This window comes from Rhizobium sp. CFBP 13726 (assembly GCF_014841925.1).
Taxonomy (GTDB): Bacteria; Pseudomonadota; Alphaproteobacteria; order Rhizobiales; family Rhizobiaceae; genus Neorhizobium; species Neorhizobium soli.
On sequence record NZ_JACYUU010000003.1, the window covers coordinates 567052 to 610993 of the forward strand.

Below are 43942 nucleotides of genomic sequence, written 5' to 3' on the forward strand. Positions count from 1 at the left end.
TCCGGGCCGGCCAGCGCGGCCGGTCGGTGCTGGTGCTCGACCATGCCAAGGCACCCGGCGAGAAGATCCGCATCTCCGGCGGCGGCCGCTGCAACTTCACCAATATCGGTGCGGCCCCCCAGCATTTCCTCTCCGGAAACGCGCATTTCGTCAAATCCGCGCTCGCCCGCTACACGGCCCGTGACTTCCTCGATCTGGTGGAACGGCATCGCATTGCCTGGCATGAAAAGACGCTCGGCCAACTGTTCTGCGACAACAGTGCCAAGGACATCATCGCCATGCTGCTGGCGGAAATGTCGGCCGCGAAAGTGTCCCTGAAGCTTCAGACGGCGATCGACGGCATCGAAAAATCGCCCGACGGGTATCGGCTGGCCACCTCTGCCGGCCCGTTCGAAACCGGGTCGCTGGTGGTGGCAACGGGCGGCAAGTCCATTCCCAAAATGGGTGCGACCGGTTTTGCCTACGAGATTGCCGATCAGTTCGGGCTCAAGCTGGTCGAGACGCGCCCCGGCCTCGTGCCGCTGACCTTCGATCAGAACACACTCGAAAAACTGTCGCCGCTGTCTGGGATCGCGGTTCCTGCAGAAGTGCGCCACGGCCGGACGGGATTTCGCGAGGCCATGCTGTTTACCCATCGCGGCCTCAGTGGCCCGTCCATCCTGCAGATTTCCTCCTATTGGCGGGAAGGTGACGACATCACGCTGTCGATCGAACCGGATGCCTCAATCAGCGATGCACTGAAGGCGGCCCGCAAGACGAACGGCAGACAGGCGGCGCAGACGGCGCTTGGCGAAATACTGCCCAAGCGTCTTGCCCAATACTTCGTCGAAAACCGGGGCGTCACCGGCAATCTCGCCGATCTCTCCGACAAGATGCTGACAGGGCTTGCAGCATCGATCCAGGACTGGAAGATCCGCCCCGCCGGTTCGGAAGGGTATCGCACGGCCGAGGTCACGCTGGGTGGTATCGATACTTCCGCACTGGATTCCAAAACGATGCAGGCCAAGGCCGTGCCAGGCTTGTATTTCATCGGCGAGTGCGTCGACGTTACAGGCTGGCTTGGCGGCTATAACTTCCAGTGGGCCTGGTCTTCCGGCTATGCTTGCGGAGACAGCCTCTAGGTAGAAATGCCAGTTGTGCTCGATTCAGGTGTTGTTAATATGCCTGGAGGATGCTGCCTTAATGCCAGCCCATTTGTTTGGTCTATAGGCTGCGTACCCGCCGGCTTCCGGCGGCCATCACCAAGATCGTGGAGTCGGATACCTATGCAGAAGACCCGCAACGCCCGTGCAATTGCTATTGCCAAGACCCAGGATAACGCAAAGTTGATCCGCGTAAGATTTCTGGCGATGGCGATTGGAGCAACTGTTGCTCTTCTTTCGGTTCCTTTCTACTTCTGACGTAGTCTCCCCGCAGCCTTGCTGCGGCAAGGAATGTGTGAACGAGTAACGGCGTCGGTGTAGCTCTGGATCTACGTCGGTCGCTTGAGTTACGTCAATTTCCTATTTATCTAATCTTCAGATATCTCCGTCAAAAACAACAGTGTCTCTCACATTTTGGAAAGAGCCCTGTTTTGACCAAGAAGCTTCTCCCCTCATCCGTTGTATCCCGGATTGTTCTCCTCTGCCTTTTTCTCGTTTCCGTGGCAGCGGCTACTCTTTCCGGGCTTGCCTATGTCAATCTTCGGAACGACGTCATGTCGAGTGCACGTGCCGATGCCTATAAGGCGATGCGCACGCTGGGGCTTCTTTATGAGCTGGAACTGCCCGGTGCGAAGACCGAGATCCGCGACGAAGTCGTCAACAAGGTTCTCCAGGGCGAAGGCGCTCTGAAAGGCCATGACGTGGTCGACCGTGCCGCTGCTGCCATCGGCGGCGTTGCAACGATTTTTGAAAAGCAGGGCGCAGACTACGTCCGCATCTCCACCAACGTGAAGACGGAAAAGGGTGAGCGCGCCATCGGCACGAAGCTTGCTCCCGAACATCCGGCGCAGCCGAAGCTCGGCAAGAGCGAATCCTATTTCGGAAACGCGGTTCTGTTCGGCAAGGACTACATGACCGGGTATTACCCGATCACCACTGCCGCAGGTGCAGTCACCGGCGTCCTCTTCATCGGTGTTCCGATGGAAGTCTATTTCGCCCATATCGCGTCGTCTGCTTATATCCTCATCGGCACGTCGGCGATCGCGCTTCTGGTGCTCGGCTTCTTCAGCTTTTTCGCCATCCGGGCTCTCGTGCGCCCGCTCGGCGTGCTGACCGGCAGCGTCCGCGCCATTGCGCAGGGCGATAACAAGAGTGCGATCCCCTATCTCCAGCTGCCGAACGAATTCGGCAACATTGCCAGAGCCCTTGAGGTTTTCCGCGATAAGGACCGCGAAAAGCAGCTGATCGAAAGCCGCAGCGCCGCAGAGCGTGCCGAGGCGGAAGCGGATCGCCATCGCAACGATACCGAAAAGCAGCATGTCGACGCCCAGATCGAGCACGCCGTCACGCAGCTTGGATCGGCCTTGTCGCGTCTGTCCCAGGGCGATCTGTCCGCATCGATCGACACGCCGTTCTCCGGTCGTCTTGAAGGCCTGCGGACCGATTTCAACAATTCGATCCTGCGGCTGCGTGAAACGATGACGCATATCCGCACCAGCACGCTCTTGATCCAGAAGAGCAGCTCCGATCTCAGCCACTCGTCGACGGACCTGTCACGCCGCACCGAAAGCCAGGCCGCTTCGCTCGAAGAGACGGCAGCCGCCGTGGACGAGATCACCGTCACCGTGCGCTCGTCTGCCGAACGCGCTCGTGAAGCCAATGACGCCGTGACGCAGACCAAGAAGAGCGCCGACAGTTCCGGCACCGTGGTCCGCAATGCCGTCGAAGCGATGGGCAAGATCGAGGAAGCGTCCAAGAAGATCGAGCTGATCATCGATGTCATCGACGACATTGCCTTCCAGACCAACCTCCTCGCCTTGAACGCCGGCATCGAAGCCGCGCGGGCAGGGGATGCCGGCAAGGGCTTTGCGGTCGTTGCCCAGGAAGTGCGTGAACTGGCCCAGCGCTCCGCCGATGCGGCCAAGGAAATCAAGGGCCTGATCGACCAGTCCAGCCACGAGGTCCATTCCGGATCGACGCTGGTGCAGGAAGCCGGCGAAGTGCTGGCCACGATCAGCAGCGACATCACCATCATCAGCAAGCATGTCGATACGATCGCCACTGCCAGCCGCGACCAGGCCGCAGCGCTTCAGGACATCAACAGCTCCGTCAACAAGATGGATCAGATGACCCAGCAGAACGGTGCCATGGTGGGCGAAACCAGCGAGGCGAGCCGTCGACTTGCTGAAGAGGCGGATATGCTGCTCGGCCTCGTCCAGCAGTTCAAGATCGACAGCCAGAGATCAATGGCCCGTCAGGATAGCCGGGCAGCCTGAGCGCGGGAAGATGAAATGACAAGGGGCGGCTTTCGGGCCGCCCTTTTTGTGAACGATGAGCCGGTTGCGATTTCGGCTTGGCACAAGGGCATGGATTCAGGCGGCGTCGATTTCCGGTAACCGCTGCTGCATTGCACATTCCCCCTTGTGGCCTGGGGAATTCCTTTCTACTCTCCTCAAAATTATAGGGAAATTCGCGCGAACCGTCCTGCCGCGCAGGGTCGGTGGCTGCAGGTGCTGCAACAGGAGAGAATTGATGAAAGCCCATTTGCTCAGCATAGCCGCCGCATTGGCTGCGACCGCTTTCGGCGTGTCGAACGTGTCCGCCCAGGAACGGACGGTGCATGTCTACAACTGGTCCGATTACATCGATGAATCGATCCTGAAGGACTTCACCAAGGAAACCGGCATCAAGGTTGTCTACGACGTCTTTGACAGCAACGATATCCTGGAAACCAAGCTGCTTGCCGGCGGCTCCGGTTACGACGTCGTGGTGCCGACCGCCCCGTTCCTCGCCCGCCAGATCCAGGCCGGCGTCTTCCAGAAGCTCGACAAGTCCAAGATCCCCAACCTTTCCAACCTGTGGCCGGAAATCTCGGCGCGTCTTGCCAAATACGATCCCGGCAACGAATACGCCGTCAACTACATGTGGGGCACGACCGGGATCGGCTACAATGTCGATAAGGTCAAGAAGGCACTCGGCGATACGCCCCTCGACAGCTGGGACGTGCTGTTCAAGCCTGAAAATGCTGCAAAGCTCAAGTCCTGCGGCGTCAACATCCTCGACGCATCCGATGAAACCTTCGCGATCGGCATGAACTATGTCGGCAAGGATCCCGACAGCAAGGAAACGAAGGATCTCGAAGCGGGCGGAAAGGTCTATTCCGACATCCGCTCCTCGGCAAAGACGTTCAACTCCTCGTCCTATATCGATGATCTCGCCAACGGCGACATCTGCATCACCATCGGCTGGTCGGGCGACATTCTGCAGGCAAAGACCCGCGCCGAGGAAGCCAAGAACGGCGTCAACATCGAGTTCTCGATCCCCAAGGAGGGAACCTATATGTGGTTCGACAACCTTGCGATCCCGGCCGATGCCAAGAACGTGGCCGAAGCGCATGAATTCATCAACTACCTGATGAAGCCGGAAGTGATCGCCAAGGCATCGAACTACGTTCAGTATGCCAATGGCAACCTTGCCTCGCAGAAGTTCATCGACAAGGAAGTGCTGGAAAACCCGGCGGTCTATCCGACCGAAGAGATCACCAAGAAACTCTTCACGATCTCGCCCTACGGGCCCAAGGAACAGCGCGTGCTGAACCGGCTCTGGACCCAGATCAAGACCGGCAAGTAACCATCGGCTTCGGGGCAGGCAAAACCTGCCCCGATCTGTTTCTGGCAATATTTTTCAAGCGCGAGGCGGGGCAGGCGATGGCGAAGACACTCGGACCGGTAAAACGCAAATTCTCTCCCTGGACCGATCCGGCGTCGGTGCCCTTCATCCGCTTTGAAAACATCACCAAGCGTTTCGGCAATTTCACCGCCGTCGACAATCTGACGCTCGATATCTACGAGAAGGAGTTCTTCTCGCTGCTCGGTCCGTCCGGCTGCGGAAAGACGACGCTGATGCGGATGCTGGCAGGCTTCGAGGAGCCGACGGAAGGCCGCATCCTTTTGCAGGGCAAGGACATATCTGGCGTGCCGCCCTACAAGCGCCCGACCAACATGATGTTCCAGTCCTACGCGCTCTTCCCGCATATGTCGGTCGAAAAGAACATCGCCTTCGGTCTCAAGCAGGACAATCTGCAAAAGAGCGAGATCGATACCCGCGTCGAGGAAATGCTGAAGCTGGTCAAGCTGGAGCAGTTTGCGAAGCGCAAGCCCGCACAGCTCTCCGGCGGTCAGCGCCAGCGCGTGGCGCTGGCAAGATCGCTTGCCAAGCGGCCCAAGGTGCTGCTGCTCGACGAACCGCTCGGCGCGCTGGACAAGAAGCTGCGCGAGGAAACCCAGTTCGAACTGATGGATATCCAGCAGACGCTGGGCCTCACCTTCCTCATCGTCACCCACGATCAGGAAGAGGCAATGACCGTGTCCGACCGTATCGCGGTTATGGACAAGGGCATCATCATGCAGGTGGCAACGCCCGCCGAAATCTACGAGGCGCCAAACAGCCGCTACGTGGCGGACTTCATCGGCGATATCAATATCCTCGAAGGCACGGTGACGCAAACCGATAGCGCGCTCGGCGCCCCCGGCCTGGTGCGGATCGACAGCGACGGTCTGAGCGTTGCCGCAGAACAGGAATGCCAGGCCGTCAAGGGAGATCACGTCGCCTACGCGGTCCGCCCGGAAAAGGTGCGCATCTCGCAGGAACAGCCCGCCGATACGTCCCTCAATGCGGCCTATGGCGAAGTCTGGGACATCGGCTATCTCGGCGACTTCTCGGTGTTTCTTGTGAAGATGGAGGATGGCCGCATCGTTCGCGCCGCGCAGGCCAACGTCTCGCGCTTGGTCGATCGGCCGATCACCTTCGGCGACATGGTGTGGCTGAGCTGGTCGCGCGATGCCGGCCTTGTGCTGACACGATAGGGAGCGCGATCATGGCCGATACGACAGCCGAAAATCCGCATGCCAACCCGGCCCGCTGGCTGGTCGTCGCAGTGCCCTATCTCTGGCTGCTGCTGTTCTTCGTCGCGCCCTTCCTGATCATCTTCAAGATATCGCTGTCGGATACGGCCATTGCCATGCCGCCCTATACGCCGGTGTTCGGCGGCTGGGGCGCAATAGGTGATTTCCTCTCCGGGCTGGACATCGAGAACTACCTGTTCCTGACCGAGGACCCGCTTTACTTCCAGGCCTATATGTCGTCGCTGCGGATTGCCGCGATCTCGACGTTCTTGCTTCTCCTCATCGGCTATCCGATGGCGCTTGCCATGGCGCGCGCACCCAATTCCATCCGGCCGATCCTGCTGATGCTGGTCATCCTGCCGTTCTGGACCTCGTTCCTGATCCGCGTCTATGCCTGGATCGGCATCCTGAAGCCGGACGGGTTGCTGACGCTCGCCTTGCAGACGATCGGGTTGATGGGACCTGACGAACAGGTGGAGATCTTCCGAACCGACACGGCCGTCTTTATCGGCATCGTCTATTCTTATCTGCCCTTCATGGTCCTGCCGCTCTATGCGGCGCTCGAAAAGATGGACAATACTCTGCTGGAAGCCGCCAACGATCTCGGCTGCCCGCCGTGGAAGGCGTTCTGGAAAATCACCTTCCCGCTGTCGCTGCCGGGTGTGATCGCAGGTTCGATGATCTGCTTCATCCCGATCACAGGCGAATTCGTCATCCCGGATCTGCTGGGCGGCGCCGATACGCTGATGATCGGCAAGACGCTGTGGACGGAGTTCTTCAGCAACCGCGACTGGCCGCTTGCGTCGGCCGTAGCAGTGGTCTTGCTGCTGATGCTGGTCGTGCCGATCGCCATATTCCAGAACCAGCAGAAGAAGGTGGCGTGAGATGACAAAGAACCGCCTTGATGCCACCGTCCTGACGCTTGGCTTCGCCTTCCTCTACATCCCCATCATCATTCTGGTCGTCTACTCGTTCAACGCCTCGCGGCTCGTCACGGTCTGGGGCGGCTTCTCGCTCAACTGGTACGTCTCGATGTGGTCGAACCAGGGTCTTATGGATGCCGCCTGGGTTACGGCCCGCGTCGGTCTGTTGAGCGCCACGTTCGGTACCATCCTCGGCACGCTGGCCGCGCTGACGCTGGTCCGCTACCAGAAGTTTCCGGGAAAGATGCTGTTCTCAGGCATGATCTATGCGCCGCTGGTCATGCCAGAGGTCATCACCGGCCTGTCGCTGCTGCTTCTGTTCGTGGCGATCGGCGTCGATCGCGGGTTCTGGACTGTCATCATCGCCCACACGACCTTCACCATGTGTTACGTGGCGATCGTCGTTCAGTCGCGGCTTCTCACCTTCGATCGCAGTCTGGAAGAGGCAGCGCTCGATCTTGGCTGCCCGCCGGTCAAGACGTTCTTCCAGATCACCCTGCCGCTGATCCTGCCCGCCGTCATCTCCGGCTGGATGCTCGCCTTCACCCTGTCGCTGGACGACCTTGTGATCGCAAGCTTCAACACCGGGCCAGGTGCCACCACGCTGCCAATCAAGATCTATTCGCAGGTGAGGCTCGGTGTGACGCCGGAGATCAACGCGATCTGCACGATCCTGATCGCGCTGGTGACACTCGGCGTCATCGCCACCTCGATCGGCACCAAGCGCGCCGAGGTCCGGCGTATCCGCGACGAGCATATGGCGCTGCGGACCGGGAGCTGAACCGTCAGGGCGTGTGTTATTCGGTGATCTTCGGCGTGGGCTTTGCGACCGGCCAGATCACCGGGTTCTGCCAGGATCCCCCGATGAAAAAGTGGGTGGCATCCGGGCGGCCAGCGGCAGCGTCCCCGCTGGTTGTCCCGCTGGAATCTGTGAGCACACCGGCAGAAAGCGCGAGGCTGTTATTGGCATAGGGCACGATGCCGTTGAGCGTAATACGCTCGTTGGTTCCAACGATCAGCCCGTTGCGGATATCGGCTAAACCATCGGCGACGGTGACGTTAATATCGACACTCTGGAATTCGTAAGCTCCTGTCCCTGCTTCGCTCAGCGTGAAATAGGGTTTTTGGGTCGCCAGCCGTCTTATGCCTGCCATGTCCACACCGGGCAGAGTTCCGCTGCCGGCACGAAAGCGCAGAGATCCTTTGGCGTTGCGCAGCGTTTCCGCCGTCACCGGTCGCGCCACGTCCAGCGCCAGTTCGAGCGAGCCCGAGGCGCCGGGTAGCGGGGCCGTCAGGCCAAGCCGGCTGATCACGCTGGCGAAGTCGGCGTCCTGTACGGAGAGCCTTATTGCAACGCCGCCCGTTTCCCCGTCCTTGATCGTCGCGATGCGGCCGGTCAGTCGTCCGTTTTCGAAATCGCTGTCGAGAATATCGATCCGTGACTGGTCACCGATATTCATGATGCCGACGGCAACTTCGCTGAGTTGGAAGGGGCCGATCTCGACGCTTTGTGCGGATAGCCTCAAATCCAGCTCGAGCCGGTCGCGCAGTCTTGCGGCGGGATCGCTTTTGTCGAGAAGTCGCGGCGCGATCTCGGCCAGCATCGGCAACACGTCGCGGGTGTTGAGGGCGAGCGTCCCGGTCAGCCGCGGGGGAGCATCCGCCGGCATGGTCAGGTCCAGAATGCCGCTTGCCGTGATGTCGTCGATACCGAGCGACAGGCTTTCGAACCGCATCGCCGTATCGTTGGTGATCAGCCGGGCCTTCACGGAGAGCTGCTTCAGCTTTTCCGTGCCTGGCAGGTCGAACCCCATCCACTGCATGGCTTTGGCGCCATCCGCCGTTGCAAATTCGGCATCTCCGGACAAAAAGCCGTGGCTCGCGAGGTTGACGACGCCGCTGAACTTGGCGTTGAACAGGTCCGACTGGATTGAGCCCGAAGTGCTACTGCTGCGGCCCGAAAACAGAAGCAGAGGCTGGCGCGAGGTGATATCGGCCGTGACCCTGCGGCCGGCAATCGTTGCCTGGCCCTTGAAGCTCGCGCTGCGTGAAAGATAGGACCAGTCGATCTCGCTGTCGATCCGGTCGACCCGGACGATGCGGCCATCCTCTTCGTTGGTAATCTGAAGCGTGCCGTTCTCGATCAGGACATCGCCGATCGGCGCATCATTCGCATTGTCCAGCAACTGACCGGTGCCATCGCTTTTGACAGCACGAACGGCGCGGCTGAGCAATCCGTCATTGGTCCAGTCCAGTCGCCCATCCGGTTTGCGCAGCACGAAAAGCTGCGGGTCCTTGAGGTGGAAATCCTTGAATTCCGGCTGTCCCACCAGCGCGCCCAGAAGATCGAACGACGCCGACAGTTCACGGACGCTGCCAAGCATGCCTTTCTTGCCATGATCGATGTTGCGAACCATTACATCGGAGAATGTGATGCGCGGCTCCGGCCAGAAGGCAAGCGACGGCTGTCCGCCGATCGACACGTCGTGGCCGATCCATTCCTCGACGGCGCGCTCCATCCGTTCCCGTACCAGCACGGTCGAAACAAGGAAGGGTGCCGCGAGCTGGAAGGCGACGAAGAAGCTCAGCAGCGAAACCAAGACGATCAAGGCGATGCGCGTCCGCTTCCCTAAGGGGCGTCCGAAGGTCCTGCGCAGCTTTCCGTCTGTCTCGTTGGGCATGGCTCACGCGAATATAGGAAATGCCGGCGTCGCGCAAATGCAGCAAGCGCGCGCTCCAGTGCTTTATCCCCTTAGATCGCATGATATACAGACGGTCAGGGACGCGCCTGTGAACGGCATAGGAGGAGAATTGCATGAGTGAGCAGCAGCCGCTTTGGTCGCCATCGGAGGAGACGTTGCGGACAGCACCGCTTGCCCGCTTCATCGTCTGGTGCAGCGAGCGGTATTCAATCGGTTTTGAGGATTACGACGCATTCCACAGCTGGTCGATCGAACAGCGCGGCGATTTCTGGTCCGCCGTCTGGGATTTCTGCGGCGTAAAGGGCGACAAGGGCGACGTCTACCTGGACGACGATGGCGAGATGCTCGCCGCCCGCTTCTTTCCCCATGCACGCCTGAACTTCGCCGAAAACCTGCTTGCCGGCAGCGGAGCCGACGCGAAGACCTCGGACGCTCTGGTCTTCTGGGGCGAGGACAAGGTCAAGGACCGTTGGTCCTGGGAAAGGTTGCAGGGCGAGGTGTCAAGGCTTCAGCAGGCATACCGCGCACTCGGCATCGGCAGGGGAGATCGCATCGCCGCGATGATGCCGAATATGCCTGAAACGATCGCCTGCATGCTGGCAGCAGCCTCTATCGGGGCAATCTGGTCTTCCTGCTCACCGGATTTCGGTGAACAGGGCGTGCTGGACCGGTTCGGACAGATCGGCCCAAAGCTGTTCATCACCTGCGATGGCTACTGGTACAACGGCAAACTGCAGGATGTGTCGGCAAAGGTCGACGCGGTTTCAAAGACGCTCGGGGTACCGGTTCTGGTCGTGCCCTATGCAGGGTCGCAGGACAAGAATGCCGCGCCGCTCGCAAAGACCCTCTCCGACGGCCGCGCGCTTGCCGATTTCCTGGCGCCGTTTGCGGCACGGACCGTCGAATTCGAGCCGCTGCCGTTCTCGCATCCGCTCTACATCCTGTTTTCGTCAGGCACGACCGGCGTCCCGAAATGCATCGTCCACTCGGCCGGCGGCACGCTTCTCCAGCATGTGAAGGAACATCGGCTGCATTGCGGCATCGAGCCGGGTGAAAACCTGTTCTATTTCACCACATGCGGCTGGATGATGTGGAACTGGCTGGTCTCCGGTCTCGCAGTTGGCGCCACACTCTGCCTCTATGACGGTTCGCCCTTTGCTCCGGATGGCAACATCCTGTTTGACTATGCGGAACAGGAGCGGTTCGCCGTTTTCGGCACGTCCGCGAAATATATCGACGCCGTGCGCAAAAGTGGCATCGTGCCTGCGCAGAGCCACGATCTGTCCACCCTTCGCCTCGTGACCTCGACGGGCTCGCCGCTGTCACCGGAAGGCTTTTCCTTCGTCTATCAGGGCATCAAGAACGACGTCCATCTCGCCTCCATCTCCGGTGGCACGGATATCGTCTCCTGCTTCGTGCTGGGCAATCCGCTGAAGCCGGTCTGGCGCGGCGAGATCCAGGGGCCGGGCCTCGGCCTTGCCGTGGATGTCTGGAACGACGAGGGCCAGCCGGTGCGTGGCGAAAAGGGCGAACTCGTCTGCACCAAGGCATTCCCCTCCATGCCGCTGATGTTCTGGAACGATCCAGACGGCCAGAAATACCGCGCCGCCTATTTCGAGCGGTTCGACAACATCTGGTGCCACGGCGATTTCGCCGAATGGACGACCCATGGCGGCATCGTCATCCATGGCCGTTCCGATGCGACGCTTAATCCCGGCGGGGTTCGGATCGGCACGGCTGAGATCTACAATCAGGTCGAGCAGATGGACGAGATCGCCGAAGCGATCTGTATCGGCCAGGACTGGGACGAGGATGTGCGCGTCGTGCTGTTCGTCCGGCTGGCGGACGGACTGACGCTGGACGACCGACTGACCAGGGAGATCAAGGCGCGTATTCGCGCAGGCGCCTCGCCACGGCACGTGCCGGCAAAGATCGTCCAGGTCGCCGATATTCCCCGCACCAAATCCGGCAAGATCGTCGAACTTGCCGTGCGCGATATCGTTCACAATCGGCCGGTCAGAAATCGGGAGGCGCTTGCCAACCCGGACGCGCTGGAGCTGTTTGCCAACGTCGCGGAATTGCGGAATTGACGGCCATCAGGTGCCCTGTGCCATTGCGGTTCGCAGTGCCTGCATTGCCGGAACTGGTATTGGTTTTTAACGGCGTGTTAAGCCTCGCCCGCCAAAACTGATCCGGCATGATACTTTTCGTGTAGGGAAGATGAGCAAGGCTCAGGCTTTGCTGATTAGGAAGTCTTCCGTCACTTTTCGAACAGCATCAATTCCAGGCAGCCTCAGGGCTGCCTTCTTTTTACGTGCGTTCAGTTGGCAAGCACCCGCTGCGGCGGAAAGGTGATTTCCACCAGCGTTCCCTCGTTCGGCGCCGAGCTGATCGAGAAGGCTGCCTTGTTTGCATCCACCATCGCCTTGGTAAGCGGCAGCCCCAGACCTGTTCCGTCGCCACGCTTGCGGGCAGCACCGGCAACCTGCCGGAAAGGCTTCATCGCAAGTTCCAGTTCCGCCCGGGTCATGCCGATCCCTGTATCGCGGATACGCAGCGCCACGCTGCCATTCGGCTCATAGGCAGTCGACACCACGATCTGCCCGCCGGATGGTGTGAACCGGATCGCATTCGACAGGATGTTCAGCGCGATCTGCTTGACCGAGCGCAGGTCGGCCACGACCTGCGGCACAGCCTGCGACAGCGCGGTGCGGATGATCACCCGTTGGCCGTTTGCCTGCGGCTGCACCAGCGACACGGCTTCCGATATCGTCTCGTTGAGGCCGACTGCGACGAAATCCAGTTCCATCTCGCCGGCTTCGATTTTCGAGATGTCGAGAAGGTCGTTGACGATGTCGAGTACGTGGCGACCGGACCGACCGATGTCGTTGGCATATTCGATATAGCGCGGATGGCCGATCGGCCCAAACCGCTCGCCGGCCATCATGTCTGAAAAGCCGATGATGGCGTTAAGCGGCGTGCGGATCTCGTGGCTGACATGCGCCAGGAAATCGCTCTTGTGCGCGTTGGCTGTCTCGGCGGCGCGCTTTGCCGTGCGAAGCTCGTCTTCGGTGCGCTTCCACTGGGTAATATCGCGGATCACGGCGCAATAACCGTTCGACGAGGTCAGCTTGCCGATCGTCATAAACAGCGGCAAGAACCCGCCGGACGCTTCGCGACCGATCACCTCGCGGCCATCGTTCAGCACGCTGGCAACGCCATGCCCGGCAAGTCCGGAAAGATAATCGACGATCGCCCGCTGGCTTTCATGGGCAAACAGCATCACGAACGGTTTGCCGTCGATTTCTTCCTGATCGTAGTTGAACAGCGCGCTTGCCGCCCTGTTCACCGAACGGATCTCGCCATCCGCACCGATCAGCACGACGCCATCGGTCGCAGTTTCCAGGATTGCACGCAACTCTTCGACTTCCACCTGCAGCCGGACCAACTGGTCGGCAGGGCGGACCGTGCGGGCAACCGTGCGGATTTCCTCGCCCGGGTGATCGGACAGCGAGTTTGCTTCCGACGCGTCGGATGTCGTCGGCATCAGCGCCAGCATCAGGGCCGTCGTGTCGTCCCAGCGAACCGATTGCAGACGTGCGGTCACCGGCAGGATCTCGTCGTCGGCACGCACCACCACCATGCCGCTTGGTCTCGCACCATCGCCATCGAAGTCCTGGCGCTGCAGGAGGGCATCCAGACCGCCGACCTCTTCCAGTTCCTCAAGTGATGCATAGCCGGTCAGCTTGAGGAATTCCGGATTGCAATGGATCAGCGTGTCGCCGTTGTGAACGAGCAGTGCCACCGGCATCTGGTCGACAATCTCGGCGGAGAGGCCGATGCGCTCGCGCACCGGGATCATGCTCAGCAGAGGGACGTCGGATGGCTCGACATGCTCTGGCTCCGGCGCAACATCTGCGGGCTCAAGCATTGCTGCAGCCGGGATTTCCGTGCCAGCGTCGTCCTCGCTGTCGCTCTGGTTCTCGTTTGCAGCGACAGGCGGGAAGTCCGAGGCGAAGTGGTCGTCAACAGCGCTGCCGTCGAGATCCGTTTCGGATGCCTCGATGCTATGGCCTTCGTCGCCCGCCTGAGCGGCGATCTCGGCCTCATCCGACACGTGGTCTTCTGCGGCCGGTGCCTCTTCGGCGGAACGCACCTCTTCTTCGGTTGCCATGTCTGAAGCAGGCTGCTCCTGCCAAGTATTGGTCACATCAGTCTCATCTGCCACTGGCTCTGAAACGTCAGTATTCTTCGCGGAAATCTCGCTTGCGGGGGAAGCTTCGCTCGGCGCTGGTTCAGTCGGCGCAGTCTCGGCGCTCACTGGCGTTTCTTCCGTTGCGCGGTCGAGCTGGCGCCCAATCTCGCGGAAGGCCGCCTGTTCGATCGGCGTCAGGCGGGCGCGGTGTTCTTCGAGCTGGATGACCTTGTCGGACTGGCGACGGCCGGGGTTCTCGACCAGCCGCAGCGCAGGACGCTCACCGGCCGGCCACTCGAGCGGGGCAGCGTCGGAACGGTCGCTATCGGAATAGGTGGTTCCGTAGATGGCGCTATCAGACGGGGACGTTGCTTCCGGCTCCGCCGGTTGAACTTCCGTCTCTACCGGGCGGTCTTCCAGAACGTCGGAGACCTGCTCCGCGTCATCGGATAGCAAACCGGCGGCGTTTACCGCGTCCTCGATGCCCGGTTCGTCAGTCTCCTTGACCGCTTCATCCTCGACCGTCGTTGGCGAGAGCGTCAGGCCGGTGGCGTCAGGATCATCCTTGGCGTCGGCGATCCGCACGATGCCGAAGCCGCGGAAGCCGTCGAATTCGCGACTGCGGGTATAGGTGGGCAGTGCCGCCAGATCGACCGGCACGACAAGTGCCGTGCCCTCTACCGGCCACCAGATAGTTTTGCCCGACCAGGTGTCGCGCTTGCCGAGCAGTTCGGTGATGCGCCCCTCGGGATCGAGATGGAAGAGAGCGGCGAGGTCGGAAAACGCCATGCCGACAACATCTGCCGCATGCGGTCCCACGGCCTTGGCGAATTCGCCTGAGACCTCTGTAAACTGCCCATCGGCATCGATCTTCCAGACGAAACGCACAGCGCGTGAATCGCGGCTGAACACAAAACCTTCCACGTCGCCGGATGCATCGGGCTCGGCAACCGTAGTTTCGGGAGCGGCGACCGATATCAGAGCCTGCTCGCTCCGTGTTTCGGCCGGCTCGGATGCATCCGCTGCCTCCGGTGCCGGAAGGCGGTCTTCCGCGATCTCGTCCGAGGCTTCCGCGATCTCATGCGCCGGAATGTCTTCGACAACATCCTCCGACACGATGTCTTCGGCAACTGCTTCCGGAGCCGGCTCCAGATCGACTTCTTCACTCTCCAGCTCTACCGCCGCCGCTTCTTCAACTGGTACGTCGCCATCGACCGGCGCGTCAGCAACCGTAGCTGCGTCGTTAACCGCGGTTACCGCAGCCTCTATTTCCACAACCGGCTCCGGCTGCTCGGCGGGCTCGGAAATTTCTTCGTCCGCCGCAGTCTCTTCAATCGCGACCGTGTTGATCTCGGTTGCCTCTGTCGCCGTCACGGTTTCAGGAAGCTCGAACTCTTCCTGAGCCTCAACGTCGTCCTCGATCGCGGCAAGGGCGTCGATGACGGCAGTCTCGTCTTCGGGCACCATCGCAACGACGCCGGGATCAACCAAGGTTTGCGGGGTAACCGCGTCATCGGTCGCCATATCGACAGTGAACAGAATGTAGAGGGCAGGGGCGTCCGAAAGCTTGCCGATGGCAGCCGGAAGGTTGCCCTTGGCGGTCGTCATCGGCCGTTTGGCAAGCCGGCTGGGATCAGCGGATGCCGTCGCCGAAAGTGTCGTGATCGCCGCTTCCGATATGTCGAGACTTCCAAAACGCTCGGAGGCAGCAGCAACCTTGCCTGCCGCGTCAACGATAGCGATATGGGTGTCTGCTTCCTCGAAGCCCTCGATCATCCGCTCCGCACGCTCGGCGATCGTGGCAAGCTCCCGCTCGGGTGCTGCCGAAAACAGAATGGCCCGCTCGCCATGGACTTCGACAAGTTCACAGGCCCCGCGAATCACGACCCGTTGGAAACCGGAAATAACGCGGACTGCGAGGCCTCTTGTATCGCCGACCTTGGCAAGCTGGCGGGCGGTTGCCTCGACCTGACGAAAGGCCACGTCGGCGCGGTTCGGCCCCTGATCGATCAGGTCGTAGATCGAGCCAAATCCGAAGAGCGCTGCACCGCGTCCGTTCGCCCACAGAGGCATGCGCATGTCGGAAGAAAACAGCACGATTCCGTCGCCCGCCGCAAAGCGTTCCCTGACGCGCTCGTGGACGGCGATGTCGATGAAAGGGTACTGTACAGAGGACATGAACGACCTGTCGGTTAACTACCGGCATTCCTGAGAGACTTAATCCTTCGTTAATACCTTGCCCCCCTTCCGGGGTCCACAGGCCGACCGGTTAAACCTCCGTCAGGGTTAACGGCGGCGCTTTTGTGCGCCGCACAAATTCGTTGCGCGGCACAACGTTTGCGATTATATTTCAGGCATCCAACTCCGGCTTTTGCCCATTTAAAAGTCGGGGTAGAGCCTTGGAGGAGCTTTGGCGATGGCACACGGCACAGAAGAGATGTTTTCGTTTTCCGCTTTCGATCCCATGAAGCTTGGCGAACGCCTTCGCGACTTTGCCGGGCAGGGCGCAAGCCAGTCCAGTGAAGCCTATGCTAGGATGAAAGCCGCGACAGAGGAAGCCACCATGGCGGTGGAATCCACAGTTCACACGGCCCAGTCCGGTTCCGTTGAACTCGGGCTTAAGGCACTGGAAGCGTTCCGGTCCAGTGCGGATCTGTCACTCTCGCATATGCAGGCGCTGCTCGGCGTCAAATCAGCGTCGGAATTCTTCGAATTGCAGACCTCGTTCATCCGCCGTCAGGCAGAGGCGACGGTCGAGCAGGCAAAATCCATGCAGGACATGGCCCGCCAGCTTGCAGAAGACGTGTCGCGGCCGGGCAAGGATGCTGCCGAAAAGGCAATGGCAAATTTCCGGACCGCTTGATCGCGACCGGCGCATCACGCCCGTATTCCATGGCCGCCGACTGGGCGGCCATTCCATTTTTGGCTTCGTTCTCTCAAAAGGGGCTTGCCAAACGCTGCCGATGGCAGTATCTGCACCGGCGACGCGATTTAGGCGTCTTGTGCGGTTGTAGCTCAGTTGGTTAGAGCGCAGGCTTGTGGCGCCTGAGGTCAGTGGTTCGACCCCACTCAACCGTACCACTTCTTTTCCTGGAATTTCAGATCAGTGAAGCGGCTTGTCGCCGGCAATCCGCATGGCGTCCTGAAACACACGGCCGAGCCTGGCGCGTTCTTCGCCCAGTTGGACCAAGGCCTTGTTGAACCGCCGCGCTACGGCAGCATCGATATCGCTCCGCCGGACCTGGTTTGGTTTCTGGCCATCCTGCGATTTGACAATCATCGGGCGACCGATGTTTTCCTGAAACTGCGCCAATGTCATGCCCGCCTTCAGCAACAGCGTGCGCATATGAGTCCTGTTTTCGGTCGCAAGCGTCAACCGGAAAGCATTGACCAGCGAGTCCTTGGAGGCCGGCAGGTCGCGCACGTCGAAGAGGTCGTTCTTCGTCTCGTGTTCGCGCAAATAGGTCAGGTGAAGCTCCACAAGGCGATGCGCCGCCTCGAGAATGTCAGCATCGGTGCTTCCGGGTATACCCAGATTTTCAAAACGTTTCGAACTCGACTGATGCATATTGACGTCCCTATTCGAGCAGAGAACGCGCGAAGACTGTTTTTGTTCGAAAAAGCGGCAAACAACGGGCTCGGATCTGCGACGACGCTCAACACTTTTTGTTGCAGTGCAGCGAATGCCCTTGCCGTGGGGGCATCAATGCATATCTATTGGGCTCTGGCGGCACCAAAATTGTGCAGTCGAACTTCGGGCTGCTTGCCCCCTTCACTGCCTAGCGGCAGATTTTGACGGAAGGAAGATTACCATGACGGTTTCCATTAATAACTTTCGTGCCTCGACAGAACAGGTTCTCGCACCGGATCAGGTGGCTGGGTTGATTGCCCAGGCGCGCCAGGCTGCCGGCTACAGCATCGACGATCTTGCCGTTACGACCGGATTGGTCACGGACGAGATCGTGGGTATGGAGAACGGCACGGATTTCGATCCTGCCAAGTTGAAGCGCATCGCAAATGCCCTCAAGATGCCGATGTCGGTTCTGAAGGCGTCGTAATCGCAGACGTCCGGCCTATCAGGCTGGACGCTGTGAATGCTTAAGGCCCGCTTCTCGCGGGCTTTATTTTTGTCCGGACGGCGGTTTCCACACGAAGATCCGCGCTTCCTCCTGAATGACTTCCCGCAGGAAATCCGCGACGGTTCGAACCCGCACCAGGTTCCTGGCCGTCTCGTGATAACTGCTCCAATAGGCCCGGCGAATGGAGATGTCCGGAAGGATGCGGGTCAGGTTCATGTCCTGCGAAGCGACATAGTCGTGCAGAATGCCGATCCCGGCGCCGGACCGCACCGCTTCGATCTGGCCGATTGCGCTCGAAATCTCGAACCCGGCATCCCAGTTGCGCATCACCTCGCCGGTGAAGTTAAGCGACGGGGAAAAGATCAGGTCTTCCACATAACCGATCCGCGCATGGTCATTGAGGGCCTCGATACTGTCGGGCACGCCTGCGTCCTTAAGATAGGCTTTCGAGGCGTAGAGGCCGAGCGTGTAATCCGTCAGCCGCGATGAGACCAGGCGCCCCTGTTCTGGCCGGTCGATCGTGATTGCGATATCCGCTTCCCGTTGCGACAGCGAAAACGAGCGTGGCACCGGCACGAGTTGCAGTTTCAGCTGCGGATGCCGCTTCGTCAGCATTCCCAGGCGCGAGGCAAGGAAGTGCACGCCGAACCCGTCGGGTGCGCCGACCCGCACGGTACCGGCAATTGCCGCGTCGATCCGACCGGTACTCGCCTGCGCGTCCAGCATCTCCGTCTCGATCCGCTCGGCGGCCCGCAAAAACACCTCTCCCTCAGGCGTCAACTCGCAGCCATTGGTGCGGCGGATCAGCAGTCGCGTGCGCAGATCCTCTTCCAGCGCTGATATCCGTCGCCCGACCGTCGCATGGTTGATGCCGAGCCGACGGGAAGCCGCCAGGATCTGTCCGCTGCGCGCAACAGCCAGGAAAAGCCGCAGGTCATCCCAGTTCATCGTCATCTCCCTGGCGGGTATCTTGTGTCGAATTTTGCACAACGGATGCGTAAACCATGGCGTTGCCTTGTGCAAATTGACGCGTATCCTCGCCACTTACAATTTCAAGAAGGAGGATCACCATGTACGAGATCGGTCATTTCATCGGCGGCAAGCATGTTGCCGGCACGAGCGGGCGCACGGCCAATGTCTTCAATCCGGCAACGGGCGAAGTCCAGGCGACCGTGGCGCTTGCGAGCGATGCGGATCTGAATGCAGCCGTCGAGAATGCCAAGGCTGCCCAGCCGAACTGGGCCGCCACCAACCCGCAGCGCCGAGCCCGCGTTTTCATGAAGTTCGTCCAGTTGTTGAATGACAACATGGATGAACTTGCCGAGATTCTGTCGCGCGAGCATGGCAAGACGATCGAGGATGCCAAGGGCGACATCGTTCGCGGTCTTGAAGTCTGTGAATTCGTCATCGGCATCCCGCATCTGTCCAAGAGCGAGTTCACCGAGGGTGCCGGTCCGAACATCGACATGTATTCCATTCGGCAAGCGGTCGGCATCGGTGCCGGCATCACGCCGTTCAACTTCCCGGCGATGATCCCGATGTGGATGTTTGCACCCGCGATTGCCTGCGGCAATGCCTTCATCCTGAAGCCTTCCGAGCGCGATCCCTCCGTGCCGATGCGTCTGGCCGAACTGATGATCGAGGCAGGCCTTCCGGCCGGCATTTTGAACGTCGTCAACGGCGACAAGTCCGCGGTCGATGCGATCCTGACGCATCCGGATATCTCTGCCGTCTCGTTTGTAGGCTCCACGCCGATCGCCCGCTACGTCTACGGAACCGCCGCCATGAACGGCAAGCGCGCACAGTGCTTCGGCGGCGCCAAGAACCACATGATCATCATGCCGGATGCAGATCTCGACCAGGCCGCCAACGCCCTGATGGGCGCCGGGTATGGCTCGGCCGGCGAGCGCTGCATGGCGATCTCGGTTGCGGTCCCGGTCGGCGAGGACACCGCCAACCGTCTGATCGAGAAGCTGACGCCGATGGTCGAATCCCTGCGCATCGGTCCCTACACGGACGAAAAGGCCGACATGGGTCCTGTCGTCACCAAGGAAGCCAAGGAGCGTATTCTCGGCCTGATCAACAAGGGTGTCGAAGAGGGCGCAAACCTCGTTGTCGATGGCCGCGATTTCAAGCTGCAGGGCTATGAAAACGGCAATTTCGTAGGCGGCTGCCTGTTCGACAACGTCACGCCCGACATGGACATCTATAAGACCGAAATCTTCGGCCCTGTCCTGTCAGTGGTGCGCGCCAAGACTTATGAGGAAGCGCTCGACCTTCCGATGAAGCACGAATACGGCAATGGTGTCGCGATCTATACCCGCGACGGCGATGCCGCCCGCGACTTCGCCTCGCGGATCAATATCGGGATGGTCGGCGTCAACGTTCCGATCCCGGTGCCGCTCGCCTATCACTCCTTTGGCGGCTGGAAGTCCTCGTCCTTTGGCGACCTCAACCAGCATGGCACGGATTCGATCAAGTTCTGGACCCGCACCAAGACGGTAACCAGCCGCTGGCCCACAGGCATCAAGGATGGCGCCGAATTCGTCATGCCCGTGATGAAGTAAGCCCGACTGTCGAATAGACACGCTCCGCCGCATTCTCGTGCGGCGGAGACATTGACCTCTTCCTAGGCGCTGCTAATTTACACATTCGTGTGAGGGGGAGTGTTCATCATGAATTACGAGTGGGACGTTTCGCGCGCGCGCCGCATCCGCCTGGCGAAAATTGGCATAACGTTTCTGGCGGCGACCTTCCTGTTTGCAGTTCCAGTCTGGTTTGCGGTACACATGGGTCTTGCCGGATAATGCCGGCAATAAAGCGCGTCATCGGCAACGCAGCGTTCAAGGGCAATTTCGCAAACTTTGGAATTGTTCAAAACTAGCAAACCCACTATGTATGGGGCCGTGACGAGTCTCGGGAGACGAATATGCGCCTGACAAAGCAGACCAACTACGCCGTTCGCATGCTCATGTACTGTGCTGCGAACGAGGGGAAGCTCAGCCGCATCCCGGAGATCGCGCGCGCCTATGGCGTGTCCGAACTGTTTCTCTTCAAGATCCTGCAGCCTTTGACCAAGGCCGGCCTGGTCGAGACCGTTCGCGGCCGAAACGGCGGTGTTCGCCTCGGTCGCGCTGCCGACCGTATCACTCTGTTTGATGTGATCCGCGTGACGGAAGACAGTTTCGCGATGGCCGAATGTTTCGAGGAGGGCGTCGCCGAATGTCCTCTGGTCGATAGCTGTGGTCTCAACTCGGCACTTCGCAAGGCGCTGAATGCCTTCTTCGACGTGCTGGCAGACTATACGATCGACGATCTGGTCAAGGCGCGCCCGCAGATCAACTTCCTGCTCGGGATCGATCCGCCGCCGGCAATCGCCAAGATGGTCGCGGCACCGGCCGCCTGATCTCAATACAGATCTCATCGCAGCATCAGTTTAGCGGCCCGGCAGGTTGACCTCCGGGCTGTCTTCTTTAGGAGTAGGCAACGTTTCCTTTATTGATGGCCCCTTGAGCCTGGCTCCGGGTGGTCACCCAGATATTCGTTGCCATGCCCTTTTCCCAACTGCTTGAATTTGCCCTGACCGCGCTGGTCGGTGCCGGCGGTGCGCTGATCGCCGCGATGATCGGCTTCCCCGCTCCCTATCTGATCGGTCCGGCGCTGGCCGTGTCGCTTGCGGGTATCGCAGGCCTCACCCTCTCGATCCCGAAAATCGTCCGGAACGGCTGCTTCATCGTCATCGGCATCTCGATGGGGGCGACCGTCACGCCCGACATCCTGGTGGCGATCAAGCGCTGGCCTCTAAGCTTCGTGATGGTCATGGTTACCGTCACGGCCCTGCTTTACGTCGCGGCCTGGGTCATGCAGCGTTTCTTCCATTACGACCGCACCACGGCTTTCCTCGCAGCTTCGCCGGGACATCTGAGCTACGTGCTCAGTCTTGCCGCTGACATGCGTTGCGACCAGCGAACGGTCGGCATTTCCCAGAGCGTGCGCGTCCTTCTGTTGACCATCAGCGTGCCCCTGATTGTCACAGCATTCGATCTTGGCGGCGGAGATAGTGTCGCTCAGGTCATCGCGATGGACCTGCCGATGCTGTTGGGCATCCTTGCGATCTCGACCGTCATCGGCATGCTCTTCCTGCGCTGGAAGCTTCCCGCAGCCCTTCTGCTCGCCGGCACACTGGTTTCGATCTCAACCCACGTGACATCGTTCGCCACCGGTGGCGTTCCCTCCTGGCTCATTGTCCCCGTCTATATCCTTCTCGGCGCCAACATCGGAACGCGCTTTTGCGGCATCTCGCTTCTCGAGGTGCGCACAGCCCTCGTATCCGGCCTCGTGGTCACGGTGATCGTCTCGGTCATGGCAGCGGCCATGGCCGGCACCGTCTCGTATGTCCTGGACATACCGCTCGATGCGGCCCTGATCGCGTTTTCGCCCGGCGGGTTGGAGACCATGGCGGCGATGGCGGTCATGCTGCATGCCGACCCGACCTATGTCGGTGCCCATCACGTCCTGCGCCTGATCTTTCTGTCGATCCTGATGCCGTTTGCGCTCGGGCGCGATGAAACGGGTCCGGGCAAGTCCGCGACTGGCGTTGAAGATCGCCGGGACTTGTGATCTGTCGCTCAATGCGGTTGAAGGAGACCGGCTGTCGATATCAAAGAGGAGCAACCAATGAGCAAACAGGCTGGCAGAGCCATCATCGTCATGGGCGTCAGCGGCGCTGGAAAGAGTTCCGTCGCTGAGCGTTTGGCAGAGAGCCTGAATTGCCGCTTCATGGAAGGCGACAGTCTGCATCCGCAGTCCAATGTCGACAAGATGGCGCAGGGAACACCGCTCACCGATGAAGACCGCTGGCCCTGGCTCGATGTGATCGGCGAGAAGATCGCCGAGGCTCTCGCGCGTTCAGAAGACCTCGTGGTGACCTGCTCTGCACTGAAAGTCGTCTACCGCGAACGGCTGCGCAGCGCTGCGGGTGGCAAGCTGACCTTCGTGTTTCTCAAAGGAAGTCAGGAGCTGTTGAGCCGCCGGATGGGCGAGCGCAAGGGCCATTTCATGCCGACGTCGCTGTTGCAAAGCCAGCTCGCCACGCTGGAAAGCCCCGAGGGTGAAGCAGGCGTCGTGACCGTCGACATTGACGCCACGCTCGACCGCATCGTGGCAGATGCCGTAGCGGGGCTGACGGATACGATATGACACGCGATCCTAATTCAAGATAAACTGTTTGAGTGTCGAATTATTTTCAAAATTCTAATGCTTTCGGTGATCCGACATGCCTGACTTGCCGTACAACGCAAACTTATAATGTAACTATGCTGCCAGGTGCCTCTCTTATCGCCCCGTCCAGTATAGGCAACAGGGCGTACGGAGAGAGTTGCGGATGCGAGATTCGATGCAGAGTGCAGGCGGGAGTTCACTTCGTCGGGTACCGAAACAGGAAAGAAGCCGCGAACGCATTGATGATATCCTGAAGGTCTCGATGGAGCTGATCGGCGAAAAGGGTATCGATGCGGTCACGATGAAGGAGATTGCGTCTCTTTCAGGCGGCCCCATCGCCTCCGTCTACCAGTATTTCCCCAACAAGTCGGCGATCATCGCCATGCTCCATGAGCGCTATGTCGAGGAAGTCCGCGGTATCATCGTCGGACATATTCCGCAGATCTCGACGGCTGAAGACGCGCTGGATGCAACGGACGTTCTTTTCGACCTCTATTACACCCGCATGCGCGAAAAGCCGTCGACGCAGGATCTGTTGAACGCCATCCAGGCCGACAAGGCGCTGGCAGACCGTGACATTACCGAAACCCGCTTCCAGGCCGACCTCTTCTTCGAGATCACCAAGCGGTTCGTCAGCGAACAGCTTTGGGAGAACTACGCCCGCACACTGTTTCTTATGTTCCACATGGCCGCGGCAACATTGCGTCTGGCGCTGATGGTGACGGAAGACGAGGCAGCCAAAATCGTTGCACAGTTCAAGTCGATCGTGCGGGCACAGTCGACCTATTACTTCAAAGGCAGTTTTCCCGCATCGCTGTAAGCTACAGCCCGAGTTTGTCCCGCATGCCGTACCACCAGGCCCCAAGCGCGGTGAGCGGCACGCGGAACGCCCGCCCGCCCGGGAAGGGCAGGTTGGGTAGCGATGCCCAGGTATCGAACCTCTCCGCATGGCCGGCAACCGCCTCACCAAGGATCTTGCCGAGCAGATGCGTGGTGGTCACGCCGTGGCCGCTGTCGCCGTGCGAGAAGAACACGGTGTCGGACAGCTTTCCCACATGCGGAATGCGGGTCAGCGTCAGTGCGAAATTGCCGCTCCACGCGTAGTCGATCCTGACATTCTTCAGCTGCGGGAAGGTCTTGAGCATGTTCGGGCGGATCACGCCCGTCAGGTCCTTCGGGTCGCTGCCGCCATAGCCGATGCCGCCACCGTAGAGCAGACGGTTGTCGGCGGTGCGGCGATAGTAATCGAGAATGTAATTGGCATCCTCGACGCAGTAATTTGCGGGCAGAAGGCGCTCGATCAGGCCCGCATCCAGCGGCTCCGTCGCCATCACCTGGCTCGAAACCGGCATCATCCGGCCATGGATCTCCGGCAGCAGCGGCGATAGATAGGCGTTGCCGCACACCAGCACATAGGATGCGGTGACGCGGCCCTTGTCGGTTCTGACCACGGGCTTTGCCGTCTGGTCGATGCCGACCACCCGCGATCCCTCGAAAATCCGCGCGCCGAGGCTTTCGGCCGCTGCCGCTTCCCCGAGCACGAGATTAAGCGGGTGAATATGGCCACCCTTTCGGTCGATCATGCCGCCGGCATAGCGGTCGCTTTTCACATAGCGTCCGACGTCAGCCTTCGAGACCATCTCCAGCCCGTCATGGCCGTGCTGTTCCCATACGGCCTTGTGCACCTCCATCTCGCGCACCTGCTTGTCCGTAAAGGCCGCGAAGAAACCGCCGGGCACGAGATCGCAGTCGATCCCGTATTGCGCTACGCGGGCGCGGATGATCTCGCCGCCTTCGAGCGACATCGCGCCAAGCTGCACGGCCTTGTCGCGCCCGTAGCGTCCGGCGATCGTTTCCAGATCGCGGCTATAGCCGTTGACGATCTGCCCGCCATTGCGGCCCGAAGCGCCGAAGCCGATCCGCTCCGCCTCCAGCACCACGACGGAATAGCCGCGCTCGGCCAGTTCGAGAGCGGCCGAGATGCCGGAAAAGCCCGCGCCGATCACGCAGACATCGGCCTCGATCTCGCCCTCGAGGGCAGGGCGCACACGCTTGTCATTGGCCGAGGCGGCATACCAGGAATTGGCGTGGCGGGGATTGTCTGCGGGTTTGAAAGCCATCTTACACCGTCCTGATATAGGCGTCGTATTCGACGTCGGTCACCCGCAGAGAAAATTCCGACAGCTCCTGCTGCTTGCAGGCCGTGTAGAGCGACCGGTATTTCGGCCCGAGCGTCGCGTAGGCGAACGTGGAGCGGGAAAACTGCTGCAGCGCATAGTCCCAGTTGGTCGGCAGCGGTTCGTGGCTGATCGCATGGTCGTCGCCGGTAATCGCCCCGCCCGGATTGCGCTTTTCCTTGATGCCGGCAAGGGCTGCACTGAGGATCATCGCCAGCACAAGATAGGGATTGGTGTCGGAACCTGCAACGCGGTGCTCGATGCGGGTCGCCGGCTTCGACGCGGTGATGACGCGCACGGCGGCCGAGCGGTTGTCGAAGCCCCAGGAGGCATAGGTCGGGGCATGTTCGGAAGGGCGCAGGCGCCGGTAGGAATTGGCATGCGGGGCAAACACCGCCATGCTTTCCCCCATGTTTTCCAAAAGCCCGCCCACCGAATGAAACAGCGCCTCGGACGGCCCGTTCTCGCCCATATAGACATTGCGGCCGTCGCTATCGATCAGCGAGAAATGCACATGCATGCCGCTTCCGGCCTGCGTGCCATAGGGCTTTGCCATGAACGTCGCGTCGAGATCGTTGGCGCGCGCCACGCCCTTGACGATCCGCTTGAGGAGCACCGCATAATCCGCAGCCTTCAGCGCGTCTGGCACGTGGTTGAGGTTGATCTCATACTGGCCCGGGCCGTTTTCCCGCAGTGTCGTATCGGCCGGTATCCCTTGCGCCCTCGCTGCAGAGGCGATGCCGTGGAAGACATTCTCGAAATCCTGCAGCTCGGAAATCGAGAGCACCTGTGTCTGGCCCGTATGCCAGCGGCCCTCGCGTGAATTCGGTGGCCGCACCGGGTCGATCGCCGACCGGATCGGGTCGATCAGGTAGAATTCCAGCTCCGTCGCCACGACCGGCGTCAGGCCGATCCGCTCGAAACCTTTGAGAACATTCGCCAGAACCTGGCGCGGATCGCCGTAAAATCCGGTCCCGTCCTGCTCGTTCATGCCCAGTAGAACCTGCGCCGTTGGCCGCTTCAGCCATGTCACGCGCGACAGTGTGTCGGCGATGGGAAAGCAGATGCCATCCGGATCACCGGTGCCCTCCGCAAGGCCCGCGGCATTGACGTCGCGTCCCCAGACGTCGAGCGCGTAGACCGAGCGCGGCATCGCCATGCCCTTCGAAAGCACGTCGAGCGCTCGTTCGCGCGGGATCCACTTGCCCCGCGGCACGCCGTTGACGTCGATCACGAAGGCTTCGAGAACCTCGATATCGGGATTGTCATCGAGAAAGGTCCGGGCTGTATCGATCGTATCCATGAAAACACCGGTAGCCCAGACTTTCTCCTGCCGCTAGACCAAATGAAGAAGAGGGTCAGACGTTAAACCGCTCCGGCCTGTAAGCGGATATGTCGATCCGGGTCTTTTCGCCCATCATCGCTTCCGCGATGACCTGACCCGTGACCGGACCGAGCGTCAGGCCGTGATGCGCATGGCCGAAGGCGAACCACAATCCGTCGTGACGCGGCGCCTTGCCGATGACAGGCATCATATCCGGCGTGCAGGGGCGGGCACCCATCCAGGGCTCCTTGTCCAGCCGCTCACCAAGCGGAAAGATCTCGCGTGCCACAGCTTCGGCGCGGGCAAGCTGAACCGGTGTCTTCGGCGCATCGCGGCGCGCAAATTCGGCACCGGTCGTCAGCCGGATCCCCTGGTTCATCGGGGCCAGGAAATAGCCGCGCTCTGCATCCATCGTCCAGCCGTTGAGTTTCGCATTGCCCTTTGGCGCATAATGCATGTGGTAGCCGCGCTTGACGCCGACGAGGAAATTGTAGCCGAGCGGCTTGGTCACCGTGTCCGACCACGGACCAAGTGCGACCACGACATCCTTCGCCTCGACCACGCCTTCGCCGGCAATGATGCGCCAGCCGGTCGCGGTCTTCGAAAGGCTCTTTGCGTCACCCGTCAGCACCCGACCGCCAAGCTTTTCGAACAGCGCCACATAGGCACGCGTCAGCGCGAGCGGATCCTTGACCGCCCACGGGTCTTCCCATTTCAGCGCGCCGATGAAATCGTCGGAGAGATTGGGTTCCGCAACCGCAAGTTCCGCAGGCGTCAGAACCTTGAAGGAAAGGTCGTATTCGCGCTTCAGTCGGTCGGCTTCGCGCACCGTCTCGTCGAGCTTGGCCTGCGAGCGGAACACTTCCTGCCAGCCGTTCTTGGCAATCAGATCCTCGGCGCCCGCCTCGCGGATCAGTTCGTCATGGGTGGCGATCGAATGCTCGATCAGCGGCGCATAGGCGCGGGCGATCAGCTCATGCCTCGGCACATTGGAATGCCACCAGTATTTTGCCAGAAACGAGGAGACCGACGGCATCGCGCTCCAGTGAAAATGCGCGTCGATGCGGTTGTTCCTGGCATAGCGCAGGATCTGGGCGAACTGCTGGGGAAAGCTGTAGGGGACAACGCCCTCGCGCTGGATCAGGCCGGCATTGCCGTAGGAGGTTTCCATCCCGGGCTCCCTGCGGTCCACCAGGGCGACCGATTTTCCCCGTCGCGCCAATTGCAGAGCCGTCGAAACACCGATGATGCCGGCGCCGAGAACGATCACATCCGCTGCCATGATATTGAATCCATATGAGATAACTGAGCAGGTCACCATGACGCCGGGTCAGGCGCAGCGCAAATGAAAATTGCAGCGGCCGCCTGGATATCCAAGGGGTGAGGAGCGCTTGTGGAACTTGATCTAAATCAAATATAGCTTGACGCAACCAAGTTTGCGCTCCTAAGTCGATGACGCACTGACGGCCACCAGAACTTGCAGATGCACGCTTTGCAGACGCAATATCCTGCCGCGACCGCCGAATTTCTCTCTTGTCGCGCCCTCCGTCAGGGCTTCGGATTCATTCATGTCTGAAAAAGTCTCACATCGCGGGCTCGTCGTAGCCGCGATCATGGCAAGCATGGCGATGATCGCCATCGAAGCGACCATCGTCTCCACCGCCATGCCGCAGATCGCAGCCCAGCTCGGGCAGCTCAATCTCTACAGCTGGGTGTTTTCCGCTTTCCTCCTGTCGCAGACCGCGCTGACCGTCGTCTTCGGCAAGCTTTCCGATATCTACGGGCGAAAGCCGATCGTGCTGGCTGGCATCGCCGTCTTCCTGGTCGCCTCCATCCTCTGCGGATTTGCCTGGTCGATGCCGTCCATGATTGCCTTCAGACTGCTCCAGGGCATCGGCGCTGGCGCCATTCAGCCCGTCGCCATGACGGTGGTGGCCGATCTCTTTCCGGGCAGCCAGCGTGGAAAGGTTCAGGGCTATCTGGCCAGCGTCTGGGCGCTCTCGGCCGTGGTTGGCCCGCTGCTCGGCAGCGTCATCATCCATAACCTGCCCTGGGCCTGGATCTTCTGGATCAACGTGCCGGTCGGCCTTGCCGCTGCCGCAGCGTTCATCCTGTTCTACCACGAGGAAAAGCACACCCGGACGGTCTCGATCGATATCCTGGGCGCCGTGCTGTTTGCCGTCTCCATCTCGGCGCTGATGATTGGCCTCACGGTCTCCGAGACCGGATTGTCGACGTCCGCGATCGTCTCCTTCGTCCTGTTCGCCGTGTCGCTTGCGCTGTTCATCTGGCAGGAGCGCCGCGTCGAAGAACCGATGGTCGCGCCGGATCTCTGGCTCTACCGACCGATTGCGGCCGCCAACATCTCTGTCTTCTTCGCCTCCATGGCGATCATGGGGCTCACCACCTTCCTGCCCATGTATGTGCAGACCGTGCTCAACCAGTCGCCGCTGGTGGCAGGCTTTGCACTGACCATGCTTCTCTTGGGATGGCCGTGCGGCGCAACGATCGCTTCGCGGAACTTCACCCGGTTCGGGCTGCGGCCGATCATGCTGGTGGGCGCCGTGTTCGTCCCCGTGGGAACCTTCCTCCTGACCCTGCTGACGCCATCCAGTTCGGCGGTGCTTGCGGGTGCCGGCTCGCTCGTCATGGGCTTCGGCATGGGCCTTCTCAATATCGGCGCACTGATCCTCACCCAGGGAAGCGTCGCGGCCTCGCAACGCGGCAGTGCCACGGCGTCGAACGTGTTTTCCCGCAACCTCGGCAGCACGCTGGGCGCGGCGATTCTCGGGGCGGTGCTGAGCTGGGGCCTGGTCCATACGACCAGCGGACAGGCGATCACGACCGACCAGCTGCGTGCTCTCCTGAACGGAACCGGTCTCGTGAGTGGCGATGCCGAAGCGGTTCGCCTTGCGCTGCAGGACGGCCTGCACGCGACCTTCCTGACCATGCTCCTGTTTGCCGTCCTGATCGTGCCCGCTTGCCTGTTCGTGCCCCGCGATGCCGTCCACAAGGACGAGCCCGCGCCGGCCTGAACCTTGAAATCTGGCGCCAACATGCCCATTTCGCTGTGAACGGGGCCCTATCGGGACCGATATCGTCACAACGACTATTAAGGTGGGTGGCACGATGCAGCAGATGACAAAGACAATCCGGGACCTGACGATCGAGGAGCGCGAAGACGCGCTGATCACCATGGCGCACGCGCTTGAAGGCGCTGCCAGAGAAGCTCTCGTCGAAGGAAACCGCCAGTTCGCCGCAATCTCCGGCAACATGGCCGAAGCGATCTTCATCAACGCCGACCAGCTTGCACGCGATCACGTCGAGGAAGCCGAACAGGTTCTCGAACAGGCCGTCCAGATCATGGTCGAATATGAAGCTGAACACCCCTACCGGATCGTCAGCACCGCGATCCACTGAGGACGGCGGCACGGCGGGCGACGGGCAACCTTGCCCGCCTCCCGCATTCTCTCGCAGTGGAGAAGACGCCACCTGATGCGGCAAGCCTTCACTGGTCTCCTATACAAAACGTCTGACATTGAACGCCTGCAAATCCAACGTCGAGTTCCTCGGCGATGGCGCAGATGGTAGCGTTGTGCTCCTTGGTGTCTGCGGGAATGGGAAAGAGCCAAAGGGCGGCGGCTCGTGGGCGGATGGCCGCAGACGGCCATAGTTCCGTTTGAGCGCGAGTGTTCATCCCTTAGGCTCTGCCACACATCGCCGTTACATTCTTGATATGCAGATTGGCGATTTGAGAACGGAAAGTTCTCACGGTTTTCGTGTCGCCCCAGCTAAGATCAAGAACATGCAAAAAATCTCAAGCACTCCATCGAGCCTCTCAAGCCGCCTACAAAGCTGATTCAGAACGATGAATCTTCACCGGCGCTAAAATGCCGAGAGCTATCCCGTTCTGACCCCGCTTGACTCTTCTGTCGCGGCGGAACAGAAACAGAACACCAACATTCTTTGGGACATGAAGTCCTGTGCAACGCGAACCTTGAGGAGGGCCGTGAACGATGTCGCATGCCCCTGCCTCAAGGCTTGTCGAGGAACTGAGAGACCGGATTGCGCATCTGGAAGGCAGCGTGTCGCGCAAGGCGCTTGTGCTGCCCTTCGGGGTGCCTGACGTCGACGAGCGATTACCGGGCGGGGGGCTTGCCTATGGCGCCTTGCATGAAATTGCAGGCGGCGGGGCGGGTACAATCGATGGTGCCGCGGCCGCCCTGTTTGCGGCAGGTATTGCGGCCCGGGCCAAGGGAAAGGTTCTTTGGTGCCTGACCCGGCCGGATCTCTTTGCGCCGGCGCTGTCGCAGGCGGGGCTTCACCCGGATCGCGTCATCTACTGCGAAGCGGACAGGGAGGAGGACGTGCTTGCCTCGATGGAAGAGGGGCTGTCCTTCGGGGGATTGGCGGCCGTCGTCGGGGAACTGGTGAGGCTGCCGATGACCGCGTCGCGGCGTCTTCAACTGGCTGCCGAGAAGACGGGGACGCTCGGCCTGGTCGTCCGGCGCTGGCGACGGCAGACGGAGGCCTCCGACTACGGTCAGCCGACGGCGTCCACAACACGCTGGAGGATCAGCACCCTGCCGTCCGAGCCGCTTCCTGTCGCCGGCGTGGGACGGGCGAGGTGGCTGGCGGAATTGATGCGGGTAAAGGCGGGGCAATGTGCCGAGTTTGAGTTAGGAGCCTGCGATGCCGAGGGTCGTGTCTGTTTACTTCCCCTATCTAGCAACGGATCGGATACGTCGGCATGGCGAGGAAGCCGTGTCGGTTGACCAGCCGCTGGTCGTGGTCTCGCGCAGCGGCTCGAAACGCTGGATATCGGCAGCCGATACGGCTGCCCGCAAGCTGGGCCTCAAAGTCGGCATGGCTGCCAGCAAGGCACAGGCGATGATTGGCAACCTTCATATGGTGGACGCCGATCCCGTTGCCGACGCCGCAGCCGTCGAGCGCCTGGCGCTATGGGCGCTTCGTCAATACAGCCCCGTCGTTGCCGTGGATGGAACGGATGGCATCGTCATGGATACCGAAGGTGCCGATCACCTTCAGGGTGGTGAAGAGCTGCTGATCTCCGGCGTTGTCAACGGTCTCCGCGGCAAGGGCCTGACGGCACGTGCCGCTGTCGCCGATACCTGGGGTGCGGCGCATGCACTGGCGCGACTGACGACGAACGAAACGACGGTGGTGCCGCGCGGTGATGTCACCAAGGCCGTGATCGGACTTCCAATCCACTGTCTGCGGCTTGCGGCAGATACGATCCAGGCATTGCGCATCCTGGGTATCGACACGGTAGGAGAGCTGTCGGCACTGCCGCGTGCGCCGTTGACACTGCGATTTGGTCCAGAGGTCGGACGCCGTCTCGATCAGCTCTTCGGCCGTCTTGCAGAACCCATCGAGCCGTTGCGCACGCCGGATCTGGTCGAGGTGGCGCGCAATTTCCAGGAGCCCATCGGTGCGCCCGATACGATTGCAAAATACGTCCGCCGGCTGGTGGCGCAACTGACGGCAAAGCTGGAGGAGCGGGGGCTGGGCGTCCGGCGCTCCGATCTGATCATCCATCGCGTCGACAACACACGCCAGTGTCTTCGAGCAGGACTTGCCAAGCCCGTGCGTGATCCTGCCCGCCTGACAAAGCTTCTCTGTGACCGTATCGAAAAGATCGACCCGGGCTTCGGCATCGAGCGGATGGTGCTGGTGGCGGTCATGGCCGAGCCGCTGGAAATAAAGCAGGTCGCAAACGCGCTGGTAGAAGAGGCGGTGGTGGATGTGACGCCGCTTGTCGATATTCTCGGCAACCGGGGCCAGCGCCTTTACCGCATCACGCCGGTGGCCTCCGACGTTCCGGAACGATCTCTCCGGCGGATCGGACCGACGGCCGTCGAGACGGGTGCCGAGTGGGCAGCCAGGTGGCCGCGGCCGTCACGGCTGCTGGCTTATCCCGAAGAAATCGAAACCATGGCTGTCCTGCCCGACCAGCCGCCAGTCGTCGTCACTTGGCGCGGCAAGCGCCGCCGCATCGTTCGTGCCGATGGGCCCGAGCGCATCTTCGGCGAATGGTGGCTCCGGCCGCGCGAAATGCAGGCGGTGCGCGATTACTTCGTGGTCGAGGACGAGCACGGCGATCGGCTGTGGGTCTTCCGCGCCGGCGACGGCGTCGATGCAGGCACGGGGTCACACAAATGGTTCCTCCACGGCATCTTCGGGTGAGGCTTGAACTATGCGCTATGCCGAACTCCAGGTGACCACGCATTTCTCGTTCCTGCGCGGTGCAAGCTCCGCGGAAGAACTGTTTGCCACGGCCGCCGCACTGGGCATCGACGCCCTTGGTGTCGTCGACCGCAACTCGCTTGCCGGCATTGTCCGGGCCTGGGAGGCGGCTAAGACAACCGGGGTGCGCCTGGTGGTCGGCTGCCATCTCGACCTCACGGATGGCATGTCGCTGCTCGTCTACCCGACGGACCGGCTCGCCTATTCCAGGCTCACCCGGCTGCTGACGCTTGGCAAAAGCCGGGGCGGAAAGGCCAAGTGCGTTCTCGACCTTGCTGATGTCGAGGCCTATAGCGAGGGCCTCATCGCGATCCTCATTCCGGATGAGGCGGACGATATCTATGCGGGTCAGCTCCGCAAGGTGGCCGCAGTCTTTGGTGACCGCGCCTATGTCTCGCTCTGCCTGCGGCGGCGTCCGAACGACCGGCTGCGGTTGCATGATCTGTCGAACATGGCGCAGCGTCACAAGGTGAAGACGGTGGTGACCAACGATGTGCTCTTCCACGAGCCCGGCCGCCGACAGCTTCAGGACATCGTCACCTGCATCCGCAACCGCACCACCATCGACAGCGTCGGCTTTGACCGGGAGCGGCATGCTGACCGCTTCCTCAAGGCGCCGGAGGAGATGCACCGCTTGTTTGTCGACTATCCCGAAGCTCTCGCAAGAAGCCGCGAGATCGTCGAGCGTTGCCGTTTCGACATGAGCGAGCTGCAGTACCAGTATCCTGAAGAGGCAATTGTGCCAGGGCTCGACGCCCAGCAGTCGCTGGCCAAGTTCGCCTGGGAAGGTGCGGCGGCACGCTACCCGGAAGGCATTCCCGACAAGGTCCGCAAGGCGATCCTGCACGAACTCGACCTCATCCGGAAGATGAACTACGCCCCGTACTTCCTCACCGTCTTTTCCATCGTCCGCTTTGCCCGCTCCAGGAACATCCTCTGTCAGGGCAGAGGGTCAGCTGCCAACTCCGCCGTCTGCTATTGCCTCGGGATCACCAGCATCAACCCGGAAACAGGAGACCTCCTGTTCGAGCGCTTCGTTTCGATGGAGCGTAACGAGCCGCCGGATATCGACGTCGACTTCGAGCATAACCGGCGCGAGGAGGTCATCCAGTGGATATACGAGACCTATGGTCGCTCGCGCTCCGCCCTCTGCTCCACCGTCACCCGCTACCGAACCAAGGGTGCGCTGCGCGATGTGGGCAAGGCGCTCGGCCTGCCCGAAGACCTGATCGGTCAACTGACCTCCGGCGTCTGGGGCTGGTCGAAGGATGGCATCGGCGAAAAGCAGCTCAGGGAAAACAACATGAACGCGTCCGACTACCGGCTGCGTCTGGCGCTCGACCTTGCCTCGCAACTCATGGGAGCGCCGCGCCATTTGGGACAGCATCCCGGCGGCTTCGTGCTGACGCAGGACAGGCTGGATGATCTTGTCCCCATAGAGCCCGCCGCCATGGATGACCGCCAGGTGGTGGAATGGGACAAGGACGATATCGACGCGTTGAAGTTCATGAAGGTGGATGTGCTGGCGCTTGGCATGCTGTCCTGCATGGCCCGCTCCTTTGAGCTGCTGGCGGAGTACAAGAACGAAGCGATGGGTCTGGCAGACGTTCCGCAGGAGGATCCGAAGACCTACGCGATGATCCGCAAGGCGGATACGCTTGGTACCTTCCAGATCGAAAGCCGCGCCCAGATGGCGATGCTGCCAAGGCTCAAGCCACGCACCTTCTATGATCTCGTGGTTCAGGTCGCCATCGTCCGCCCTGGCCCGATCCAAGGCGACATGGTGCATCCCTATCTGCGTCGGCGGGAGGGCAAGGAGAAGGTGGAGTATCCAACGCCGGAGCTCGAGGCGGTGCTTGGCAAGACGCTCGGCGTCCCGCTCTTCCAAGAGAGCGCCATGAAGGTTGCCATGGTCTGTGCGGGTTTCAGTGCAGGCGAGGCGGACCAGCTGCGTCGGGCCATGGCGACCTTCAAGTTTACGGGCGGCGTGTCGAGGTTCAAGGAGAAGCTCGTCAACGGCATGGTCAAGAACGGCTACTCTCAAGACTTCGCGGAGCGGACGTTCAGCCAGCTGGAAGGCTTCGGCTCCTATGGCTTTCCGGAAAGCCATGCAGCTTCGTTCGCCCTCATCGCCTATGCCAGTTCCTGGATGAAGTGCCATCATCCGGATATCTTCTGCGCCGCTCTCCTCAACTCCCAGCCCATGGGGTTCTATAGCGTTGCCCAGATCGTCACCGATGCCCGCAACCACGGGGTGGAGGTCCGGCCCGTCTGTGTCAATCGGTCTCGCTGGGACTGCACGATGGAGGAGACCGGAAGGCCCGGCCGCTTTGCGGTTCGTCTCGGTATGCGCATGGTAAAGGGGCTGCCGCTGAATAATGCTGCCAGAATTGTTCTTGCCCGTGTTGACCAGCCTTTCGAGAGTGCCGACGACATGTGGCGGCGATCCGGCGTGCCGACAGCGTCGCTGGTCAAGCTGGCAGAGGCCGATGCCTTCCTACCGTCGTTGAAGCTGGAACGGCGTCAGGCGCTCTGGGACATCAAGGCGCTGCGCGACGAGCCGCTGGAACTATGGGCGGCAGCCGCAAAGCGTGAAGAAAAGGTCGTTGCCGAGATGCAGGAACCCGACGTGTCGCTCAAGTCGATGAAAGAGGGCAGGGAGGTCGTTGAGGACTATTCCCATACGGGCCTCAGCTTGAGGTCGCATCCTGTGTCTTTCCTGCGTCCGGAACTGAAGAAAAAGCGGATCGTCACCTGCGCCGAAGCGATGGGTGAGCGCGATGGCCGCTGGCTCTGGACCGCGGGCCTCGTCCTCGTGCGTCAGAAGCCTGGTAGCGCCAAAGGCGTGATGTTCCTGACGCTCGAAGATGAGACGGGCGTCGTCAATGCCGTCGTCTGGCCCTCGCTATTCGAGAAACAGCGCCGGATCGTCATGTCGGCTTCGATGATGGCGATCCATGGCAGGATACAGCGCGAAGGCGAGGTCGTGCATCTGGTCGCCCAGCGCCTGTTCGACTTTTCCGGCGATCTCTCCAGTCTCGGCGAGCTTGGCGGCGACTTCCCCTTGCCGTACGGCCGTGGCGACGGAGCCAAACATGGCAGCGGGCCTGATCCCCGCGACAATCCGAAGCCTGTCATCCCGACGCGCGACATCTATATCCCGGATCTCCACATCGATACGCTCAAGGTCAAGTCGAGAAACTTCCATTGACCGGCAAGGATGTCAAAGACAGCGTTGTTGATATTGCTCTCAAGTCTGTCCCGTTTTGCCTGTGCTCCAGCCCGGTTACGGCTTCCCTCACAGGGTTGGAGCGGCGGGTTGCGTATCCGCAGGAATTCGTCCGTGTCATCCATTCCAGGACTGACCGCGGACGTTGATAGCGTCGGCGCTATGCCCGCTTGAAAGCGTAGACCACGCGCATGCGGGAGAGGGCGCGTGCTCACGATATGTCTTTTTGATGGATCAAAGTCAGCCCTCCGGTGTTGTTGAAGACAGAACGGATTATGGGATGACCGTTCTCCGGAGGCCCGCTATCGTGAAATCACGTATCGAAGTCGTCAATGCCGTGACGGATGTTTTAAGACGGTTGCGGGTCAGGCCGCCATCGCAGGTCAAGTTCGGGACGATCGCGAACACGCCCGCGACCACCGGATATTCAAGAAACGAACTTCTGAACGCGCTCTACGCCCTGGAACATGAAGGCGTCATAGCATTGCACCATGACAACAGTTTCAGCGTCTTGAAATCATCGACCTTGATCTAGCTTCCGGTAGAGCCGACAAGCTTGAAACACGATGCGCGTTGGAAATCCGAGATCCTGTGTTTCTCGTGCCGGCAGCCTATCGGATCAGCATGCGATCTGGTGTTCCATTTTTCTCTCGAAGAACCATTCTTCGAATGCGGCTGGAGACAGCGGCTTTGCAAAAAGATACCCCTGCGCTTCATCACAACCCATCTTGCTCAAAGCCTCGGCCGCCTCGGTCGTCTCCACCCCTTCCGCCACGACCTGGTAGCCCAGGTCGTGCGACAGCTGGATCATCGATCTGACGAGATTGGTTTCGCGAAAGCCATCATCCATGCTGCGGATAAAGGATTGATCGATCTTGACCACGGTGGTCGGCAAGGTCTGGAGATAGGACAGGCTGCTGTAGCCCGTGCCGAAGTCGTCGATCGATAGTCGGACCCCGCCATCGGAAAGCGCCTGCAACTTCGCCAGCGCGTTTGCCGCGTCCTTCATGATCGCGCTTTCGGTGACCTCCAGCTCCAGCATCGCCGGCCGGATACCATGTCTCAAGAGGGACAGTTGCACCCGTTGGACAAAGTCCGGTTCATCGAGGTTTGCCGCCGAGATATTGACCGATACCGGAACGATTACCCCCCTGGATTTCAGGTTGCCGGCTTCGCGCAGAGCGGCATCCAGAACCCACGCGGTCATCTTGCCTATATGTGGAGACTGCTCGATGATCGGAGCGAATTCGCCGGGGGAGATGGCTCCCAGTTCCGGATGGAGCCAGCGCAGGAGGACTTCTGCTCCGACGCAATGGCCATCCGGCAAACTGACACGCGGCTGGAACACGATCGATAGCTGATCGCTGCCTTGAAGGGCGTTGTCGAAATCCTGCAGCAGACGGAAACTCCGCTGGTAGCGATCGTCACTGGCCTGTGAAAAGACCGCGACATGTGTCGCTGTCAGACGAGCGTCCTGCGCTGCGCTGCTCATGGCACGCAGGAAATCCGACGGCGTGGTGTCGGGTTTGAGCGGCGCGACGCCGATTGCCGGCGTCATCAGAAATCTGAGGTCCGACTCGTCGTCCAGGTCACCCAGCAGCTGTCTGAGGTAAACCATGCAGTCGAGGCCTGCGATATTTCTGTCCCTTATGAACGCAAACTGCGTCGTGGAGACGTGATAAAGTGTTGTTTTGCCGCCAACGATCGCTCTGAGCCGCTGTGCGGCATCGCGCACTTTCGCATCGATTTCGGCTGTTCCCATCACGCGGGAAAGGTCGTCAAGCTGCCGCGTCTCGGCAAGGTCGATCAGGACACCGGTATAGGCCGTCCGCCAGGCCGGTCCTCTGAGAAGGTCGCTCACGTCCTCGGAAAACTGGGTACGATTGGGAAGCCCGCTGACCGGCTCGATCCTGCCATACGCATGTTGCAGTTCGATCTGGGCCATCACCATTGCGGCAAGGTCCTGGAGACTGGCAATCTCGTTTTCGGTGGTCTCACGCGGCTCGGCTCCAAGGACACACAAGGCGCCGAGACAATGCCCCTCGCGCGTCGTGAGCGGTGCTCCCGCGTAAAAACGCACGCCTGTCTTTGCAAGGACACTGTCGTGGTAGTGCGCATCCTTGGACAGGTCCGGAACGACGAGAAGTTCGGTACTCTCGGCCACTGCCGCACAGGGCGCCTTGTCTCGTGGAATAGACTGGTGCTCCACCCCGACACGCGCCTTGAACCACTGCCTGTCGGAATCGGTTAGCGATATGGCCGCGATCGGCAGGTCGAATATCTGGCTCGCCATGCGCGTGATACGGTCGAAGCTCTCACTTGCTGGCGTATCGAGCAATTTCAAAGAGTGCAGAGCGGCGAGACGGATTTCCTCATTGGTTTTCATGTAATATCTCAGTCGTAATGTCTTTTCGGGATAAAGTTGGGACGGCGTTTAAATTGACATTCTCACAAGGTTGCGGCCTGACGCCTTTGCCTCGTACAGACGGCGATCTGCCGTCTTGAACAGTTCTTCGTAACTGGTGTTTTCGCGGAAGGTGGCCCCGCCGATGCTGACCGACAGCAGCCCTTCGCCAACGTCCCTAGGGAAGGGCAGTGCGCGGATCCTCTGTCTTATCAGCTCGGCCGTGCGCGACGCCGTGTCATCGACAACAGCCGGCAGGAAGACGGCGAACTCTTCGCCGCCGACGCGTCCGACAAGATCTGCCGGCGACAGAGTTTCCTTGATAGCCCCAGCAATCAACTTCAGGGCCTGGTCACCCGCCTGATGCCCGTGACTGTCATTGATTGCCTTGAAATGATCCGCATCGACGATCAGAAACGATCCCGTTTGCGGAAGCGATCCCGCCCGCGCTCTTTCCAGATAGGCTTCGACCAGCATTTCGAATGCACCGCGGCTAAGCACGGCGGTAAGACTGTCTGTCGAAGCAAGCCGCTGCAGCTCCACCTTGGCCACGGCGAGTTGCCGGATCTTCTCCAACAGAAAGTAAAAGAAAGGCCCGCCGATCAGGGTCGGGAGCAGGATGTCTGTCGCGAGTGCGCGACGAAAATGATCCTGCGACATCTCCGCGAAATTAAACGAGTCGGCCAATACTGCGGCGACAACGCAAAGAGCTGTGCCAAGCAGTGTTCCTGCAAACACACGCAGTCTCGAAGTCTCTTGACGGATAAGGTGGACGAACGGCAATGCTGTACCCTAGATTCAGACATTCTGAATTAGCATCTGCCTATTAAGAAAAGCGCTATATCAAACACTCAAATCGTCTCGATTTGGTACGTAGATACTCGTACATGTTGGGCTTGTTCCATGCGCGGCAAATTCGGATCATCGACAGTGAGATCCGCTCGGGTCATGACCGGTTGAACTGCTCACGGAGTGTGCTGGCGATGGGCTCTTTTCGAAGTTGCGCTCGGATAATGTTCCCAATTGCCGGACGGTCTCTCGGGCAATTGTCGCGCGGAATGCCAATTCTGGTGTCGCGTTTGGTCGCGCATCATTTCTCGGTATTACTTCGCAGTTTCAGCTCGTCTAAAGGAATGATTTAAGCGGGACCCCAGGCAGATATGGTTCGAAACGAAAAGACTCCGCCATAATATCTACATCCGTATGCGTGCTTTCCGTGCCGGAAGAGTTTTAGGCGAGGATCAGGAGAGGATGCTATTTTGGTCTGTCCCCACTAAGGCGGACCAAGCATCGGCCTCAATCGCAAATTCAGGGCCCCGAAAATGTCAGGTATCAAGCAGTGGAATAAAGTCGAGAGGCTGGTGCGACACGGATTCCTTTTTGAGAGCGTCGGTGAGGCCTACCCAAAGGAGCTTGGTGCGGTCGATGCATTCGCAAAAAGACACTCCGCGTATCTGATGCTTCAACGCGAACGACACGCTGCTATCGAGGCAGCACTAAACGCAAGCGTAGATCGTGCTTAACGACATATACAGCCATACCGCAACACCACATAGATGATTCTGGCGGGTCACAACTTGACAATAAAATACGAAGCATTGGAGTTCGATCTCGACGCAGGGGCGACAGCGGCCGACCTTGTGCGTATGGAAATGAGTTACCGACCTCAATCAGGTGCCAACGAACTGAGGGCGTACTTTTCAGTAAGCGGGCAGAACAGGTTCCTTGAAGTCTTCTTCCCGCACGTAGATATCTTCCGCGTCATCGATGACATGCATCTGCCGCTGGGAGAGCACGGATTCGAAACGGTGGGACACATCCCTAACCACTTTGCTTACAAGATCAAAGGAAGCCCCTTCTGGGCAGCGCAACGCGAAGTCTTCGAAATATCCCTACCTGGATCAACCCACTATCGGTTTGCCACAGGGGGCAACTGCCTTGATGTGATTACGCGAGATGAGCCCTGCTTCTGCTGGGTCAATTATGACGACGCATAAGGTACGGTCACAACTTCGACCTCATCAGATGATCCCATGGCATAGATGCATCATAAGGCTGCTGCCAGTTTTAGAGTGTTCATGCCGTCGCGAGGGCCGCGGCTGTCCGTCCAGTCGGGCCTCTACGGACGTCTCATCTTGTGGAATGGAGCGTACGCATCTCAACGATACAGATAGTCATAAAGTTTCGGCAGCCGAACCCTAACCTCATGCATCAGGGCAAAAGCCGCGTCCGTAGCCGTCCCAGTGCCGCGCTCAAACCTAAAAATGCAGCCGGTCAATGGTCGCCGGATCGACCATTTCCGTGTCAGGCGAAAGACCCCTTTGGTGTTGCTGTAGACGAGGGGAAGGCTCGATGGGGTATCCTCAATGGTTACTCCACGTAAAGCCTCGATTACGAGCTGCTGGCCTGGATTGATAATTGAGAATGAAACAAGACGGACATCCCTCGGGTTTCTCGTATCTGCCAGGTCCCATCGATACCCATAGTCGCAACCCCCATAGCAAGACATCCCATTAGGATGTTGGCACAGTTTCCAAGAAAGAAGCTCTGGCTCAACGATGTGTAGAAAGGCCTCTTTGCACGCTTTGGATGGTGTCACTTCTTCGCCTTTTTGGTTGGTCGAATGACGTCAGAAGACATAGCGGTATCGTAGGCGGTACACTAGACGAAACGAACTATAGCGGCGCGCTGAGTGCACTTTTGGGCCAAAGCTGCCGAGGTCTCTTTTCGGGCCGAAGAAGCTGTTGACATCTTGTGTTCAAGGCGTCGACGAGAGCTTGTAACTGAATACAAGTCACTGGAGCGCATACGTGTTACTGTTCGAAGAAAATCATCATATCCTTTCGAAGCTGAAGAGCGATGGTTTGGCGCTTGAGTCACCCCGCCCTATCGACTTTTGTCATGTCTTTCCTGATCAGGCATCCGCGCACGCCTTTGCCCAAAGAATTGCTGACGATGGCTTCTCCGCAAAGGTGGATTTCGTTCAGAGAGATTTCGATCCCTGGGATGTTATCGTGACCTCGATTGTTGTACCCGGCTGCACGGAAATCACTGACTTGGAGATGGTGCTGGGTGATCGGGCGAAGTTGTTCGGTGGTAGAACGGATGGATGGGGGTTCTTCGGTGAATAGAGGAAGCCTGATGGGTTTGTTGTCCTACAGCTTCATGCCGAGGTAGCGACGAGCACGAAGTAGGCGCCCTCGATCGGATGATGGCTGACGTAAGAAAGTGCTCTGGGAGCGCTGGTTGATGCGTCGTTAGCTAGCCGGCCCGAAGCAGGCTTGACCATAGCGGTTTGGAACCAGCGATGCTATCAAGGATGAACGACTGACAAGTAGGCTCGTCTGTGATTGATGCCCACCACGCTACGCCGACTGCTTGACCGAGCCTATGAGGCGTTCGCCTACTACCAGCAACCAGCGTTTCTTGACGCTTCGCCGTTGCGCAATCCCGAAAAGATACTAAAGCAATTGACTGCTAAGCCACTGAGGCTTTTAGACGTTGCGGACGTTCAGGAATACGCTTCGGCGGCATTGACCACGGTTGGTACTATCGACGATTACAAGCACTTCCTCCCCCGCCTCCTGGACCTTGCAATGGAGTCCGCTGTCATTGCACCTCCCGTGATCGCTCTCAAACTACGGGCGGCAGAGTGGCGGGCTTGGCCGGGAAACGAGCAGCAAGTCGTGGAGGCAGTTTTTGTCGAAGCTTGTGAAAACGCTTTCAGGCAGCACCCGGACAACTATCTTGCTGATGGGTGGCTTGTCGCACTGGCGATATTGAAGATCGACCCCAGTCGACAGCAAGCAAAGCTCTTGAAATCATCCAGCGACCTCTGCGCCCTACAGCTCGCCCACGTAATGCTTTCAGACACCCTCTTTGCGAGTGGTCCCTGTGAGCGAGCTTATTGGGAGTACGTACCTGACAAAATTGTGCAAGACACGCGCTTTTGGATGCTTAGCGAGGAGATGCGGACGTTTCTCCTGACAGCGAGGTTGCGGATAGGCTCGAACGATGCCTGGCTTCTTGAGAAAGCCATAGCTAGACGAGAACAACTCCTTCAGCAGCGGCTTCAGTGACATGAGCTTGCAAGTTCGTAATTGCACGAGCGGACCAACGGCAATCGCAGATGGTCGTTCGCTTTACAGCTCAATTTGCTCGGAGATGCGAAGCGAATCGTCCGTCTTCACGCCAGGTTAGTGCAATCACGTCAAAAGTCTGATTATCTTGTAGCTTACGCAGTATTCGGTTTGGAAGCGGAATGACCCTCTACAAAAGGCCTGGATTTTTTCCTCGTTTGTCTCGATCTTTGGGTTGATGACCTTCATGATTGGGGAGCATCTTGCTCGCTCTTATGGTTTCATCGCGCGGATAGGAATGGGACTGTTGTGGTTGACGACGGGCGTGCCCCTAGTCCTCTTGTTCAATTGCGAGAGGTGTGGACGTCCATATTTTGTCGGTCCGGTTCCCGATCTCTGTGGAAGACTGACAAGGTGACTTATTTCCCGCAACAGATCGTGCCGATGAAAGAATGCGCCAAGTGCGGCAAAGACCATACCATCGCCGACTAGCGATTACGAAACCAAACCTCGACGCTTCTACTGCAGGAAATTGTGTTTCGCTGCATACCGCTCACGAGCCACGATGTACTCTCTGCTCCAAACATCTATGGCTTCGTCAGCTTGGTCGACGATGATCTGCAGGCTTGGGTCGCTGTCGATCCGGTCACTCCGATCAAGCTTACTCACGGGAAAGGGTGCACCGAATGCATCGATGATTCCGCCCAAGATGCGCGCGTAGCTGGGTAAGAGCATGTCCTGCAGCGCATCACGTACAGTCGGAGCTAGAGCTCCGGACGAGTTGTCAAAGAATTGTTGAACGCCGCCATTCCCGACATCTCCGTCAAAGATTGACGTGGCATAGAGATATACGCCCGGCTGGCCAAGCACTGCGACCGTCCGTGGAATAGGCTGGTCTTCGATGGAGATGCCTTGTTCGGCCTGATCTATCGCCTGCCTCAGAAGCCAGTCATCAAGTGAATTCAGATTATTGTAGGTCGTCATCATCTTGGTCCGTCCAATCTCACAGGCTTCTCAGCTCAAAGTCCCCAGTCAACGGGTATCAGTGCAGGAGACGAATGATCCGCTGTGACCCACAAGCACCTCAAGAGCGTGAATCGCGAAGACGGCGTAAAGCAGACGTCGGGCTCGCGGCCCTTAGCGGACACAACGACCTTCTTCACGGTGACTGCGGTAGCGTCGATAATACTCGCGATCGGTCCAATCCCGATCAAATGCAGCCGAAAGATCTAGGTGCCTGATATCCAGTGGAAAGAGTGAACGGCGAGTTTCGATCAACGGATTGAACTCTGGCCAA

Annotated in this window: 35 protein-coding genes and 1 tRNA gene (1 of these 36 cut by a window edge); 26 read left to right on the top strand and 10 right to left on the bottom strand. The window is 59.9% G+C overall.

The window, feature by feature from the left end; translation table 11 throughout:
- From IFT66_RS16695 to IFT66_RS16720, 7 genes are all read left to right on the top strand, one after another.
- Positions 1-1121, top strand: partial view of an NAD(P)/FAD-dependent oxidoreductase gene (locus IFT66_RS16695; protein WP_192078255.1) — the 3' portion only. Its footprint begins 61 nt before the window's first position; 1121 of the gene's 1182 nt are visible here — the last part of the coding sequence; its start codon lies off the left edge, out of view; it ends in the stop codon at positions 1119-1121.
- Between the two features lie 144 nt (positions 1122-1265).
- Entirely contained in the window at positions 1266-1400 is a 135-nt protein-coding gene (locus tag IFT66_RS23760) for a hypothetical protein (RefSeq protein ID WP_274604857.1), read from the top strand.
- Between the two features lie 296 nt (positions 1401-1696).
- The gene (locus tag IFT66_RS16700; protein ID WP_249406466.1) at positions 1697-3418 is read left to right on the top strand and encodes a methyl-accepting chemotaxis protein; all 1722 of its coding nucleotides are present in this window, start codon (positions 1697-1699) and stop codon (positions 3416-3418) included.
- Between the two features lie 256 nt (positions 3419-3674).
- The gene (locus tag IFT66_RS16705) at positions 3675-4772 is read left to right on the top strand and encodes a polyamine ABC transporter substrate-binding protein (protein WP_192078257.1); all 1098 of its coding nucleotides are present in this window, start codon (positions 3675-3677) and stop codon (positions 4770-4772) included.
- Positions 4773-4849: 77 nt separating this feature from the next.
- On the top strand, positions 4850-6007 hold the full coding sequence (locus tag IFT66_RS16710) for an ABC transporter ATP-binding protein (RefSeq protein WP_192078258.1): 1158 nt from the start codon (positions 4850-4852) through the stop codon (positions 6005-6007).
- A gap of 11 nt (positions 6008-6018) precedes the next feature.
- Positions 6019-6930, top strand: a complete 912-nt coding sequence (locus tag IFT66_RS16715) for an ABC transporter permease subunit (protein WP_192078259.1) — start codon at positions 6019-6021, stop codon at positions 6928-6930.
- Position 6931: 1 nt separating this feature from the next.
- Positions 6932-7750 carry an ABC transporter permease gene (locus tag IFT66_RS16720; protein WP_062453767.1) on the top strand — a complete coding sequence of 273 codons (819 nt, stop codon included), beginning with the start codon at positions 6932-6934 and terminating at the stop codon, positions 7748-7750.
- A 16-nt stretch (positions 7751-7766) separates the two neighbouring features.
- On the opposite strand, the gene IFT66_RS16725 is transcribed toward IFT66_RS16720, so the two are convergent.
- Positions 7767-9650 carry an AsmA family protein gene (locus tag IFT66_RS16725; RefSeq protein ID WP_192078260.1) on the bottom strand — a complete coding sequence of 628 codons (1884 nt, stop codon included), beginning with the start codon at positions 9648-9650 and terminating at the stop codon, positions 7767-7769.
- 134 nt (positions 9651-9784) lie between these two features.
- On the opposite strand from IFT66_RS16725, the gene IFT66_RS16730 reads away from it, so the two are divergent.
- Positions 9785-11761: an acetoacetate--CoA ligase gene (locus tag IFT66_RS16730; protein WP_192078261.1), complete on the top strand. Its 1977-nt coding sequence runs from the start codon at positions 9785-9787 to the stop codon at positions 11759-11761.
- Positions 11762-11991: 230 nt separating this feature from the next.
- Here IFT66_RS16730 and IFT66_RS16735 read toward each other — a convergent pair whose 3' ends face one another.
- Positions 11992-16044, bottom strand: coding sequence for a PAS domain S-box protein (locus IFT66_RS16735; RefSeq protein WP_192078262.1), 4053 nt, complete (start codon positions 16042-16044; stop codon positions 11992-11994).
- Between the two features lie 238 nt (positions 16045-16282).
- Between IFT66_RS16735 and IFT66_RS16740 the strand changes: the two genes are divergently transcribed.
- The gene (locus IFT66_RS16740) at positions 16283-16729 is read left to right on the top strand and encodes a phasin family protein (protein ID WP_192078263.1); all 447 of its coding nucleotides are present in this window, start codon (positions 16283-16285) and stop codon (positions 16727-16729) included.
- Between the two features lie 141 nt (positions 16730-16870).
- Positions 16871-16947 (top strand) — tRNA-His (locus tag IFT66_RS16745).
- 22 nt (positions 16948-16969) lie between these two features.
- On the opposite strand, the gene IFT66_RS16750 is transcribed toward IFT66_RS16745, so the two are convergent.
- Positions 16970-17434: a hypothetical protein gene (locus IFT66_RS16750; protein WP_092661249.1), complete on the bottom strand. Its 465-nt coding sequence runs from the start codon at positions 17432-17434 to the stop codon at positions 16970-16972.
- 244 nt (positions 17435-17678) lie between these two features.
- Between IFT66_RS16750 and IFT66_RS16755 the strand changes: the two genes are divergently transcribed.
- Complete coding sequence (locus IFT66_RS16755; RefSeq protein WP_062579161.1) at positions 17679-17924, top strand: helix-turn-helix domain-containing protein; 246 nt, start codon at positions 17679-17681, stop codon at positions 17922-17924.
- 63 nt (positions 17925-17987) lie between these two features.
- Here the strand turns inward: IFT66_RS16755 and IFT66_RS16760 are convergent, their stop codons facing one another.
- Positions 17988-18893: a LysR family transcriptional regulator gene (locus IFT66_RS16760; protein ID WP_192078264.1), complete on the bottom strand. Its 906-nt coding sequence runs from the start codon at positions 18891-18893 to the stop codon at positions 17988-17990.
- Positions 18894-19015: 122 nt separating this feature from the next.
- Between IFT66_RS16760 and IFT66_RS16765 the strand changes: the two genes are divergently transcribed.
- The 6 genes from IFT66_RS16765 (at position 19016) to IFT66_RS16785 (ending at position 23985) form a co-directional block, all read left to right on the top strand.
- Complete coding sequence (locus tag IFT66_RS16765) at positions 19016-20512, top strand: CoA-acylating methylmalonate-semialdehyde dehydrogenase (protein ID WP_192078265.1); 1497 nt, start codon at positions 19016-19018, stop codon at positions 20510-20512.
- Positions 20513-20620: 108 nt separating this feature from the next.
- On the top strand, positions 20621-20752 hold the full coding sequence (locus IFT66_RS23765; protein ID WP_256413688.1) for a hypothetical protein: 132 nt from the start codon (positions 20621-20623) through the stop codon (positions 20750-20752).
- Positions 20753-20874: 122 nt separating this feature from the next.
- Positions 20875-21351, top strand: coding sequence for an iron-responsive transcriptional regulator RirA (rirA, locus tag IFT66_RS16770; protein ID WP_062453758.1), 477 nt, complete (start codon positions 20875-20877; stop codon positions 21349-21351).
- Positions 21352-21494: 143 nt separating this feature from the next.
- Positions 21495-22565, top strand: a complete 1071-nt coding sequence (locus tag IFT66_RS16775; RefSeq protein WP_113109689.1) for an AbrB family transcriptional regulator — start codon at positions 21495-21497, stop codon at positions 22563-22565.
- Positions 22566-22622: 57 nt separating this feature from the next.
- Positions 22623-23144, top strand: coding sequence for a gluconokinase (locus tag IFT66_RS16780; protein WP_184654040.1), 522 nt, complete (start codon positions 22623-22625; stop codon positions 23142-23144).
- A 184-nt stretch (positions 23145-23328) separates the two neighbouring features.
- Positions 23329-23985 (top strand): TetR/AcrR family transcriptional regulator, encoded by a 657-nt coding sequence (locus IFT66_RS16785; RefSeq protein WP_062453755.1) that lies wholly within the window; start codon positions 23329-23331, stop codon positions 23983-23985.
- Position 23986: 1 nt separating this feature from the next.
- On the opposite strand, the gene IFT66_RS16790 is transcribed toward IFT66_RS16785, so the two are convergent.
- Genes IFT66_RS16790 through IFT66_RS16800 form a run of 3 tightly spaced genes read right to left on the bottom strand, consistent with a single transcriptional unit; the run spans position 23987 to position 27948 of the window.
- Entirely contained in the window at positions 23987-25285 is a 1299-nt protein-coding gene (locus IFT66_RS16790) for an NAD(P)/FAD-dependent oxidoreductase (protein ID WP_192078266.1), read from the bottom strand.
- Position 25286: 1 nt separating this feature from the next.
- Positions 25287-26645: a glutamine synthetase family protein gene (locus IFT66_RS16795; RefSeq protein ID WP_092661257.1), complete on the bottom strand. Its 1359-nt coding sequence runs from the start codon at positions 26643-26645 to the stop codon at positions 25287-25289.
- A gap of 55 nt (positions 26646-26700) precedes the next feature.
- Positions 26701-27948 carry an NAD(P)/FAD-dependent oxidoreductase gene (locus tag IFT66_RS16800; RefSeq protein ID WP_062453752.1) on the bottom strand — a complete coding sequence of 416 codons (1248 nt, stop codon included), beginning with the start codon at positions 27946-27948 and terminating at the stop codon, positions 26701-26703.
- A gap of 286 nt (positions 27949-28234) precedes the next feature.
- On the opposite strand from IFT66_RS16800, the gene IFT66_RS16805 reads away from it, so the two are divergent.
- The 6 genes from IFT66_RS16805 to IFT66_RS16830 all read left to right on the top strand — a co-directional run bounded on the left by IFT66_RS16805 (position 28235) and on the right by IFT66_RS16830 (position 36697).
- The gene (locus tag IFT66_RS16805) at positions 28235-29701 is read left to right on the top strand and encodes an MDR family MFS transporter (RefSeq protein WP_062453751.1); all 1467 of its coding nucleotides are present in this window, start codon (positions 28235-28237) and stop codon (positions 29699-29701) included.
- A gap of 94 nt (positions 29702-29795) precedes the next feature.
- Entirely contained in the window at positions 29796-30086 is a 291-nt protein-coding gene (locus tag IFT66_RS16810; protein ID WP_062579170.1) for a hypothetical protein, read from the top strand.
- Between the two features lie 596 nt (positions 30087-30682).
- Complete coding sequence (locus IFT66_RS16815; RefSeq protein ID WP_192078267.1) at positions 30683-31441, top strand: ImuA family protein; 759 nt, start codon at positions 30683-30685, stop codon at positions 31439-31441.
- The gene (locus tag IFT66_RS16820) at positions 31359-32873 is read left to right on the top strand and encodes a Y-family DNA polymerase (RefSeq protein WP_192078268.1); all 1515 of its coding nucleotides are present in this window, start codon (positions 31359-31361) and stop codon (positions 32871-32873) included. The genes IFT66_RS16815 and IFT66_RS16820 overlap by 83 nt, the downstream gene beginning before the upstream one ends.
- 10 nt (positions 32874-32883) lie before the next feature.
- On the top strand, positions 32884-36144 hold the full coding sequence (locus IFT66_RS16825; RefSeq protein ID WP_192078269.1) for an error-prone DNA polymerase: 3261 nt from the start codon (positions 32884-32886) through the stop codon (positions 36142-36144).
- Positions 36145-36391: 247 nt separating this feature from the next.
- On the top strand, positions 36392-36697 hold the full coding sequence (locus IFT66_RS16830) for a hypothetical protein (RefSeq protein WP_062453746.1): 306 nt from the start codon (positions 36392-36394) through the stop codon (positions 36695-36697).
- Between the two features lie 84 nt (positions 36698-36781).
- Here the strand turns inward: IFT66_RS16830 and IFT66_RS16835 are convergent, their stop codons facing one another.
- Both IFT66_RS16835 and IFT66_RS16840 read right to left on the bottom strand, forming a co-directional pair.
- Positions 36782-38548 carry a putative bifunctional diguanylate cyclase/phosphodiesterase gene (locus IFT66_RS16835; protein ID WP_092661266.1) on the bottom strand — a complete coding sequence of 589 codons (1767 nt, stop codon included), beginning with the start codon at positions 38546-38548 and terminating at the stop codon, positions 36782-36784.
- Between the two features lie 48 nt (positions 38549-38596).
- The gene (locus IFT66_RS16840) at positions 38597-39304 is read right to left on the bottom strand and encodes a GGDEF domain-containing protein (RefSeq protein ID WP_342344780.1); all 708 of its coding nucleotides are present in this window, start codon (positions 39302-39304) and stop codon (positions 38597-38599) included.
- Between the two features lie 818 nt (positions 39305-40122).
- Here IFT66_RS16840 and IFT66_RS16845 point away from each other — a divergent pair.
- The 3 genes from IFT66_RS16845 to IFT66_RS16855 all read left to right on the top strand — a co-directional run bounded on the left by IFT66_RS16845 (position 40123) and on the right by IFT66_RS16855 (position 42645).
- Positions 40123-40563 (top strand): hypothetical protein, encoded by a 441-nt coding sequence (locus tag IFT66_RS16845; protein WP_192078270.1) that lies wholly within the window; start codon positions 40123-40125, stop codon positions 40561-40563.
- 813 nt (positions 40564-41376) lie between these two features.
- A complete protein-coding gene (locus tag IFT66_RS16850; protein WP_192078271.1) occupies positions 41377-41697 on the top strand; it encodes a ribonuclease E inhibitor RraB in 321 nt (106 codons plus the stop codon).
- A gap of 222 nt (positions 41698-41919) precedes the next feature.
- Positions 41920-42645: a hypothetical protein gene (locus tag IFT66_RS16855; protein ID WP_192078272.1), complete on the top strand. Its 726-nt coding sequence runs from the start codon at positions 41920-41922 to the stop codon at positions 42643-42645.
- A 519-nt stretch (positions 42646-43164) separates the two neighbouring features.
- Here the strand turns inward: IFT66_RS16855 and IFT66_RS16860 are convergent.
- Positions 43165-43632: a DMP19 family protein gene (locus IFT66_RS16860; protein WP_192078273.1), complete on the bottom strand. Its 468-nt coding sequence runs from the start codon at positions 43630-43632 to the stop codon at positions 43165-43167.
- Positions 43633-43942: the final 310 nt, after the last annotated feature.

Bases quoted from the DNA above. Each gene is read 5' to 3' on its own strand.
- IFT66_RS16825 (WP_192078269.1), top strand. From the start codon at position 32,884: ATGCGCTATGCCGAACTCCAGGTGACCACGCATTTCTCGTTCCTGCGC.
- IFT66_RS23760 (WP_274604857.1), top strand. From the start codon at position 1,266: ATGCAGAAGACCCGCAACGCCCGTGCAATTGCTATTGCCAAGACCCAG.
- IFT66_RS16720 (WP_062453767.1), top strand. From the start codon at position 6,932: ATGACAAAGAACCGCCTTGATGCCACCGTCCTGACGCTTGGCTTCGCC.
- IFT66_RS16790 (WP_192078266.1), bottom strand. From the start codon at position 25,285: ATGGCTTTCAAACCCGCAGACAATCCCCGCCACGCCAATTCCTGGTAT.
- IFT66_RS16820 (WP_192078268.1), top strand. From the start codon at position 31,359: ATGCCGAGGGTCGTGTCTGTTTACTTCCCCTATCTAGCAACGGATCGG.
- IFT66_RS16740 (WP_192078263.1), top strand. From the start codon at position 16,283: ATGGCACACGGCACAGAAGAGATGTTTTCGTTTTCCGCTTTCGATCCC.
- IFT66_RS16860 (WP_192078273.1), bottom strand. From the start codon at position 43,632: ATGATGACGACCTACAATAATCTGAATTCACTTGATGACTGGCTTCTG.
- IFT66_RS16805 (WP_062453751.1), top strand. From the start codon at position 28,235: ATGTCTGAAAAAGTCTCACATCGCGGGCTCGTCGTAGCCGCGATCATG.
- IFT66_RS16715 (WP_192078259.1), top strand. From the start codon at position 6,019: ATGGCCGATACGACAGCCGAAAATCCGCATGCCAACCCGGCCCGCTGG.
- IFT66_RS16795 (WP_092661257.1), bottom strand. From the start codon at position 26,645: ATGGATACGATCGATACAGCCCGGACCTTTCTCGATGACAATCCCGAT.
- IFT66_RS16800 (WP_062453752.1), bottom strand. From the start codon at position 27,948: ATGGCAGCGGATGTGATCGTTCTCGGCGCCGGCATCATCGGTGTTTCG.
- IFT66_RS16700 (WP_249406466.1), top strand. From the start codon at position 1,697: ATGTCGAGTGCACGTGCCGATGCCTATAAGGCGATGCGCACGCTGGGG.
- IFT66_RS16710 (WP_192078258.1), top strand. From the start codon at position 4,850: ATGGCGAAGACACTCGGACCGGTAAAACGCAAATTCTCTCCCTGGACC.
- IFT66_RS16810 (WP_062579170.1), top strand. From the start codon at position 29,796: ATGCAGCAGATGACAAAGACAATCCGGGACCTGACGATCGAGGAGCGC.
- IFT66_RS16785 (WP_062453755.1), top strand. From the start codon at position 23,329: ATGCGAGATTCGATGCAGAGTGCAGGCGGGAGTTCACTTCGTCGGGTA.
- IFT66_RS16730 (WP_192078261.1), top strand. From the start codon at position 9,785: ATGAGTGAGCAGCAGCCGCTTTGGTCGCCATCGGAGGAGACGTTGCGG.
- IFT66_RS16760 (WP_192078264.1), bottom strand. From the start codon at position 18,893: ATGAACTGGGATGACCTGCGGCTTTTCCTGGCTGTTGCGCGCAGCGGA.
- IFT66_RS16815 (WP_192078267.1), top strand. From the start codon at position 30,683: ATGTCGCATGCCCCTGCCTCAAGGCTTGTCGAGGAACTGAGAGACCGG.
- IFT66_RS16835 (WP_092661266.1), bottom strand. From the start codon at position 38,548: ATGAAAACCAATGAGGAAATCCGTCTCGCCGCTCTGCACTCTTTGAAA.
- IFT66_RS16765 (WP_192078265.1), top strand. From the start codon at position 19,016: ATGTACGAGATCGGTCATTTCATCGGCGGCAAGCATGTTGCCGGCACG.
- IFT66_RS16775 (WP_113109689.1), top strand. From the start codon at position 21,495: ATGCCCTTTTCCCAACTGCTTGAATTTGCCCTGACCGCGCTGGTCGGT.
- IFT66_RS16755 (WP_062579161.1), top strand. From the start codon at position 17,679: ATGACGGTTTCCATTAATAACTTTCGTGCCTCGACAGAACAGGTTCTC.
- IFT66_RS16735 (WP_192078262.1), bottom strand. From the start codon at position 16,044: ATGTCCTCTGTACAGTACCCTTTCATCGACATCGCCGTCCACGAGCGC.
- IFT66_RS16855 (WP_192078272.1), top strand. From the start codon at position 41,920: ATGCCCACCACGCTACGCCGACTGCTTGACCGAGCCTATGAGGCGTTC.
- IFT66_RS16780 (WP_184654040.1), top strand. From the start codon at position 22,623: ATGAGCAAACAGGCTGGCAGAGCCATCATCGTCATGGGCGTCAGCGGC.
- IFT66_RS16750 (WP_092661249.1), bottom strand. From the start codon at position 17,434: ATGCATCAGTCGAGTTCGAAACGTTTTGAAAATCTGGGTATACCCGGA.
- IFT66_RS16725 (WP_192078260.1), bottom strand. From the start codon at position 9,650: ATGCCCAACGAGACAGACGGAAAGCTGCGCAGGACCTTCGGACGCCCC.
- rirA (WP_062453758.1), top strand. From the start codon at position 20,875: ATGCGCCTGACAAAGCAGACCAACTACGCCGTTCGCATGCTCATGTAC.
- IFT66_RS16705 (WP_192078257.1), top strand. From the start codon at position 3,675: ATGAAAGCCCATTTGCTCAGCATAGCCGCCGCATTGGCTGCGACCGCT.
- IFT66_RS16845 (WP_192078270.1), top strand. From the start codon at position 40,123: ATGATTCTGGCGGGTCACAACTTGACAATAAAATACGAAGCATTGGAG.
- IFT66_RS16830 (WP_062453746.1), top strand. From the start codon at position 36,392: ATGGATCAAAGTCAGCCCTCCGGTGTTGTTGAAGACAGAACGGATTAT.
- IFT66_RS23765 (WP_256413688.1), top strand. From the start codon at position 20,621: ATGAATTACGAGTGGGACGTTTCGCGCGCGCGCCGCATCCGCCTGGCG.